Annotated in this window: 46 protein-coding genes and 1 tRNA gene (1 of these 47 cut by a window edge); 27 read left to right on the top strand and 20 right to left on the bottom strand. The window is 63.2% G+C overall.

Annotated features, from left to right (window positions below; all coding sequences use genetic code 11):
* The 5 genes from ACEW7X_RS05295 to ACEW7X_RS05275 form a co-directional block, all read left to right on the top strand.
* On the top strand, positions 1 to 115 hold the end of the coding sequence (locus ACEW7X_RS05295) for a glycosyltransferase family 9 protein (RefSeq protein WP_167731847.1). It extends 800 nt beyond the left edge of the window; 115 of the gene's 915 nt are visible here — the last part of the coding sequence; its start codon lies beyond the left edge, outside the window; it ends in the stop codon at positions 113 to 115.
* A 7-nt stretch (positions 116 to 122) separates the two neighbouring features.
* Complete coding sequence (locus tag ACEW7X_RS05290; protein ID WP_257740678.1) at positions 123 to 899, top strand: YdcF family protein; 777 nt, start codon at positions 123 to 125, stop codon at positions 897 to 899.
* A 229-nt stretch (positions 900 to 1,128) separates the two neighbouring features.
* A complete protein-coding gene (locus ACEW7X_RS05285) occupies positions 1,129 to 1,401 on the top strand; it encodes a type B 50S ribosomal protein L31 (protein ID WP_127773478.1) in 273 nt (90 codons plus the stop codon).
* Between the two features lie 138 nt (positions 1,402 to 1,539).
* Entirely contained in the window at positions 1,540 to 3,273 is a 1,734-nt protein-coding gene (locus ACEW7X_RS05280; protein ID WP_420177709.1) for an ArnT family glycosyltransferase, read from the top strand.
* Complete coding sequence (locus ACEW7X_RS05275) at positions 3,270 to 4,673, top strand: MATE family efflux transporter (protein ID WP_127773476.1); 1,404 nt, start codon at positions 3,270 to 3,272, stop codon at positions 4,671 to 4,673. The genes ACEW7X_RS05280 and ACEW7X_RS05275 overlap by 4 nt, the downstream gene beginning before the upstream one ends.
* Before the next feature lie 97 nt (positions 4,674 to 4,770).
* Here ACEW7X_RS05275 and orn read toward each other — a convergent pair whose 3' ends face one another.
* On the bottom strand, positions 4,771 to 5,316 hold the full coding sequence (gene orn, locus ACEW7X_RS05270) for an oligoribonuclease (RefSeq protein WP_068373810.1): 546 nt from the start codon (positions 5,314 to 5,316) through the stop codon (positions 4,771 to 4,773).
* A gap of 46 nt (positions 5,317 to 5,362) precedes the next feature.
* On the opposite strand from orn, the gene ACEW7X_RS05265 reads away from it, so the two are divergent.
* Together ACEW7X_RS05265 and rsgA are read left to right on the top strand one after the other, a co-directional pair.
* Positions 5,363 to 6,643, top strand: a complete 1,281-nt coding sequence (locus ACEW7X_RS05265; RefSeq protein ID WP_420177708.1) for a M48 family metallopeptidase — start codon at positions 5,363 to 5,365, stop codon at positions 6,641 to 6,643.
* Positions 6,640 to 7,542 carry a ribosome small subunit-dependent GTPase A gene (gene rsgA / locus ACEW7X_RS05260; protein WP_068373815.1) on the top strand — a complete coding sequence of 301 codons (903 nt, stop codon included), beginning with the start codon at positions 6,640 to 6,642 and terminating at the stop codon, positions 7,540 to 7,542. The genes ACEW7X_RS05265 and rsgA overlap by 4 nt, the downstream gene beginning before the upstream one ends.
* 55 nt (positions 7,543 to 7,597) lie before the next feature.
* Here the strand turns inward: rsgA and ACEW7X_RS05255 are convergent, their stop codons facing one another.
* The 4 genes from ACEW7X_RS05255 to ACEW7X_RS05240 form a co-directional block, all read right to left on the bottom strand.
* Entirely contained in the window at positions 7,598 to 8,311 is a 714-nt protein-coding gene (locus tag ACEW7X_RS05255; RefSeq protein ID WP_127773473.1) for a CoA pyrophosphatase, read from the bottom strand.
* 397 nt (positions 8,312 to 8,708) lie between these two features.
* Complete coding sequence (locus tag ACEW7X_RS05250) at positions 8,709 to 10,457, bottom strand: acetyl/propionyl/methylcrotonyl-CoA carboxylase subunit alpha (RefSeq protein WP_420177707.1); 1,749 nt, start codon at positions 10,455 to 10,457, stop codon at positions 8,709 to 8,711.
* Entirely contained in the window at positions 10,454 to 12,151 is a 1,698-nt protein-coding gene (locus tag ACEW7X_RS05245; protein ID WP_130487123.1) for an urea amidolyase family protein, read from the bottom strand. Before ACEW7X_RS05245 ends, ACEW7X_RS05250 begins: the two co-directional genes overlap by 4 nt.
* A gap of 138 nt (positions 12,152 to 12,289) precedes the next feature.
* Entirely contained in the window at positions 12,290 to 13,048 is a 759-nt protein-coding gene (locus ACEW7X_RS05240) for a LamB/YcsF family protein (RefSeq protein ID WP_253100977.1), read from the bottom strand.
* A gap of 275 nt (positions 13,049 to 13,323) precedes the next feature.
* Between ACEW7X_RS05240 and ACEW7X_RS05235 the strand changes: the two genes are divergently transcribed.
* The 10 genes from ACEW7X_RS05235 to ACEW7X_RS05190 all read left to right on the top strand — a co-directional run bounded on the left by ACEW7X_RS05235 (position 13,324) and on the right by ACEW7X_RS05190 (position 27,226).
* Positions 13,324 to 13,854 carry a sigma-70 family RNA polymerase sigma factor gene (locus ACEW7X_RS05235; RefSeq protein WP_127773469.1) on the top strand — a complete coding sequence of 177 codons (531 nt, stop codon included), beginning with the start codon at positions 13,324 to 13,326 and terminating at the stop codon, positions 13,852 to 13,854.
* Entirely contained in the window at positions 13,851 to 14,846 is a 996-nt protein-coding gene (locus tag ACEW7X_RS05230; protein WP_420177706.1) for a DUF4880 domain-containing protein, read from the top strand. Before ACEW7X_RS05235 ends, ACEW7X_RS05230 begins: the two co-directional genes overlap by 4 nt.
* A 135-nt stretch (positions 14,847 to 14,981) precedes the next feature.
* Positions 14,982 to 17,816 carry a TonB-dependent receptor domain-containing protein gene (locus tag ACEW7X_RS05225; protein WP_420177705.1) on the top strand — a complete coding sequence of 945 codons (2,835 nt, stop codon included), beginning with the start codon at positions 14,982 to 14,984 and terminating at the stop codon, positions 17,814 to 17,816.
* Between the two features lie 22 nt (positions 17,817 to 17,838).
* On the top strand, positions 17,839 to 20,502 hold the full coding sequence (locus ACEW7X_RS05220) for a PKD domain-containing protein (RefSeq protein WP_153044150.1): 2,664 nt from the start codon (positions 17,839 to 17,841) through the stop codon (positions 20,500 to 20,502).
* A 557-nt stretch (positions 20,503 to 21,059) separates the two neighbouring features.
* On the top strand, positions 21,060 to 22,067 hold the full coding sequence (locus ACEW7X_RS05215; protein WP_420177704.1) for a 3-oxoacyl-[acyl-carrier-protein] synthase III C-terminal domain-containing protein: 1,008 nt from the start codon (positions 21,060 to 21,062) through the stop codon (positions 22,065 to 22,067).
* Positions 22,064 to 23,131 (top strand): NAD-dependent epimerase/dehydratase family protein, encoded by a 1,068-nt coding sequence (locus tag ACEW7X_RS05210; RefSeq protein WP_068373846.1) that lies wholly within the window; start codon positions 22,064 to 22,066, stop codon positions 23,129 to 23,131. The genes ACEW7X_RS05215 and ACEW7X_RS05210 overlap by 4 nt, the downstream gene beginning before the upstream one ends.
* Positions 23,124 to 23,930 carry an MBL fold metallo-hydrolase gene (locus ACEW7X_RS05205; RefSeq protein WP_420177703.1) on the top strand — a complete coding sequence of 269 codons (807 nt, stop codon included), beginning with the start codon at positions 23,124 to 23,126 and terminating at the stop codon, positions 23,928 to 23,930. Before ACEW7X_RS05210 ends, ACEW7X_RS05205 begins: the two co-directional genes overlap by 8 nt.
* A gap of 1 nt (position 23,931) precedes the next feature.
* Positions 23,932 to 25,260: a F390 synthetase-related protein gene (locus tag ACEW7X_RS05200; protein WP_134838203.1), complete on the top strand. Its 1,329-nt coding sequence runs from the start codon at positions 23,932 to 23,934 to the stop codon at positions 25,258 to 25,260.
* The gene (locus tag ACEW7X_RS05195) at positions 25,257 to 26,024 is read left to right on the top strand and encodes a phosphatase PAP2 family protein (RefSeq protein ID WP_253100960.1); all 768 of its coding nucleotides are present in this window, start codon (positions 25,257 to 25,259) and stop codon (positions 26,022 to 26,024) included. The genes ACEW7X_RS05200 and ACEW7X_RS05195 overlap by 4 nt, the downstream gene beginning before the upstream one ends.
* Positions 26,021 to 27,226: a sterol desaturase family protein gene (locus tag ACEW7X_RS05190; RefSeq protein ID WP_253100956.1), complete on the top strand. Its 1,206-nt coding sequence runs from the start codon at positions 26,021 to 26,023 to the stop codon at positions 27,224 to 27,226. The genes ACEW7X_RS05195 and ACEW7X_RS05190 overlap by 4 nt, the downstream gene beginning before the upstream one ends.
* Before the next feature lie 88 nt (positions 27,227 to 27,314).
* On the opposite strand, the gene ACEW7X_RS05185 is transcribed toward ACEW7X_RS05190, so the two are convergent.
* Positions 27,315 to 28,550, bottom strand: coding sequence for an MFS transporter (locus ACEW7X_RS05185; RefSeq protein ID WP_253100953.1), 1,236 nt, complete (start codon positions 28,548 to 28,550; stop codon positions 27,315 to 27,317).
* 146 nt (positions 28,551 to 28,696) lie between these two features.
* Positions 28,697 to 29,557, bottom strand: coding sequence for an MBL fold metallo-hydrolase (locus ACEW7X_RS05180; RefSeq protein WP_415359080.1), 861 nt, complete (start codon positions 29,555 to 29,557; stop codon positions 28,697 to 28,699).
* Between the two features lie 472 nt (positions 29,558 to 30,029).
* Between ACEW7X_RS05180 and ACEW7X_RS05175 the strand changes: the two genes are divergently transcribed.
* Positions 30,030 to 30,320: a hypothetical protein gene (locus tag ACEW7X_RS05175; RefSeq protein ID WP_068373869.1), complete on the top strand. Its 291-nt coding sequence runs from the start codon at positions 30,030 to 30,032 to the stop codon at positions 30,318 to 30,320.
* Between the two features lie 16 nt (positions 30,321 to 30,336).
* Here ACEW7X_RS05175 and ACEW7X_RS05170 read toward each other — a convergent pair whose 3' ends face one another.
* On the bottom strand, positions 30,337 to 30,993 hold the full coding sequence (locus tag ACEW7X_RS05170; RefSeq protein WP_165390024.1) for a TetR/AcrR family transcriptional regulator: 657 nt from the start codon (positions 30,991 to 30,993) through the stop codon (positions 30,337 to 30,339).
* A gap of 272 nt (positions 30,994 to 31,265) precedes the next feature.
* Here ACEW7X_RS05170 and alkB point away from each other — a divergent pair, with 272 nt between their 5' ends.
* Positions 31,266 to 31,913: a DNA oxidative demethylase AlkB gene (gene alkB, locus ACEW7X_RS05165; RefSeq protein ID WP_420177702.1), complete on the top strand. Its 648-nt coding sequence runs from the start codon at positions 31,266 to 31,268 to the stop codon at positions 31,911 to 31,913.
* A 759-nt stretch (positions 31,914 to 32,672) separates the two neighbouring features.
* On the opposite strand, the gene ACEW7X_RS05160 is transcribed toward alkB, so the two are convergent.
* Positions 32,673 to 32,748: transfer RNA gene (locus tag ACEW7X_RS05160), tRNA-Thr, on the bottom strand.
* Positions 32,749 to 32,826: 78 nt separating this feature from the next.
* Positions 32,827 to 34,203 (bottom strand): adenylosuccinate lyase, encoded by a 1,377-nt coding sequence (gene purB, locus ACEW7X_RS05155; protein ID WP_257740684.1) that lies wholly within the window; start codon positions 34,201 to 34,203, stop codon positions 32,827 to 32,829.
* 321 nt (positions 34,204 to 34,524) lie between these two features.
* On the opposite strand from purB, the gene ACEW7X_RS05150 reads away from it, so the two are divergent.
* Positions 34,525 to 35,142 (top strand): glutathione S-transferase family protein, encoded by a 618-nt coding sequence (locus tag ACEW7X_RS05150; protein ID WP_068374150.1) that lies wholly within the window; start codon positions 34,525 to 34,527, stop codon positions 35,140 to 35,142.
* A 158-nt stretch (positions 35,143 to 35,300) separates the two neighbouring features.
* Here the strand turns inward: ACEW7X_RS05150 and mnmA are convergent, their stop codons facing one another.
* From mnmA to ACEW7X_RS05120, 6 genes are all read right to left on the bottom strand, one after another.
* Complete coding sequence (gene mnmA / locus ACEW7X_RS05145; protein WP_068373882.1) at positions 35,301 to 36,422, bottom strand: tRNA 2-thiouridine(34) synthase MnmA; 1,122 nt, start codon at positions 36,420 to 36,422, stop codon at positions 35,301 to 35,303.
* 74 nt (positions 36,423 to 36,496) lie between these two features.
* Positions 36,497 to 37,852, bottom strand: a complete 1,356-nt coding sequence (locus ACEW7X_RS05140; RefSeq protein ID WP_372726452.1) for an FAD-binding oxidoreductase — start codon at positions 37,850 to 37,852, stop codon at positions 36,497 to 36,499.
* Positions 37,853 to 38,185: 333 nt separating this feature from the next.
* The gene (gene aroG, locus ACEW7X_RS05135; RefSeq protein ID WP_068373886.1) at positions 38,186 to 39,247 is read right to left on the bottom strand and encodes a 3-deoxy-7-phosphoheptulonate synthase AroG; all 1,062 of its coding nucleotides are present in this window, start codon (positions 39,245 to 39,247) and stop codon (positions 38,186 to 38,188) included.
* Positions 39,248 to 39,588: 341 nt separating this feature from the next.
* On the bottom strand, positions 39,589 to 41,046 hold the full coding sequence (gene tldD / locus ACEW7X_RS05130; protein ID WP_127773455.1) for a metalloprotease TldD: 1,458 nt from the start codon (positions 41,044 to 41,046) through the stop codon (positions 39,589 to 39,591).
* 84 nt (positions 41,047 to 41,130) lie between these two features.
* Positions 41,131 to 41,967, bottom strand: a complete 837-nt coding sequence (locus ACEW7X_RS05125) for a carbon-nitrogen hydrolase family protein (protein WP_068373893.1) — start codon at positions 41,965 to 41,967, stop codon at positions 41,131 to 41,133.
* Positions 41,968 to 42,082: 115 nt separating this feature from the next.
* Positions 42,083 to 42,721 (bottom strand): DUF4136 domain-containing protein, encoded by a 639-nt coding sequence (locus tag ACEW7X_RS05120; RefSeq protein ID WP_257740687.1) that lies wholly within the window; start codon positions 42,719 to 42,721, stop codon positions 42,083 to 42,085.
* Between the two features lie 234 nt (positions 42,722 to 42,955).
* On the opposite strand from ACEW7X_RS05120, the gene pepN reads away from it, so the two are divergent.
* A complete protein-coding gene (gene pepN, locus ACEW7X_RS05115) occupies positions 42,956 to 45,664 on the top strand; it encodes an aminopeptidase N (RefSeq protein ID WP_068373896.1) in 2,709 nt (902 codons plus the stop codon).
* 39 nt (positions 45,665 to 45,703) lie between these two features.
* Complete coding sequence (locus tag ACEW7X_RS05110; RefSeq protein WP_068373898.1) at positions 45,704 to 46,723, top strand: class 1 fructose-bisphosphatase; 1,020 nt, start codon at positions 45,704 to 45,706, stop codon at positions 46,721 to 46,723.
* 161 nt (positions 46,724 to 46,884) lie between these two features.
* Here the strand turns inward: ACEW7X_RS05110 and ACEW7X_RS05105 are convergent, their stop codons facing one another.
* The 3 genes from ACEW7X_RS05105 to ACEW7X_RS05095 form a co-directional block, all read right to left on the bottom strand.
* On the bottom strand, positions 46,885 to 48,255 hold the full coding sequence (locus ACEW7X_RS05105) for a YfaP family protein (protein ID WP_242611461.1): 1,371 nt from the start codon (positions 48,253 to 48,255) through the stop codon (positions 46,885 to 46,887).
* Positions 48,248 to 48,805, bottom strand: a complete 558-nt coding sequence (locus tag ACEW7X_RS05100) for a hypothetical protein (RefSeq protein ID WP_420177701.1) — start codon at positions 48,803 to 48,805, stop codon at positions 48,248 to 48,250. Before ACEW7X_RS05100 ends, ACEW7X_RS05105 begins: the two co-directional genes overlap by 8 nt.
* A gap of 224 nt (positions 48,806 to 49,029) precedes the next feature.
* Complete coding sequence (locus ACEW7X_RS05095; RefSeq protein ID WP_130487136.1) at positions 49,030 to 50,013, bottom strand: quinone oxidoreductase family protein; 984 nt, start codon at positions 50,011 to 50,013, stop codon at positions 49,030 to 49,032.
* Positions 50,014 to 50,155: 142 nt separating this feature from the next.
* Here ACEW7X_RS05095 and ACEW7X_RS05090 point away from each other — a divergent pair, with 142 nt between their 5' ends.
* A complete protein-coding gene (locus ACEW7X_RS05090) occupies positions 50,156 to 51,085 on the top strand; it encodes a DMT family transporter (RefSeq protein ID WP_127773452.1) in 930 nt (309 codons plus the stop codon).
* A gap of 24 nt (positions 51,086 to 51,109) precedes the next feature.
* Here the strand turns inward: ACEW7X_RS05090 and ACEW7X_RS05085 are convergent, their stop codons facing one another.
* Entirely contained in the window at positions 51,110 to 52,639 is a 1,530-nt protein-coding gene (locus ACEW7X_RS05085; RefSeq protein ID WP_420177700.1) for a helicase HerA-like C-terminal domain-containing protein, read from the bottom strand.
* Between the two features lie 242 nt (positions 52,640 to 52,881).
* Here ACEW7X_RS05085 and ACEW7X_RS05080 point away from each other — a divergent pair, with 242 nt between their 5' ends.
* The 4 genes from ACEW7X_RS05080 to hemF all read left to right on the top strand — a co-directional run bounded on the left by ACEW7X_RS05080 (position 52,882) and on the right by hemF (position 57,643).
* Positions 52,882 to 54,396, top strand: coding sequence for an amino acid permease (locus ACEW7X_RS05080; protein ID WP_420177699.1), 1,515 nt, complete (start codon positions 52,882 to 52,884; stop codon positions 54,394 to 54,396).
* A 149-nt stretch (positions 54,397 to 54,545) separates the two neighbouring features.
* The gene (locus tag ACEW7X_RS05075; RefSeq protein WP_068373928.1) at positions 54,546 to 55,277 is read left to right on the top strand and encodes a YebC/PmpR family DNA-binding transcriptional regulator; all 732 of its coding nucleotides are present in this window, start codon (positions 54,546 to 54,548) and stop codon (positions 55,275 to 55,277) included.
* Between the two features lie 129 nt (positions 55,278 to 55,406).
* Positions 55,407 to 56,702, top strand: coding sequence for a phosphoribosylamine--glycine ligase (gene purD / locus ACEW7X_RS05070; protein ID WP_068374157.1), 1,296 nt, complete (start codon positions 55,407 to 55,409; stop codon positions 56,700 to 56,702).
* Positions 56,703 to 56,731: 29 nt separating this feature from the next.
* A complete protein-coding gene (gene hemF, locus ACEW7X_RS05065) occupies positions 56,732 to 57,643 on the top strand; it encodes an oxygen-dependent coproporphyrinogen oxidase (protein WP_068373929.1) in 912 nt (303 codons plus the stop codon).
* The last annotated feature ends 28 nt before the right edge of the window (positions 57,644 to 57,671 follow it).

Here is a 57,671-nt window from a genome sequence, read left to right as displayed (position 1 = left end):
GGACGACAGCCGCCCGTGGTCGCCATTTGCCAACTATATGGGCGACCAGCACAACTGGCCTAGCCTGGATCAAGTCCTGAACCGCATTTCCAGCCTGCTCGCCGATCCGGCCTGACATCACCATGACATCGCCCGTCGAACTTCTCTCGTCCCTGGTCTATCCGCTGCACCTTTCGCTTTTCCTGCTGGCCTGCGCGCTGGTGGTCGGCCTGTTGCGCTGGCGCCGCCTGCGTAACCTGCTGGTGGCCGTAGCGCTGGTCTGGTCGCTGGCCTGGTCGCTGCCCGTCACGTCGATCTGGGCAGGCGGTATGCTGGAAAGCGCCTATCCGTACCAGCCCGCCGCCGAACTGCCGGCAGCCGATGTCATCGTGGTGCTGGGCGGCCAGACCGCCAACGGCCGGCCCAACTGGTTCCTGCCCGAGCTACCCAGGCAAAAGCCCAGCCGCACTGCCAGGGCGGCTGAAATCTACCTGGCAGGGCGCGCGCCCTACGTCCTGCCCTCAGGCGGAGCGGCTGAAGGCACGGTGAGCGAGGCCGAAGGCATGGCGCAGATGTTGCGCCAGCAAGGCGTCCCCCGGGAAGCGCTGCTGCTGGAAACAGCCAGCCGCAACACCTACGAGAACGCGCACCTGACAACGCGCGTGCTGCATCAGCACAATCTGAAAAGCGTGCTGCTTGTGACGTCCGCGCTGCATATGCCGCGTTCTGTCGCCACTTTCGACAAACAGGGCGTGACCGTCATCCCTGCCCCTGCCGCACCACAGATCCTCCAGCCCGAAGACCGCGGCGCGCTGTGGGCCTGGATGCCAAATCGGCGCGCCTTTGATGCCAGCCGTTCCATCATCAAGGAATACATCGGATTGGCGGTTTACCAACTACGCGGCTGGGCAGCGACCTGAGTGTAAAAACCGCCGCAAGCATCCGACCCGATTGGCATAATCATGCTAGAATCGCGAGTTGCTTTTACCGACCAGCCAGGGAACGTGGCTGGTTTCCTGCGGCCGGTTCGTCCGGTTTCTGTCTTCTGTTTTCGCCTAATAGATGCGCCTGGCGCACTTTGGCGGTCGCAATGGGCGGCACTGCGCATGGAAACCTGCTGGCGACCCGACATACACACAGGATATTTCCATGAAAGAAGGCATTCACCCCGACTACCGCGAAGTCGTGTTCCAGGACCTGATCACTGGCACCAAGTTCGTGACCCGTTCCACCGTGCAAACGCGTGAAACCATCGAACTGGACGGCAAGACCTACCCGCTGTTCAAGTGCGACGTGACCTCCGAATCGCACCCCTTCTACACCGGCGCGCAAACCCGCGTTGTCGAAACCGGCCGCGTCGAGAAGTTCCGCGCCCGCTTCGCCCGCACCGCCGGCGCCAAGAAGGCTGCCAACGCGTCGTAATCCGACTCGTTCCTTCCGCGCCACAGGCGCAGATAGAAAAGGCAGCCGTGACGGCTGCCTTTTTTTCAGCTATACACTTCGTATCCATAGCCGTGCTTCCCGCAAGGGAGGCGTTTCCTTTTCCGATCCTGCCTCCTCGTGCACCCCCAACATACCGCGACACCTTCACGCCTGACCGCCACTGCCACCCGGAAACTGCCCCGCATGGCGCTGCTGTGCCTGGCTGCCGTCTATATCCTGGCCGGCCTGTTTTTCCGCGACCCATGGAAAAGCGACGATATCATCGGCGTGGCCACCATGCTGACCGCGCTGCGCGAAGGCCCGCTGGGCTGGCTGCTGCCACAGATCGGCAACTATGCCTACGCCCAGGGCGGCCCGCTGCCCACCTGGGCGGGCGCCATCACCATCTGGCTCGCCGGCCCGATCATGGGCGATTTCGCCGCCGCTCGGCTGCCCAATCTGATCTGGTTCGGCATCATGGCCAGCGCCACCTGGTACGGTACTTACCTGCTGGGCCGCCGTCCGGAAGCGCAACCCCTGGCACTGCCCTTCGGCGGCGAGCCGAAGGCGCGCGATTACGGCCGCATGCTGGCCGATACCGCCCTGCTGCTAGTGCTGGCGACCGTCGGCATCCTGCTGCGCGTGCATGAAAGCTCATCCATGCCCGCCATGCTGGCCTGCCTGGCGCTGGCTTACTACGGCATGGCTCGCATGTTGGACAAGCCGTTGAGCGGCGCTGCCACGCTGGGGCTGGCGCTGGCCGGCGCCATGCTGACGCGCGGCCTGCCGGGCGCGCTGCCGATTCTGCTGGCCATGCTCATCCTGCTGCTGCCCGCACCGCGCCACGTCAGCCTGCCGCGCCAGTGGCTGGTCGCCGCGCTGGCGCTGGCCGCGCTGCTGTTCCTGGCCTGGTATATGCCTGCACGCGCAGCCAACCCCTACTGGGTAGACCAATGGTTGGGCTGGAACCTGGGGCAGTTCGGTGCGCCCAAGGCCACGGTCATCCTGCGCACCCTGCGCGACCTGTCCTGGTTCCTGTGGCCGACCTGGCCCCTGGCGCTGCTGGCGCTGTGGCGCTGGCGCCAATGGACTGCCGCACCACACATCCGCCTGCCTGCCTCCCTGGCAGCCGGCGCCGTGCTCTGCCTGCTGGCCATGGGCGAACCTTTCGAACCCGAATTCGCCATGCTGGTGCTGCCTTTCGCCGTACTGGCAGCTTTCGCGCTTCCCACCCTGCGCCGTGGCGTGATCAATACGCTGGACTGGTTCGCCATCATGTGTTTTTCACTCACCGTGGCCTCCGTCTGGCTGGGGTGGGTAGCGTTGCATTTCGGCTGGCCTACCAAGATTGCGGGCAATATTGCCCGCCAGACCACCGGGTTCGAACCCCACATCAATCTCCTGGCCACGTTGCTGGCCCTGGTCACCACCGGTCTGTGGGCTGCGCTGGTGAGCTGGCGGCTGCGCACCCAGCCCACGGCCCTATGGCGCGGCACCATTCTGTCCGCCTGCGGCCTGACGGCCACCTGGGCCCTGCTGGCCCTGCTGTGGCTGCCTGCCATTGACTACGCGCGCAGCTACCGTGCCACCTCGGAGGAATTGTCGCAGGCCATCGCGGCCAATATCCGGCCCGGTGAATGCGTACGCAGCGCCGGCCTGGGCCTGGCGCAGCGCGCCGCCTTCCAGGTGTTCTCCAACCTGAATTTCGATTTCTCGGGCAACTGCAATCTGGTACTGCTGCAAACGACCAATCGCAGGCTGGAAAGCGCTGGCCTGCCCTCTCTGGCACGCGAAGGGCAGATACTGTGGCGCGGCGGCCGTACCGCGGACCGTCACGAGGTGTTCTTCCTGGTCAGGCGCGCCGCACCATGAGTGCCGCTGCACTACCCGGGCTGCGGCACAACCTGACCCTGATCGCCCGCAACGCCTGGCCCGTCCTGATCAGCCAGTGGGCCGGCGTTGCCTTCGGCGTACTCGACACGGCCATGACGGGCCACGCCTCTCCCACGGACCTGGCGGCCATGGGCTTATCTGTCTCGATCTACGTCACGGTGTTCGTCGGCCTGATGGGCGTGCTGCATGCGCTGATTCCCATCCTTTCCCAGCAATTCGGCGCCAAGCAATACCATGAGCTGGGCCGCACCTGGGGCCAGGGTGTCTGGCTGGCGCTGGCCCTGTCCGTCATCGGTGCGGTACTAATGCTGTTCCCCGACATGTGGCTGAGTCTGTCAGGCGACGTCGCGCCGGAAGTGCGAGCCAGCATCGCCGCCTACCTGAGGGCGCTGGCGCTGGCCCTGCCCTTCGCACTGGTTTTCCGGACCATCTATGCCCTGGGCAACGCCGTATCGCGCCCGAAAATCGTGATGGCCATCAATCTGGCCGGCATCGGCTTCAAGGCATTTTTCAACTGGCTGCTGATCTACGGCAACCTTGGCCTGCCGGCGCTGGGCGCACAGGGCGCCGGCCTGTCCACGGCTCTGGTCTATGTCATTTCACTGACCGCCGGCATCCTGGTGCTGCGACACGACACGTTCTTCCGCCAGTTCGCACTGCGCATGGGCCGAATTCGCTGGAGCGACCAGAAAACCCTGCTGCGCCTGGGCCTGCCCATGGGCGGCTCCTACCTGATCGAAGTGTCCGCCTTCACATTCATGGCCCTACTGGTCGCCCGCGAAGGCACCTATGTCATCGGCGCGCAGCAGATCATTTCCAACCTGGCAGCCCTCTGCTTCATGATGCCCATGGCCATCGGCGTAGCTACCGCAGCGCTGTCCGCCCGCGCGCTGGGCGCCCGCGACCCCATGCTGTCGCGCCGCATCAGCAGCGCCGGTATCGTGCTGGCGCTATGCGGCGCCGTGGTCACGGTCTGTATCCTGGTGCTGGGACGGCCGCTGATCGTGCGCGCCTACACCGACGAGCCACATGTGGCCGCCGTGGTGCTGACGCTGATGCCACTGCTGGTGCTGTTCCATATCGTCGATTGCATGCAGTGCATCAATTCCTATCTACTACGAGCCCACAAAGTGGCCTTCGTGCCCATGCTGCTGCAAGGCCTGGCGCTGGGCGGCGTCGGCCTGGCCGGCGGCTGGTATCTGGGCCTGGGCCCGGGCCGCGGCCTGCTGGATGGTGTGCGCGAAGCACTGATTCCGGGATCGCCGCAAGGCGCGGGTACCATGTGGCTCATGGCATCGGTGGGCCTGGCGCTCTCGGCGGCCCTGCTGCACAGCTGGTACCGGCGCGTCTCGCGCCAGTCCCTGCAGGACAACCGCTGAGCCAGCCCGCCCAGGGATGAAAAAGCCGGCCCGGGCACGCTAGCCTGGCCGGCCTGGTCGCGGCATCCTGGACAAGTCATCCCTGCCCTGGCACGCCTTAAACCTTGAGGAAATGCTCGCGGTAGTATTTCAGTTCATCAATGGATTCGTAGATATCCGCCAGGGCTTCGTGGCGCGATTTTTTCTCGAAGCCTTTATAGACCTCGGGCTTCCAGCGCCGCGCCAGCTCCTTGAGCGTGCTCACGTCCAGGTTACGGTAATGGAAGAACTGTTCCAGACGCGGCATGTAACGGAACATGAAGCGGCGGTCCTGGCTGATGGTATTGCCGCACAGCGGCGATTTTCCCGCCGGCACATGCTGCGCCAGGAACGCCAGCAGGATATCCTCTGCCTGGGCTTCCGTCGTCGTCGATGCACGCACCCGTTCGGTCAGGCCGCTGCGGCCATGCGTGGCGGTATTCCATTTGTCCATCGCGTTGAGCAGGCTGTCGTCCTGGTGGATCGCCAGCACCGGGCCTTCTGCCACGACGCTGAGATCAGGTTCCGTTACAACAACAGCCACTTCAATGATGCGTTCTTTTTCCGGGTCCAGGCCAGTCATTTCCATGTCCAGCCAGACCAGGCGATTTTCGTTCCGAGCCATATAATCTGCCTTTAAAACACGACATTTTCTCATACCGCCAGCCTCCATGCTCCTGCCCGACGCCTTTCCTTCCTCCCTGACCTGGCTGTTCCTTGCCGCCCTGGTGCTGAACCTGCTGGTCAAGCGGCTGCTGGGCGGGCGCCATGCGCGCCATGTGCAGACTCACCGCGACCGCGTACCGGAAGCATTTGCCGGCCATATCGGCCTGTTCAGTCACCAGCGCGCGGCAAACTATACGGTCGCGCGCCTGCGGCTGGGCTGGCTGAACACCTGCGCCGACGCCGTGGTCCTGCTGATACTGACACTGGGCGGCGGGCTGGCGGCGCTGGACAGTTGGATCGCTGCCTGGCAATGGCCGCCGCTGGCGCATCAATTGGCCCTGTTAGGCCTGGCCTTGCTGGTCATGGCGCCGATCGACCTGGTTTTCAATTGGTGGCGCCATTTCCGGCTGGAGGCGCGTTTCGGCTTCAATCGCATGACCCAGCGCCTGTTTGTCGCCGACACGATCAAGGGCACGCTGCTGAGCATTCTGCTGGGCGCCCCGCTGTCCGCCGCGGTGCTCGCGCTGATGGCATCGGGCCCCTATTGGTGGCTCTACGCGTGGCTGCTCTGGTCAGCCTTCAGCCTGTTCATCATGTTGGTGTTCCCCGCCTGGATCGCGCCACTGTTCAACCGCTTCTCGCCGCTCAACGACGATGCGCTCGGCGCGCGCATCCACGCGCTGGCCCAACGCTGCGGCTTTGCCCTCAATGGCCTGTACGTCATGGATGGCTCGCGCCGTTCGGCGCACGGCAATGCCTATTTCACCGGCATGGGCAAAATGCGCCGCATCGTCTTCTTCGATACCTTGCTGGCCAAACTGAACCATGATGAAATCGAAGCCGTGCTGGCCCACGAGCTGGGACACTTCAGGCACGGCCATATCCGCCAGCGCCTGCTGCTGGCGCAATTCCTGTCGCTCGTGACCCTGGGCATACTGGCCTGGCTGGCCGCCCAGCCAGGCTTCTACACCGCGTTCAACGCTGTCCCGGCCAACGCATCCAGCCAGCCCGCCATGGCCCTGCTGCTGTTTTTCCTGGTCAGCCCGGTCTTCACCTTTTTCCTGACGCCCGTGCGCAGCTGGCTGTCGCGCCGCCATGAATACCAGGCCGATGCCTATGCCGCCGCACAGAGCCAGCCTGCATTCCTGGTCGCGGCCCTGCTCAAACTCTATAACGATAACGCCGCCACCTTGACTCCCGACCCCGTGCATTCCGCGTTCTACGACACCCACCCGCCCGCCGCGCTGCGTATCGCCCATCTCAACCAGCTGGAGCAGGCAGCATGAGCAGCACGCTGGAAGGCCGCGTCATTGCCGCCCATGGCCGGCACTATGAAGTGGAACTGGAGGACGGCAGCCTGCGCCAGTGCTATCCGCGCGGCAAGAAGGCCGCAGCCGCGGCCGTGGGGGATTATGTGACGATCGCCCCGGAAGGACTGGACGGCGGCAGTATTGCTGCCGTGCGCGAGCGCAGCAACCTGCTGTACCGCTCGGACGCCATGCGCACCAAGCAATTCGCCGCCAATGTCGACAGGCTGCTGATCGTGGTTGCGGTACAACCCACCTTTTCCGATGACCTGCTGGGACGGGCGCTGGCTGGTGCCTGGTCGGTAGGCATCGAACCGCTGATATTGCTGAACAAGACCGACCTGGCCGAAGGACTGGACCTGGCGGAAACCCGCCTGGCCCCGTATGAGCGGCTGGGTGTGCCCGTGCTGCGCTTGAGCGCCCATGATAACGAAGCCACCCGCGCGCGCCTGGCCCCCGAGCTGGCGGGCCGCACCAGCCTGCTGCTGGGGCAAAGCGGCATGGGCAAATCCACCCTGCTCAACGCCCTGGCCCCCGAGGCTGGCGCCGCCACCCGCGAGCATTCGACGGCGCTGGATACCGGCAGGCACACCACCACCAGCACCCGGCTGTACCACCTGCCGGCACCCGGCGGTGACCTCATCGACTCACCGGGATTCCAGGCTTTCGGCCTGCAGCATCTGTCGGCCGGCGATATCGAACGCGGTTTTCCCGAATTCGCCTCGCATATCCCGTCCTGCCGCTTCTATAACTGCACCCATAGGCGCGAACCCGGCTGTGGCGTGCTGGCAGCGCTGGAAAGCGGCGCCATCGACACGGGACGCTATGCACTATACCTGCGCCTGCTAGACGAACTGGAAGCCGGGCAACGTTATTGAGACACGTGCCCGCACACCAACAGCTCGCCCTGTCCGAGCGGGAATAGCCCTACCCTTATTTAGCCGGGCGCAGCGCCAGGTAGAGATTGCGCAGCATCGCCGCCGTGGCGCCCCAGATGAAATATTTGTCCCAGGAAACCGAGTAGTAGCGGCGGCTGGCGCCATCGGGCAATTGCGCGGAATGGATACGATAGTTGGCCGGGTCCAGCAGGTATTCCAGCGGCGCCTCGAAAATTTCGGCAACTTCCCGCGCCGCCGGTTCCAGCGAGGGGTTGCCCTCCACCCAGGCCGCAATCGGCGTGACGGCAAAACCGGTGACGGTCAGGTATTGCGGCAAGGTGCCCAGCACCCGCACCTGCTCAGGCCGCAAACCGATTTCTTCGTGGCTTTCGCGCAATGCCGTCGCCACCGGGCCAGCGTCGCTGTGTTCGGCGCGTCCACCGGGGAAACTGATCTGTCCTGCATGATGGCTGAGGTTGGCGCTGCGTTGCGTCAGCAGCATGCCCGCGCCATCGCCCCGCATAACGATAGGCATCAGTACCGCCGCAGGCACGGGCCGCATGGCGGCAGGCAAGGCACGCAGGCTCAAGCCGATATCGCCGCCTAGTACAGACCCCGGCGCCGGTCCCAACTGGCCCAGCCGCGCCTGGATCGCGTCGCCAGTCAGCAATTCCGCCGGCAGGCGTGCTTCGACAGGGATTGGCGTCCATGGTTGAGCCTGCGGATCGAAGATCTGCGGTTCCTTGGAGGTTTCGGATGCGTCAGCCATGGTACTTATTCCTACGCCAGCCGCAATGGGGGCCTTCCGCCACGGCATGCCTGCCACTGCACGCCACCAGCAGTCGGAGGCTGGCTTATCTGGTTATTGCTATGTTATTGACCGGCAGTATATCCCTGGGTTCCCCAAGCGCAATGCCACCGCTCGGCAAACCGCTGCGCGGGCAAGATGAGCCACGGATTTGAATCGCATTATCCGATACATACTAATTTAATCAAAACTTATTAATTTTTCGCTTTATTTATATTTTTTGCGCAAAAAGACCAGACATTGCCCTGATCTGTGTTTTCGTCCTTCCACCATCCATCTTCCGCCTGCCCTTGCCGTGTTGCCAACCCGCATGCGCGCCATCGGATTCCGGCGGCAACACCCGGCATGGCGGCGGGAATCAGGTGATGTCCGCCAGTGCGGCCGCAGCCTCCAGCTGGCTGCCCTCGGCAGCCAAAAGCACAATACGTCCAGCCCGCGGCGCCACGATGTTCATCTCCATTTTCATGGCCTCCATGATGGCCAGCAAGTCACCCTCTTCGACCTGAGCGCCATCTTCCACTTTCCAGCGCTGCAACATACCGGCAATCGGGGCCAGCACTGCGGGCGGCTGTTCCAAAGGCGTGGCCGCAATGTCCGGCGCAGCACCTGAATGCCGTCCTGCGGCCTGAGCAGGCAGGCCCGCCAGGCCTTGCAACAAGGTGAGCGGCAGGCCCAATGCTACCCGTCGCCCGTCCCACTCGATATCCAGGCGCTGCAAGGCGGGCGCCAGCGCCTGCCGGGCAGGCGTTTCGGCCGGCAAGGTATTGGCAAAATCCGTTTCTATCCAGCGCGTGTGCACCCTGAACGGCTCGGCCCCGGTGAAATCCTCATGCGCCATGACGGCACGGTGAAAGGGCAAGACGGTCGCCAGGCCTTCGACCCGGAACTCGGCCAGCGCGCGACGGGCCCGGGCGATTGCCTGGGCCCGCGTCGCGCCCGTCACGATCAGCTTGGCCAGCAGGGAATCAAAATGGCCGGATACCTCCGACCCTGCCGTCACACCGCTGTCCACACGCACGCCGGGTCCGGATGGCGGGTCAAAGCGCCGTACCGGTCCAGGGCAAGGCAGGAATCCGCGCCCGACATCCTCGGCATTGATGCGGAATTCAAAAGCATGGCCACGAGGCGCCGGCGTGTCACGGAACGACAGCATTTCGCCGTCCGCAATACGCAGCTGTTCCAGCACCAAATCCACACCCGCTGTTTCTTCGGTCACGGGATGTTCGACCTGCAAGCGCGTATTAACCTCCAGAAACGAGATGGCGCCATTGGCGCTAAGCAGGAACTCCACCGTTCCGGCCCCGACGTAGCCAGCCGCCAGACAGATATCGCGCGCGGCACCGTGGATGCGTTCACGCTGTTCATCGCTCAGGAATGGCGCCGGCGCTTCCTCTACCAATTTCTGGTTGCGCCGCTGCAGCGAGCAATCGCGCGTGCCCACAACCACGACGTTGCCATGCTGGTCGGCCAGCACCTGGGCTTCTACGTGCCTGGGCCGGTCCAGGAACTGCTCGACGAAGCATTCGCCTCGGCCAAAGGCGGCTGAGGCCTCACGCACTGCGGATGCATACATTTCTTCGATTTCTTCCAGTTTCCGGGCGACTTTCAGGCCGCGCCCGCCCCCACCGAAAGCCGCCTTGATCGCAACCGGCAAGCCGTGTTGCCGTGCGAACACCACGACTTCTCCAGCATTGCGCACCGGATCACTGGTGCCTTGCACCAAGGGTGCGCCAACCTTCATGGCCAGCTTGCGCGCCTGCACCTTATCGCCCAGTTGTTCGATGGCGGCAGGCGGCGGGCCTATCCATATCAGGCCCGCGTCGATAACCGCCCGCGCGAACGCCGCGTTTTCGGACAAGAAGCCATACCCGGGATGCACTGCATCGGCCCCGCTGCGACGAGCCACCTCCAGCAGCTTGCCGATATCCAGATAGGTGTCGACGGAACGCTCGCCATGCAGCGCATAGGCTTCGTCGGCCATGCGCACGTGCAGCGCATCGAAATCGGCGTCAGCATAGACCGCTACCGAGGCCACACCGTAATCGGCGCAGGCCCGGGCGATGCGCACGGCAATTTCACCACGATTGGCGATGAGGATTTTTTTCATGGCAATGGCAGGATGGAAGGAGATGAAGCCGGAGCGGCTGCCGACACGTCGCCAGCAATCGGCCGGCGCTCAGGAATGATGGGCTGGAACGGCTCCAGCACACGCAGGCGTACCAATGCGCCTACCGGTATCTGCCCGGCACGGTCCAGGTCGTGGGGCGCCACGCAAGCAATGACAGGATAGCCACCAGTCAAGGGGCGGTCAGCAAGAAACAGCACCGGCTGGCCGCTGGGAGGCACTTGCAGTGCGCCTGCAACCGTTCCTTCACTGGGCAATTCGGCCGTGAGGCTGCGGGCCAGCGGTACCGCCCCCTGCAGCCGTATCCCCACGCGATTCGATTGCGGGGTCACCTGCCAGGCTTGCTGCAGCAATAGGGCCAGCGCTGCATCCGTAAACCAATCGGCGCGCGGCCCCAGCGTAATATCCAGCCAGACAGTCTCGCCAGGCGCGGGCATATCCGGACGGGACACAGCCGGTTCGCCCACGCAGCCGTGGCGGGCGGGCAGCACAGGTAGCCTGTCTCCGGCCCGCAAGGCGTCAGGGCCGATATGGGCCAGGGTATCGCTCGAGGCGCTGCCCAGGAATGTCTCAACGGCAAAGCCGCCACGCACTGCGAGATAGGCCCGGCTGCCGGCCCGGGCCGGACCGGCCTGAAAACGTTCGCCATCGGTCAATGCCAGCGGGCGATGGCTGGGCAGGCCGGCATGGCGCCCCTCACGGTCGCGCAGTATCAGCGGCGCGTCCGCGCCGGTCACAGCAATGACCACATCGCCCTGGCATTCGATTTCAAAACCACCGGGCACGAACTCGATGCAGGCAGTGCCTGCCGCGTTGCCGACCAGCCTGTTGGCCTCGCGCAGCGCCGCCTGGTCCAGCGCGCCCGAAGCGCTGACGCCCTGGCTCGCCAGCCCTGGCCGCCCCTGGTCCTGGAACAGCGCCAGCAACCCCGGCTGACGCATCACGCAAGCGGACATGCCGGTGGCAGCCGCAGCCGTTACGGACCCGACGGCCGGCAAGCGGGCCTGGGGACGGGAGTGCGGCTGATGCTGGCCGGAGCGACTGAAGACCGGCGCCCCGACAGGCCCGCGTTGCTCGATGAAGCGCACCCGCATTCCCGGTTGCAGCAGGGCCGGTACGGCGCGCGTGGCATCCCACATGGGCACATCGGTCACGCCAATAATCTGCCAACCGCCTGGACTGGCCTGCGGATAAACACCGCTGAACCGGCCTGCCAGGCCGACGGCTCCCGCCGGAATTCGAGTGCGCGGGCTTGTTCGGCGCGGTACGTCGAATACCGGATCGCCACCGGCCAGATAGGCGAAACCTGGCGCAAAGCCCGTAAAGGCCACGCTATATGCGCTGCCTGTGTGACGCCGTATCACTTCTTCCCGGCTCAGCCCCAGTAATTGGGCCACCTCGTCGAGGTCTTCGCCGTCATAGCGCACCGGAATTTCCACCAGTTCGCCTGGCTGTTGCGCGCCAGTCTGCGTACGCAACGCCGCAATGTGCCCGGCCAACACCTCGCGGCAGATCAATGCGGGCTGGAAACGCACCAGCACGGTACGCGCTGCCGGCACCAGTTCCTCGACACCCGGAAGAGGCTCGGCCTGCAGCGCCTCGAACAAGGCCAGTACCTGCGCCAGATCTTCAAGCTCGACCAGCATGGCATGCGAATTGACAGGAAGAAAACGCAAGGGCAACACTCCAGTCTCAATCAAGGACAAACAGGCCGGCAACGACCAGGGAAACCCGTCGCGGCTCGGCGATCATGACCGCTCATGCTCGGCTCGGCTCGGCCGACATAGCATGGCATGAGAAGATCGCCTTCGCCATCAGGCGAAAGCGCGCACCGCCACCCCTGCTTGTTGCAAGGTATCGCGTACCGCGCGCGCCATGGCCACGGCATCCGGGCTGTCACCATGCACACAGATGGAATCCGCCACCACCGGCGCCAGGCTGCCGTCCACGGCCTCGATCACGCCTTCCTCAGCCAGACGCAGCATGCGCCTGGCCACCAATCCCGGATCATGCAACACGGCGCCCGGCTCGCGGCGTGACAACAAGGTTCCCTGGGGCGTGTAGGCACGGTCGGCAAAGGCTTCTGCCATTGTGCGCAGGCCTGCATCGGCCGCCCACGCTGCCAGCGGCGAACCAGCCAGCACCACCAGCGTCAGGCTGGCGTCTATGGCCCGGATGGCTGCGATCACCGCCATGGCCTGGCGCTTGTCATGCGCAATGGTGTTGTAGAGCGCGCCGTGCGGCTTGACGTAGCGCACCGCCAAGCCAGCAGCCCGGGCCAGCCCCTGCAGCGCCCCGATCTGGTAAATCACGCCTGCCGTCAGGTCGGCACTGGCGATATCCATATTGCGCCGGCCGAATCCGAGCAGGTCAGGATAGGCGACATGCGCGCCCACAGTCACGCCACGCCGGCGCGCTGCCTCCAGGGTTGCCAGAATGCCGGCCGGGTCGCCAGCATGATAGCCACAGGCGACATTCGCACTACTGACAATGTCTAGCATGGCAGCGTCGTCACCCATTTTCCATGCGCCCAGGCTCTCGCCCAGATCGCTGTTGAGGTCTATGGTCTTCATTCTATTTTTCCTTGTGCAGGCCGCATGACTGCTGTTGCCGATCATAGCTGACGCCCGCGTTGCCGGAGAAGGACGCCGTCGCCGCGGTGTGAGGAAAAACGCCGCGCCATTTGTTGTATTTTCCAGACCACTATTGATAATAAGTTTCATTTTCTATAGCATAAAGAATTGGACAGCACGCATCTCCAATCGCCAGGCAAGCCTACCTGATTCATACGGCTTGTCCTTGCCGCTCCATCGTTCCACCGAACTGCTCCTTACGCCACTGCCAGACCATGTCGCGCCAGGCCTCCGCCGACCACAGCACTATTGAATGCCTTTACCGTGCGCATTATGGCGAGCTATTCCGCTGGCTGGCGCGCAAACTGGGCAACCCCAGCCAGGCGACCGACCTCGCACAAGACACATTCGTGCGCATGCTTTCTCGCAACCAGGTCCAACCGCTGGACGGCCAGACACTCAAGGAACCACGCGCCTACCTGAAGACCATTGCCAATGGCCTGGTCATCGACTTCTGGCGCCGCCAATCGCTGGAGCAGGCGTATCTGGATGCCCTGGCGCAACAGCCCGAACCAATGGCGCTGTCTCCCGAAGAGCACACCCTGATTCTCGAAACCCTGCAGCAGCTCGCCAGGCTGATCGAAGCCATGAAGCCCAAGGCCCGCACCGCCTTCCTGATGGCCCAGCTCGACGGCATGAGCTACACCGAAATTGCCGGCCAGATGGGTATTTCCGTGCGCACGGTGGAACGCTATATGGCAGACGCACTGTTCCACTGCCACCAGTTGATGCAGCATTCGTCATGACTATCGCCATGTCCACGGGCAACGAGAAACTGGAAAAACAGGCGATTCTCTGGCTGGTACGCCTGCAATCCCAGCCCGGCGATGCCAGCCTGCAGCAAGCCTGTATGAACTGGCGCCAGCGCCATCCCGCCCATGAGCATGCCTGGCAGGCGGTACAGTCTTCCTACAGCCAATTACGCCAGCACGTGCAGCAGGTTCCCTCCGGATTGCCGGTCAGCCCGTCCACGCTGCTGCACCGATCGACCAACCGCCTGTCACGCCGCCGTGCGTTGGGACAATTCGGCAGCCTGCTGGCGCTGGCCGTTCCCGCAGGCTGGATCGCACACGAATACACCCCTTGGCAGCGCCTGCGCGCCGACCACGCCACCAGCATCGGCCAGCGCGCCCTGCTCACACTGGACGACGGCTCGCGCCTGCACCTCAATACCGATAGCGCGATACGCCTGCGTTTCGGCCCGGACGAACGCCTGATTCTGCTGGATCGCGGCGAGATCAGTCTGAACAGCGTCACGGCCCGGCACGACACGCCGTTCATGCCCTTGCGCGTGGAAACCCGTGACGGCAGGCTGGACGCCAGGGCCAGCCACTTTTCCGTGCGCCAGCTGGCTAACGGCAGCCAGTTGCATGTAGAAACCGGAACGGTCCCGGCGCAAGGACGGCACATGCCGGCCCCGACGCTGGCGCCCGCCCCCGGCGACTACCTACTGACTGCCGCTGCGGCCCGGCCCATCGCCAATCCGGGCATGGACATGCTGGCCTGGACCGAAGGCCAGCTGGTCGCACAGAACATGCTGCTGTCGGACTTCCTGGCGGAAGTCGGACGCTACCGCCACGGACGCCTGGACTGGACGCAGGAGATCGCCTCGCTGCGTATTTCCGGAACGTATCAATTGCGCGATACTGACAGCCTGCTGGCCTTGCTGCCACGCGTCCTGCCGGTGGAAATCGGCCAGCGCACACGTTACTGGACGATAGTAAGGGCCCAGGCCTGAAACCTGTCGGCGCGCGTTGCCATTGCCGTCCGGCTATCGCCGGAATAGGAATGGAAATGAATCGCGTAGAAATTTTTGTCGGGTTTTGCATTTTCGTACGGCATAGAAGGAAAGACACTTCCGGATCTTGCCGTCATGCCCCTCCATCCTCCTGGCCGACAGTCAGCCCCTACACTCCGCACCGCGCCCGGTGCGCGCTCCCGCGCCTTCAGTCTTTGCCCGCCGCTGGCGCTGGCAGCGGCACTGGTATTGGCCTATCCGCAGCAGCCGGTACAGGCTCAGGGACAAAACAGCGCCAATAGCGTCCAGACCTATCACATCGCTCCTGGCCCGCTTGCCGACCGCCTGAACCAGTTCGCGCGTCAGTCCGGCCTGAATCTTTCGTTCACGCCCGAGCAGGTGCAGGGCCTGAGCTCACGCGGCCTGGAAGGCAGCTATACCGTCCGCGCCGGCCTGGAGCAACTGCTCAACGGCAGCGGACTGAGCGCACGAGCCGGCGCCACCGGCTATACGCTGGAAGCCGCTCCCGCCACGCGCGATGGCATCTTCCAGTTCAGCGATATCGAAGTCCAGGGGGCCGCGCCTGACGACACAGACAAGGATTTGCCGTTTCGCAGCGCCAGTTCGATGAAAGTCCTGTCTCGCGATGACATCGAACTGTTCCGCGGGACGTCCGTGGGCGATATTTTCCAGGGCATTCCCGGCGTGCTGATCGGTGAAAACCGCAACTCCGGCGGCCTGGACGTGAATATCCGGGGCATGCAGGGCCAGGGCCGCGTCCCCGTGCTGGTCGATGGTGCCCGCCAGGAAACCACGGTCTATCGCGGCTATTCCGGCGTGTCCTCGCGCAGCTATATCGACCCCGACCTGATCGGCGGCATCCTGATCGAAAAAGGCCCCACCATGTCGGCGGGCGGCGAAGGCGCCACCGGCGGCCTGGTCAGCGCCCGTACCATAGGTGCAGATGACATCCTGCGCGACGGGCAGACCTTCGGCGTGCGCGTGCGCGGGCAGATGATAGGCAATAACAGCGGGTCGGCGCCGGAACCCGGCACGCCCTCCGGCTACTTCCTGCGCGGCGGCGGCGTGGACAACGGCGCCTGGCGCATCAACTGCTCCAGCCCGGAAATCTGCAATGAAGCCAGGCCCGGCGGCGGTACCCATGCCATGCCGCGCCGCTTTGCCTCCGACGAAGGGATGGACCGACCGGACTGGTACAAGCCCAAGAGCTGGGCGGGCAGCATTGCGCTGGCGCAGCGCTTCGCGGCGGTGGACCTGGTGGCGGCCTATGCACGCCGCGAACAGGGCAACTATTACGCCGGTACGCACGGCCCTACGCCGTACGTCGATTTTTCCGACCAGCGCAAACTGCCTTTCTATACGGAAGTCCGTCCCGAACTGCAGGGGGCCACGCGTTTCCGTGGCGGCGAACGCATTGCCAATACCAATTTCGAAAGCGAATCGACCCTGGTCAAGGCAAGGTTCCTGCTGCCCGCCGACCACGACCTGGAACTGAGCTGGCTGCGCTATGACAGCAGCTACGGCGAATTAATGCCGTCGCAATTGCTGTGGACCAATGATATTGCCCAGACCAACAACAGTCATGTCACGGCCAATACCTATACCAGCCGCTACCGCTGGACGCCTGCGGACAATGCCTTCTTCGATGTGAAGGCCAACCTGTGGCATACCAACACCAAGAGCAATAACGATCTTTATGCCGTCTCCGGCGATTTCGCCAGCGGCATCACGACGGAATCCAGCAACGTCACCGAGCGCTACAAGCGCACCGGCTTCGATATCAGCAACACCTCGCGCTTCGACGTCTGGGGCATGCCGGAATGGCGCTACGGCTTCTCGCTGCAGCGCGAAACCGTGGGCCCGGACGGCAAGGCCGGCAATGGCACGGACATCTTCGGCACAGACGGCGATGCCCGTGCCGGCGAACGGCGCGAGTACAACCTGTTCACCGCCATCAAATGGGAAGTACTGCCTTCCCTGACGCTGGATGCCGGCCTGCGCTACAGCCGCTACAAGTCCGAAGATCACAAGGCCCAGACGCCGGCCGCCGACAGTGCCTGGTGCGAAGCCGTTGATGCGTTCGGAAAATGCCTGCCGGTGTTCTACAGCAGCCGCAACAGCGGCTCCACGCCGCTGGCCAGCCTGACCTGGGAACCTACGGATGGCTTGCAAGTGTATCTGCGCTACGCCGAAGCAATCCGCATGCCCAGCCTGTTCGAAAATACCAGCGGCTTCTCCGTCGCTCCGACCATCGGCGCAGACCTCAAGCCCGAGCATGCCTACAACCGTGAAATCGGCATGAACCTGCTGCGCGACGCGGTGTTCACCGACACCGATAAGCTGCGCGTCAAGCTGGCCTATTTCAGCAACACCACCTCGGACTACCTCACCCGTACCGTCAGCTACGGCTGGGAAGATACCGACAGCCGCAACGTCTTCCGCATGCGCAACATCGACAAGGTCAGCGTGCGCGGCGCCGAATTGTCGGTGGAATACGACGCCGGCGTGTTCTTCTTCGAAGCCGCAGGCACCCGCTACAACCATATCGCGGTCTGCGAGCATGCTTCCTACCGGCGCTATGACTGCACCGACTACGGCCTGGCCAACAGCTACGTCACGAACATGATTCCGCCGCGCTGGCATGCCTCGTCGCGCATCGGCACCCGGCTGTTCGACCGCCGCCTGATGCTGGGTGTGCGCGGCACGTTCATGGGCCAGCGCAACATGCCCACCGCCTTCGACGACACGCGCAATGGTTTCCTGCGCCCCGTGCCCTGGCATTCGTACCGGATCTTCGACGTGTTCGCCACCTATCGCGTCAACGACAACATGAGCGTGGACTTCAACATCGACAACATCACCGATCGCTATTACCTGGATGCACTGAGCCTGGGCCTGGTCCCCGCGCCCGGCCGTACCGCCAGGCTGGGCGTCACCCTGCAATTCTGATTCCGACCCCGAGGAACCTTCAATGAAACCCACTATCCGCAATCTTGCGTTGAGCCTCGGTGCCGCGCTGGTTCTGGCCGCCTGCGGCGGCGGCAACGGCGCGTCCGACGACTGGACCGGCAGCGACACGAGTGCCACCACGCCGGTCGCCAATGCCGGCACAGCGCAATCCGTGCAGGTTGGCGCAACCGTGACGCTCAATGGCGGCGGCAGCACTGCCGCAACCAGCTACACCTGGACGCTGGTGAGCAAGCCCGAAGGCAGCAATGCCGTCCTGAGCAAGGCAGACAGCGCCACGCCGAGCTTCGTCGCCGACCTCGCCGGCCGCTATGAGCTGGACCTGGTGGTCAGCAACGCATCCGGCAGCAGCAACCATAGCCGCGTGCTCGTTACCGCTGGCAGTACGGAGCCTATCGCCGCAGGCCCCACCGATACCGTCAATGCCCTGGTCAATGGCTGGGCGCAACTAGACGGCAGCGACAGCACGCCGCCGGCAGGGGGCGACGTACAGGGCATGAGCTACAACTGGAGTGTCACCGATCCCAACGGCAAAGCCGTACAGCTTTTCGACGCCTATTCAGCCAAGCCCGGTTTCACCCCGGACATCCCCGGCGTGTACCTGGCACGGCTGGTCGTCACCTACGGCCGCAAGAGCAGCAACGAGTTCGTGATTTCCATTCACGCTTCTCAGGCCAATACACAGCCGGTCGCCTTGGCAGGCGGCCCCTATACGGGCAGCACGGGCCAAGCCATCAAGCTGGACGCCTCGAACAGCTATGATGCGGACGGCGATACCCTGCAATACAGCTGGCGCTTATCGCCCTATCTCGCCAATGGCCCCCAGACCGCCTACGCGAATGTCCAGCTGAAAAACGCCGACACGGCCACCCCGACCTTCTCGGCAGATATTGCTGGCTCCTACAACCTGGACCTGTACGCCTTCGATGGAACGAGCCTCAGCTCGCCCGCACGTGCCACCGTCACCGTGAGCAGTCCTGAAGGCGCCGCCAACACTCCGCCCGTCGCCGTGCTGCGCGACTACTATCCGCTGAATGAAGCGGAGCTGTTGAGCGCCAGCAAAACCAGTTCTGCCTACATCTACTTTTTCAGCGATTCCTATGACAAGGATGGCAATAGTCTGACCTACAAATGGGAATGGGGTGATACGCCGGCTGGCTTCACCCGTCCCGACGTCAGCGGCTACACCGGCCGCAACACCCTGAGCTTCCGTCCGACCACCACTGGCGACGCAACGGGCAGCCCGGTCGAGGGCTACTACACCATGTACCTGACCGTCAATGACGGTCAGGTGGACAGCCAACGCACCTCCCAGACCGTTCACGTACGCAGTGGCGCCAACCGCCGTCCGCAAGCTGTGGTCAGTACCGATACCAGCAGTGTCATGACCGGCATCGAAGCATGGTTCGACGGCACCAAGAGCTCCGACCCGGACGACGGCACCTATGGCATGAAATACCAATGGCGCTGGGCCATGAAACCGGCCAGCAGCCAGGCGGAACTCAAGCACGCCAATGAAGCGCGCGCCAGTTTCGTGCCAGACGTCGCTGGCGCCTATGAAGCGGAGTTGATCGTCTACGACAGTACGGGCACGCCCAGCCGCGCCTCGGAATGGACGGATTATCCGAAGGTCGGCAAAGTGATGGTCAAGGCCAGGAACAATCCCCCTGTGGCGCGTTTCATCGGAACCACGCCTGGTACGCTGGATGAAGAGGCAGGCATCTACCGCTACACCCTGATTACCAACGGCACCAAGGCGCAGGATGGTCTGGCTTGCGACTTCGGCAACCTGGCATCCACCAAGCTGGGCTGGGGCAATACCCTCAAGATGGGTGACGTCGAAAACCTGATCATCCAGGCGACGGCGCTAGACCCCGATGGCGATCAGCTCTACTACCGCCTTTCCGTCGAACAACCGTCTGGCAGCAATATCCAGCCGTCGTTCAGCAATCCGGTCGAGTTCAACCGCATGTCGCTGAAGATCTGCAATATAGACGTTCCGGGAGACTATAAATTCACCCTGCAGGTGTCCGATGGCTCGGAACTGACCGAGGTTCAGCGCTTGGTGGTACGCGTCGAACCAGCACCGGCGGATGCCTCTGCCCTCACACTGGAATCCCTGCGTGTGGAAGGCGCATCCGGCTACGAGGAAGTCGTCGGCGAACAGGACCCCAACAGCTTCAATACGGTGAGCCGTCTCGATGGCCGCACATCTTCGCTGGGCCTTGGCACCTCCCCCAACGACATGGCGGGCAGGCAGGCGTTCTACAACGACTTCAAGAACGGCGGCACCGTGAAGTACTACCGTCTGACGGCTGTCGGCAAGGACTTCCCCATCAGCGATGTCTCGACGAGCGTCAAGCAGTTCATGCCCAGCGATGGCAAGACGCCCGCCCACTACAGCAGTGACTTCGAAAATGCTGCGAACTACCAGCCACGCTTCGAAGGCCTGCCCAATGTCATCAAGGCCGGAGAATCAGTCGTCTTCAAGATGGTCCTGCCCCCGATGCCACCGCAACGCGCAGAAAAACCGGCATTCTGGGACAGTGACCGCAACTTCGATACCTACGACTTCAACTTCTCGTTCTCCAGCACGGAAATCTCGCAGCCGGTTCAGTATGGCGTGCAGGTCTATGTCCCGCTGACAGGTTGGAACTGGGGCAAGTAAGTCCTTCTGCTTCGCAAGGAAGGCGGTCGGGCACGGCCTTCCTTGTGGATAGATCGCCCAGGAGGCGTCACAGCCAGAGTTTCCACAACTTCTGTGAATAACCCTGTTGGCAGACCTCAGATGATGAAAAAAAACGCTGTTATTTCAAGCATCTGGAATTCCCTGCTCAAAAAAGACACAGTCCGGCTCCGGACCGTGTCTTTTTTTCTTGCAATGCACAAATTGTGGAAAAAACACTGTTCATGCGAACAGTTCCTGCAAGCCTTCCCATGAGACTGTGGATATCTTGCAGTGCCTGCATGGATGCCGTCAGGCCTGTGCGCAGCCAAATCCAGTTTACACACACACATTGTGAACAACCCTGGGAACATCCTTTGGGCATTCCGTGAACAATGAGCAAACATGCGGCTTTCCAGGCCGTGAGCAAACATTGCGCAATCCACAGGCAGCTGCATGCACGGAATCTTGGGCGCCGGACATACAATTTGAGATAATTGAGATCGGTCCCGCTGCCCGCTTTTCTTGCCTTGCGGCGACAGCAGGATTAGAAAGCAGGCATGCCAGACCAATCTTCATTCATTACCCCCTTGCCAATGACGTTGATCGCCACCGGCAAGGCCCTCCCCGGCCAGCGCATCACTGCCGCGGAGCTCGATCTCAGGCTGGGACGCCCGCAGGGCTACAGCCTAGCCCAATCCGGCATCCAGTCGCGCCACCTGGCCGATCCCGGGGACGACCAGGCCGTGCTGGCGGCACAGGCCTTGCACGACGCCCTGCGCCAGGGCGATATCGCCCCGGCCTCCATAGACCTGCTGATCAGCGCCAGCGCCATTCCGGTGCAGGCGCTGCCATGTTCGGCCGCCCATGTGCTGGCACAGGCGGGCTTGCCTGACGGCACGCCGGGTTTCGACATCAACGCCAGTTGTGTCGGCTTCATCACTGCCCTGCACACGGCGGCAGCCTTGCTCAATAGCGGCGCCTACCGGCGGATTGCCATTGTCTGCGCCGACCTGGCATCGCGTGGCGTCGACTGGCAGAATCCGAAGTCATCCCTGATCTTTGGTGACGGTGCCGCGTGCGCCATTGTCGAAAAAGGTAACGGGATGCAACGCCTGCTGGGCTTCCGCCAGCACACCCATCCCAGCCATGCCGCGCTTTGCGAAATCCGAGCAGGCGGCACGCGCCGCAATCCGCGCAGCGGCATGGAAGACTCCGATTTCCTGTTCCAGATGCAGGGAACTCGGTTGTTCCGGCAGACTGCGCCATTGATGCAGGCCATGCTGGATGGCCTGCTGTCCGCCGCGCACCTGACACTGGCAGATATTGAGCGGGTGATTCCCCACCAGGCCAGCCACCTGGGCATGTCGCACATGCGCGAGCGCCTGGGCATCGACAACGACAAGCTGGTCGATATCTATGCCACGCACGGCAACCAGGTTGCTGCGTCCCTGCCCACGGCACTGCACGAGGCCCATGGCAGCGGTCGGTTGCCTCGGGGCGCACCAGCTGCGCTGATCGGCACCGGCGCCGGGTTAACGCTGGCCGGCCTGGTCTGGCAACTATGAATACGGCCTCCCCTGCGTCGCCCGCGCTACGTCCCGGCGCGCGCATTCTCGTGACAGGCGCAACCAGCGGCCTGGGGCGCAATGCCGTCCAGTGGCTGTGCCAGCACGGACATGCCGTCCGGGGTACTGGCCGCGACCCCGTTGCGGGCGCCACCCTGGCGGCACAGGGTATCCCGTTCCAGCGCTGCGACCTGGCTGACGCGGGCGCCGCGGAACTGGATACGCTGGTCGCTGGCGTCGAAGCCATCTGGCACTGCGCCGCGCTCTCCTCGCCCTGGGGCCCTGCTCGCGACTTCCGGCGCATCAATGTCGACGCCACCATGGCGCTGGCCCGCGCCGCCATGCGCGCCGGCGTACCGCGCTTCATCCATATATCCACACCGTCGCTCTACTTCGATTTCCAGCACCGCTACGATGTCGACGAAGATTTCCGCGCTGCCCGTTTCGCCAACGAATACGCCCGCAGCAAGCATGAGGCCGAAGTGGCGCTCGCCGCGTTGGCAACAGCGGACAGCCCTACCCGCTTTACCCTGCTGCGTCCGCGCGCGATTTTCGGGCCGCACGACCGCGTCCTGTTGCCGCGCCTGCTCGCGCAACTGAAAGGGGCAGCCGGCGGCACGCTCAAGCTGCCCAGGGGCGGCACCGCTTTGCTGGACATGACCTATGCCGGCAACGTGGTGCACGCCATGGCGCTGGCGACTGCACAAGCCTCGCTGCCCAATGGGCGCGCCTACAACATCAGCAACCACGAGCCCGTGCGGCTTGCCGACATTCTGCACCAGTTGCTGGCAGTCGAACTGAAGCTCCCCATCTCCATTCAATCCGTTCCCTATGGACTGCTCCATGCCGCTGCGGCGGCAATGGAAGCCGCCGCCAGGATCAGCGGACGCGAACCCATGCTGACGCGCTACAGCGTTGGCGCCGTGAATTTCGATATGACGCTGAGCCAGGCGCGCGCCCGCAACGAACTGGGCTATCAGCCCCCCGTCGGTCTGCAGGCGGCTGTCGCATTGACAGCCGCCTGGCTGCGCGGCGCTGATGCCGACGGAGGCATCGGTGGCTGAGCTGCAAACCTACATCGCCGGCTACTGCACACATCCGGCCTGCATGGCCCTGCGCGGTGCCGGATTGCGCATCTGCCGTTTTCCTGCACGCGCGTGGCTGATACGCACACGCCAGCGCCAATGGATCTGGGATACCGGCTATGCCAGCCATTTCCATACCCAGACGCGGCGTGGGCTGATCAGCTTGTACCGGCGTGTCACGCCCGTTCATTTTGATGAGGAAGAAGCGCTGGTGCGCCAGCTTCGGGCCGACGGCGTCACTCCTGGCGAGCTGGATGGCATTCTGCTGTCGCATTTTCATGGCGACCATATTGCCGGGCTACGCGATTTCCCCGGCGTTCCGATTTACTGCTCCGGCACCGGCTGGACTGCCACCCGCCCTTTGCGCGGCTGGGCTGCATTGCGCCAGGCCTACGTTCCAGGCCTGATTCCCGAGGATTTCGAAACGCGCATGCGTGCAGTGGAACAACTGCCCGCCGTGCGCCTGCCGGCCGCCCTGCAACCGTTCGAACAGGGGTGGACGCTGCCCGGCGCGGAGGATGAAGTCTTCATCGTCGCGCTGCCCGGCCACGCCGCCGGGCACCTGGGCGCATTCGTGCAGACTACGGGCGGCTGGACCCTGCTGGCCAGCGACGCTGCCTGGGCACCGGCCAGCTACCGCGACGGCACGCCCCCCTCGCGACTGGCCCATCTCGTCCTGCATGACGTGCCCGCCTACTACGATACCTTGAGACGCCTGGGCGAACTGCATCATGGTGGCCAGGTACGCATCCTGCTCAGCCACGAGGGGGATATCTGACATGGGCCGCTTGCGGGATACCCTGGCAACACTGTGGCACTACCAGCGCGCGCGGCGCCTGCGGTTTTCCAGTCGCACCGCCTTGCTGGCGCACCAGGAACGCCAGTTGCAGCGCTTCCAGCATGAAGTGCTGCGCCATAGTCCTTACTTCAAGCCCTTCATCGGCCTGCCATTGGCGCAATGGCCACTCATGGACAAGGCGCTGATGATGGCCGAGTTCGATCGCATGAATACCGCAAGCCTGCGGCGTGACGAACTGCTGGCATGCGCGCTGAATGCCGAACGCAGCCGAGATTTCTCCCAAATGGCTGGCGCCTACAGCCCCGGCCTGTCTTCCGGCACCTCCGGACGCCGCGGCCTGTTTGTGGCCAGCCCGTCAGAGCGCAACCAATGGGCAGGCACCATCCTTGCCCGCCTGCTGCCGCGCGGCCTGTTCGCCGGTGAACGCGTCGCGCTGTTCCTGCGCGCCGACAATTCGCTGTACCAAGGCGTGAACAGCCGCTGGCTGACGCTGGAGTTCTTCGACCTGTTCCAGCCGCTGGACGGGCAATATGCCCGCCTGGAAACCTATCGCCCGAGCATCATCGTCGCGCCGGCGCAAGTACTGGGCGCGCTCGCCCAGGCGCTGGAGCAAGGCCGGATCGACATTCCGCCGCCCATGGTAATTTCCGTCGCCGAAGTGCTGGAACACCAGGAACGGGAAACCCTGCAGCAACGGTTTCCCCGAGTGGCCGAGGTCTACCAGGCAACCGAGGGTTTCCTGGGCGCGACCTGCGAACATGGCAGCCTGCACCTGAACGAAGAGTTCATCCATATCGAACCGGAATGGCTGGATGAACGGAGATTCCAGCCCATCATTACCGATTTCACCCGGCGGACACAGCCTATCGTGCGCTACCGCCTGGATGACATCCTGACGCTGCGCGCCACGCCCTGCCCATGCGGCCGCCCGACCCTGGCGCTGGAAGCCATCGAAGGCCGACGCGACGACCAATTGCGCTTGCCAGCCCTGAAGGGCGGACATGTCACGCTGTTTGCCGATGTCTGCAGCCGCGTACTGGCCCTGTCCCTGCCGTTGGAGGCAGACTATCGCCTGTGGCAGCACGGGGACACCGCCCTGGCCCTGCATGCGGCCGGTTGCTCGCCCGCCGAGTTGCAACGCTGCCAGGCCGCGCTGACCGGTTTGTTTGAACGCCATGGCGTAGACACGACCAGCCTGCAATGGACGCTGGCCGATGCAGTACCAGCACAGGCCGCACACGAGAAACGCCGCCGCATCCGCCGCTTACGGCATGAGGACACGCCTGCGGCGCAACGGGAGTCGCCATGACAGAACCGGTTCAGGACGTTGGCCATGAAACCCGCCCGGGCGCCCGCACTTTCCGGTTCCTGCCCCTGCTGCGTGGCTGCGGCCCCGGCTGGCTGCCGCAGCGCCTGTGGCTGATGCTGATCGGCTGGGGGGCCATCGGCCTGGCCTACGGCAGTGCCCACTGGCTGCAAGGTGCCGGGCGCTCGCTGCCGGAGCTGCTGCCGGATCGTCTGCTGCCCTTCCATCCGTTGGCAGTCTGGCCTTACCTTTCAATGTTCATCCTGGTGCCGCTGGCCTACCTGCGCTGCCCGCCGCAACGGCAATATGCGCTGGCGGCGGCCATGCAATGCTGCGCCGCTGCCGCCTGGCTGTGCTTTATGTTGTTCCCCACCACACTGGCCGCCTACCCTGCGCCAGACCCGGGCACGATATCAGGCTGGCTGCTGCACGGCCTGATGCAAGTGGACTCCCCCCAGAATTGCCTGCCTTCGCTACATGCCGCACTGACGCTGCTGTGCGTGCACGCGCTGCACCGGGATGGCTCGCAGACGCGTACACGCGCCTACAATCTCGCGCTCTGGCTATGGGGCGGGCTGATTGCCCTATCCATCATCGTCCTGCGCCGCCATCTTTTCATTGACCTGATCGCCGGGCTGTTGCTGGGCCAGGCCGCAGCAATGTATTGCGGCCTGGCTGGCAAGCGCGCGCTGCCGGCTGCAGCAGCGCGCCGGACTGCCCCCTGCCGCTCCGCCAATCATCCTGCCCAACGGGAGACACTGCAATGAACGCATTGGCCCTGCCCATCGCCTTCATGCTCTTTATTGTGCTGGCGGAAGCCTGCTGGCTGCATTGGCGCCGCAGCGCCGACCATGACTGGCGCGATACGATCTTCAACCTCAATTCCGGGCACATCGTGCTCTGGCTGTTCCGCGGCATGGAAGTCGCACTGTTCGGCTGGATTGCCAGCCATGCCAGCCTGGACTGGTTCACCCGCATGCCCGTGGCACTGCAATGGACGGCAGGCATCCTGGCCTGGGATTTCTGCTTCTACTGGCTGCACCGGCTGCACCACCGCTACCGCCTGCTCTGGGCTGTCCATGTCGTGCATCATCAGGGTGAAAAATTCAACCTGTCCCTGGGCGTGCGCAACTCCTGGTATTCCTCGCTGACCTCCATCCCGTTCTTCCTGATCCTGGCATTGCTGGGCATGCCGGTGGAAATGTTCGTGGCTATTTCAACGCTGCACTACTCCATCCAGCTCTTTAACCACAATGCCGTCACGCCACGGCTGGGCTGGCTGGAATATCTGCTGGTAACGCCCAATCACCATCGCGTGCACCATGGCACCCACGAGCGCTACATCGACAAAAACTTCGGCGGCAGCTTCATTTTCTGGGACAAGCTGTTTGGCACGTTCGAACGCGTTCATACAGATGCCCCGCTGAGCTATGGCGTCACTGGCATGGCGCCTTCAGAAAACCCCTTTCGCGCCAGCAATGACCCCGTGCTGCGCTACCTGGGCCTGAAACCCGCCAATGCGCCATCCCCGCGCAGCACTGCCCCGGCGTGGCTGGTCGCCAGCGGCGGCATCATCCTGTTCTGCGTGGTGGTGGCCTATGTCTGGTCCGAGGGGCAGTGGCCCTCGTGGTGGAGCCAGGCCGCGCTGTTCCTGCTGCTGGCCTGCGGCACGATCGCCCTGGGTGGAATGTCCGAGGGACGCCGCTGGGGCTGGCGTTGCTGGCCCCTCATCTGCCTGCTGGTTCCCGCAGCGCTGGCAGGTGCCGTACTGCCAGGCAAGACACTGACATGGCTGGCGCTATCCGTGCCGCTGGCCGCGCATGGCCTGCTGGCCTGCGCGTACCGCTATCGTGCGCTGCGCTTGGGCCGCACCAGCCTGCCGGCTTCCGGGCAACTTACCGTGCAGCCGGATTTGCCTGTGAATACCGGAACTATGCGCGGCCCCGCCAACGCAGCTCAGCGGCCCTAGCCCGGCGGGCCGCTATGCAGGGTGCAAGAAGCACCAGAGGCATAAAAGTCACAAAAGGCGCGAGGACTGCCGGGCCCCCCATGCCGTCTCAGGCCGCAGCTCCTGCGCCCGTCCGGCGCAACCAGAACAATGCGATCAGCCATGCTCCCGCCATCAGGCAGACCAAGACGGAAAATGGCCAGGTCGAGGACATTTCATACAGCGTCGTGCTGGCGATCGGGGCGATGATGGCCGCCGTCCCTTGCGTGGCGGCCACCAGACCAGCGACTGCCCCTTGGTGCTGCCGGTCGACACTGACAGACGCACCAGACATGAAACCCGGAAAAATCATGCCAGCCCCGCAGCCAATGAAGGCATAGGCCAGGTAATAGGCCTGCATGCTGCGGGTCAGCAGCAGCACCAGCAGGCCCACCGCCACCAGCGGCGCCCCCACAGCGACCAGCCGGCGCGGCTGCCACTGCAGAAAACGTATCTGAACAAACTGGGTAAGCATCAATACCACACCCACCAGCGTCAGCGCCCCGGCCAGAACACGCGCAGTACTGCCCGCGCTCAGCCCGAGATGGTCCTGGAAATAGAAACCGGCAGTGATCTGCAAACTCACGATGCAGAGCATGTTGATCAGGCCAACCAGCAGCCAGGGCAGGATGCGGGCGTCCAGCGGGCTCAGACGAGGGCCGTCCACATGGCTGCGCGGCGGTGCAGCAGGCAACACCCGGCGCACGACGAACCAGGCAAACAGCGGCAGCACGGTTGCCAGCACCATGGGCCAGATCAGGCCAAAAATTGCCAGCGTACCCGCCAATGCCGGTCCGAGAACCATGCCCACGCCATTGGCGGCCCCGATCACGGCCATACCGCTGCTGCGCTCCTCGGGCGTGGTGATGTCAGCCATATACGCCTGCGCGCCGGTCGGCACAGCAGGCAGGAAAGCGCCTACGAAGGCCCGCCCTGCCAGCAACAGGATAAACAGCGCCATGCCACCGACGACGCCATATAGCCCCAGACCGATGATGACGGTATAGACGAGGTAGCTGCCGCACAGGCCCGCAAACCCAGCCAGAATCACGGCCTTGCGGCCCAGCGCATCACTGCGCCGCCCCCACCATGCACCACACAGCGCCATGACGACTGACCCAACCGACACCATCCAGCCCCCCTGGCTTTCACTCAGTCCCAACTCGCGGATCAGGGGCGCCAGGATGGGCAGGATGATCGTCACGCCCAGCGTCGACAGGCTGACGCTCAGGAAAATGGTCAAGCGCACCAGGCGCTTGTCTGGAATAGCGATGGCGCCGGCCTGTGCCGCGTCCGGTTGGTTCATGGTGCATCCTGGTTGATGAAAATGGAACTTATTCCAACCGGGATTCTAGATCGTATCTGCAAACTGACCTATGGCGCAATGCCAGATGTTTCCAGCCTTGCCCAGACGGTGCAACACCGGCCGCTCTCCCCGCCTGGCCACCTGGCTCAGAACTGGTCCAGCGGCAACTTCAGGTAGCGCACGCCATTTTCCTCAGGTTCCGGCAAGCGGCCGGCACGGACATTGACCTGAACGGAGGGCAGTATCAGCCTGGGCATGGGCAGGGTGCGGTCGCGGTCGGTACGCATGCGCACAAAATCTGCTTCACTGATGCCATCGTGCACGTGAATATTGCCTGTCCGCTGTTCTGCCACCGTCGTCACCCAGCGCGGCTCGACGCCCTCTGCCGGGTAATCGTGGCACAGGTGCAGGCGTGTTTCGGGCGGCAAGGAAAGCACCCGGCGGATGGATCGGTACAGCGTGGCGGCATCGCCGCCGGGAAAATCGCAGCGCGCAGTGCCGTAGTCCGGCATGAACAGCGTATCGCCCACAAAAGCATCACGGCCGATGATATAGGTCAGGCATGCCGGCGTATGGCCGGGCGTATGCATGACGCGCACCGTCAGCCGGCCCAGCGAAAAAGCTTCGTCATCGTCAAAGAGACGATCGAACTCCCTGCCGTCCGTCGAAAGATCGCTCAGGTGATAAATCCCCTTGAAAACGTGCTGCACGTCCTGGATATGGCTGCCTATACCGATCTCGCCGCCAGCATGGGCCTTCAGGTAGGGGGCAGCCGACAGATGATCCGCATGCGCGTGGGTCTCAAGCAGCCACTGCAAGCGCCAGCCGCGAGACCGCAGTAGCGCCAGTATGCGGTCGGCGCTCTGGTGTGAAATCCTTCCAGCTGCGGCATCGAAATTCAGCACGCTGTCGATGACCGCCGCCTGACCTGTATCCGGATCCGCGACGATATGCGTCACCGTCGCGGTGTCTGCGTCATAGAAGGATTCGATGAGCGCGTCTTTCATGAACGACCTCTTAATTACCTATGGTAATAACAGAAAAAACTTATGCTATATGGTAAACCGTTTTGCCGCTGCCAGGAACACCCGCCACGCTCCCCGCGCCCTTGCTCATCCTCCCTGCCCCGCGCGCGAGGATGACATTTTGCGACAGATAAAAATGAGTCCCCACGCTGCACCTTCGGCTGAACTGCCCCCAAGGAGTGTTTTTGTCTTGAACGGCCCGGCGACAAAAAATTTCTCTGCACAAAAACCCTTACCGACTGAAAAGTCGGTATAAAATCACCGCATGCTGACGGTTGCTGTAGCCAGTGCGATATCCATCGTCCGGCCATATGACTCCCATGGCAGCCGCCTCTTCCATGAGCCCTGAATACTGAAGCTACGCAGGCTTTCCGTTTTCTTTTCGTGCCATTCCGCCATGTCTACGACGACGACTCCCGCTACAGACCGTCAGTGCACCGCCAGGATCTGCCTCATGCATCTCATGCAGGCGGCGGTGTTTGTCATGCTGCTGACTGCCTCCAGCGCCTGGAGTATCCGCACGCTGCTCTACCAAACGGCAGGCTGGAGCGAACTGGCGGCGATGGTGATCGCTATCTGCGCAACCCTGTGTGTGGTCTGGCTGTTTGCCGGCAAAATCCGACGCGCCCTGTTGCTGTGGATGGTATGTGCCACGGCATTTCTGGCCTGGTATCAATTCGTTCCGCAGACAGTGCTGATCCAGCCCTGGGCGGAGGAAACCGTCCTGCAGACGCCCGTCGTCTGAACACAGGCAAAGCCACCTAGGCTTTTTCCGCTCCGGGCGCCTGTTTGGGACGCAGGCTGTCCAGCATCAATTGTTTGTGGGCCTTGCGAACTGCATCCAGCGATTCCGTGCAATCGGTATCCGCATGGATCAATTGCCATATGGCGCAATAGATCGCCGGCGAGAAGGCAATGGCAAAACAATCGGTCAATGCGCTGGTGCGCAGACTGCCATCGGACGTGCACTGGTTGATGATGCACTGCTGCTCTTCAATATGGCGCAGCAGGTCCGTCCGCCATTTCTGCATCAGCTGCGGCACCCGCCCGCTTTCGGATACCACCAGACGCAACACCGCCAGGGCCTTGGGGTCGCCAATCGTGCAGTAGATTTCATCCATGTACTCGTCGACCACCTGTTCCAGCGTGCGGCCATCCTGACGCAGCCAGACCTCATTGGGAAAGTCAGGAGCCAGGATTTTTTCCAGCAGCGCTTCGAAGATGGCTTCCTTGCCCGAGAAGTGAGCATATAGCCCCGCCTTGGACATGCCTACGCGCTTGGCAATGTTTTCCATGCGCGCCGCCCCAAAGCCGTGGTCGGAAAACTCCACCAGCGCGGCGTCGAGAATTTGCTCGATCCGCACGGCAGGCGACAACCTGACGCGCTTGCGGGGGCGGTCATCGGTAGTTTTTGGCATGGCGAACGGCATTCCCTGAACAGCAAGACATCATAAGGCTTCGATTATACGGCCCGCCCTGTTCCACCCAGTTACAAACACCTTCAAAGTTATACACAGTTTGCAAGTTACCCACAATCACTGTGAATAAACCTGTTGGCAGATGGGGGATATACGGGAAAACACTAATTCTTACAAAGCCTTGTCATTCTTTGGTCAGAAACAGTGCAATTTTGCAGCCCTGCCAGCCTGCTGCAACCCCTTGGACAATCCATCCACGCTAGCATAACGCCATGACCGCAGACCTTTTTCCCGACCTGCACGTCGGCCAGCGCGACCGCCTGGGGCCGGGTGCCATCGTGTTGCGCGGCTATGCGCTGGCACGGGCTGAAACCCTGCTCGCCGACCTGGTCGCCATCGAGCAACAAGCCGCCTTCCGCCATATGGAAACGCCTGGCGGATTTACCATGTCGGTGGCGCTCACCAACTGCGGCCGCTACGGCTGGACCAGCGATCGCCAGGGATACCGTTACACACGCACCGACCCGGCCAATGGCCGTGAGTGGCCTTCCATGCCTGCCAGTTTCTCCAAGCTGGCGCACGAAGCAGCCACCGAAGCCGGCTTCCCTGGTTTCCAGCCGGATGCCTGCCTGGTCAACCGTTATGTTCCCGGCGCGCGCCTGGCCTTGCACCAGGACAAGAACGAACGCGACGCCAGCGCACCCATCGTTTCGGTATCTCTGGGCATGAGCGCTACCTTTCTGTTCGGCGGCCTGCTCCGCTCCGATCCCACCGCTCGTATCACCCTGCTGCACGGCGATGTGGTGGTCTGGGGCGGCCCCGACCGGATGCGCTATCACGGCATTTTGCCGCTCAAGGGCGACCCACACCCGCTGCTAGGCGCCCAGCGCCTGAACTTCACCTTGCGCAAAGCTGCCTGAGACAAGACCGGACCGGCGCAAACCCCGATGGGCAATGTTCCTGCCCAAGCCAGCTGTGTGCCGCCTCGCCCATCCATCCGAAGCGCCAGCTTGGGGACAGTTACCCACAACAAATGTGAATAAGCATGTTGGCACTTGTGGGACAGGGCAAAAACTCCCAATGATTACAATGAGATGAAACACATTGATCAATCATTGACCAGATAGTGTTTTCCGGCCTGTTTTCCGCTTCCCGGACCAGCAAAGCCAGGCTTTCCACAGGCAATCTCCCCCTGCAACAGACTATCGCCGCCACAAAGGCCTGCCACACCCGCCGCCTAGTCCTTTTTTTCCATTTACCCACAGCAACTGTGAATAAGCCTGTTGGCACTCTTTGAACACATCAATAAGTGCCATAAAAATCAAATAGATAGAAGAAAATGATCACTTATTGATCAAAATGAAGAAACCGTCAGGCATTATCCGGTAACTAGCGGCCAGGCACAGCCCGTCCTCACAAACAGATGGCTGCCGTAGCCTTGGCTTCAAAACGTCCGAGCCATACCTGGGAAAGGCATGCTGGCATCCCCGCGCTACAAACCAGCTACGGCCAGCGCTGAACACGCAAGCGCACAAGGGGAATACTGGAAGGAGAAAAACGCGCAGGACGCAATCAAGCCTTGCAGCACCAGGACATCAACACTGAGCAGTCTGCGCGGCTCCGCTCCAACAGCAGCGAACGAAAAAAGGCCCAGTTCATTGAACTGGGCCTTTTCATTTTGGTGCCGGTGAGAAGAGTCGAACTCCCGACCTTCGCATTACGAATGCGCTGCTCTACCAACTGAGCTACACCGGCGAAACCTGTACTGCGATAAGAATTAAATTATAGCACGTAAATTCAAACACAGCACAAGTGGCCTGCGAGAAAAAATTATCACAGGTCGCGTGCCAAGCTGACGGCCATACCCAGGTAGCTGCGGGGCGTCATGTCGAGCAAGCGGGCCTTGGGTTCGTCAGGCAGGGCCAGGCCGGAGATGAATTCACGCAACGCTTCCTGGGTAATGCCCTTGCCACGCGTCAGCGCCTTGAGCTGCTCATAGGGCTGCGGCAGGCCATAGCGGCGCATCACGGTCTGCACCGGCTCGGCCAGCACTTCCCAGCAGGCGTCGATATCGGCGTCGATGGCGGCAGAATTGACTTCCAGCTTGTCCAGGCCGCGCAGGCAGGCGTCATAGGCCACCAATGCATAACCGAAGGCCACGCCCAGGTTGCGCAGCACGGTAGAGTCCGTCAGGTCACGCTGCCAGCGCGACACCGGCAGCTTTTCCGACAGGTGGCGCAGCATGGCATTGGCCAGGCCGATGTTGCCTTCGGAATTCTCGAAGTCGATGGGATTGACCTTGTGCGGCATCGTCGAGGAACCGACTTCGCCTTCCTTCAGGCGCTGCTTGAAATAACCCAGCGAAACATAGCCCCAGATGTCGCGGTCCAGGTCGAGGATGATGGTGTTGGCACGGGCCACGGCGTCGAACAGTTCGGCCATCCAGTCATGCGGCTCGATCTGGATCGTGTGGCGGTTCTGCGTCAGGCCCAGGTCGCCCAGCACGCGTGCGCTGAAGGCAGGCCATTCGATTTCGGGATAGGCCGAGTAATGGGCGTTGTAATTGCCGGTAGCGCCATTGAGCTTGGCCAAGGGCTGCACCTTGGCGACATTGTCGATGGCACGACGCAGACGGGCCGCGACGTTGGCAAACTCCTTGCCCAGTGTCGTAGGGCTGGCAGGCTGGCCGTGGGTACGGGCCAGCAGCGGTTGTTCCGCGTGCGTGGCAGCCAGGGCCGCCAGCTTGGCGTAGACCTTTTCCAGGGCAGGCAGCAACACCTGCTCGCGGGCGCGGGTCAGCATCAGCGCGTGCGAGGTGTTGTTGATGTCTTCGGACGTACAAGCGAAGTGAATGAACTCTGCGGCACGGTCCAGTTCCTCATCCCCGGCCACTTGTTCCTTCAGCCAGTATTCCACCGCCTTCACGTCGTGATTCGTGGTGCGTTCGATAGCCTTGATGCGCGCGGCATCGGCTTCGCTGAAGTTTTCCACCAAGGCCAGCAGGCGCTGGCGGGCACGATCGGAAAAGCGTGGCAGCTCGGGCAGGCCGGCTTCGGACAGACCGATCAGCCAGGCGATCTCAACTTCCACCCGATGGGCCATGAAGCCAGCTTCGGACAACAGGCCACGCAGGGCATCGCCCCGGCCGGCGTAGCGCCCGTCAAGCGGCGACAGGGCATTGAGGGAACTGATCTGATCGGCGATTTGCATGATTTCTGACAAAAAAACAACAATTTGCGAAGTCTTGGATTCTAGCATCCGGAAACCGTGCACGGCCGGGCTACACTCCCGTGGAGCCGCTCTATGGCATGATTTCGCCGCATCGGCTGCTTGCCGCATCCGGCCAGCTCCGGGAACATCACGCTTTGTTCCGGATAGCACGCAGTTAACTGCCGCTCAAGCCGGCATGCTGCCCGCCGCCATGGAAACATGGCCCCCCGCTCCGGACACATGATGTCTTGGCAGGGTACGTCTGGTGATTTACCGCACTGGGATATACTGCCACCGCATTTGCCTGATCACGTCGCTTTCATGAAACTGTTAGGTTCGCTGAACAACCCCTTCGTACGTAAAGTACGGATCGTCCTCGCCGAGAAGAAACTCAACGTCCAGCTGGACGTCGAGGATGCCCCGACCGGCTCAATATCGGTACGAACCTACAACCCGCTGGGCAAGACGCCCTGCCTGGTCATGGAGGATGACGCCGCCCTCTTCGATTCGCGCGTCATTGTCGAATACCTCGATACCCTCTCGCCTGTCGGCCGCCTGATTCCGCCTTCGGGGCGCGAACGCGCCGCCGCCAAGGGCTGGGAAGCACTGGCGGACGGCCTGCTCGATGCCTGCCGTACCATCCAGGAAGAACGCGCCCGCCCCGAAGCCCTGCGCAGCGAGGACATCGTCGCCAGGCAAATCGAAACCGTGCACGCGGCCCTCGAAGTCATGAACCAGCAACTGGGCGAGCAGACCTTCTGCATGGGCGTGAATTTCAGCCTGGCCGATATCGCCGTGGGCTGCGCGCTGTGCCATCTGGACCAGGAATTCCCCGAGCTGGACTGGCGTGCGAGCCACGCCAACCTGTTGCGCCTGCACGAAAAGCTGCTGGCCCGCCCTTCGTTTGCCGAGAACCTGCAGCAAAGCGCCCAGCAGTAAAGCGACCCGGTCGGCGCCTCCAGCCGACCACAGGCTGCCGGCAGTGCCAGCCTTCGCACCGTTGCATTTGGCCTGCAGAGCCTCCATGAAAAAACAGCGTCCTGGCTCTCCGGCCAGGACGCTGTTTTACTTGCCCACCTATCAGGCGCGGCTCTGCGTCAGAGAATGATCCCGCCGCCCAGGCATACTTCGCCCTGGTACAGCACCGCCGATTGTCCGGGCGTCACTGCCCATTGCGGTTCATCGAAGGTCAGTGTGAAACCACCCTGCCCGTCCGCCGTCAAGGTGCAGGCCGCATCCTGTTGACGATAGCGGGTCTTGGCGGCATAGCGCCCTGGCGCCGGCGGTTCGCCAGCCACCCAACTGGCATCCTGCGCCGTCAGCGTGTGGCTGAGCAGCCACGGATGGTCGTGCCCCTGCACGGCGTAGAGAACATTTTTCTTCAGATCCTTGCGCGCCGCATACCAGGCCTGAGCGGTGCCATCCTCGTTCTGATGTCCCTTGACCCCGCCTATGCCCAGGCCCTTGCGCTGGCCCAGCGTATGGAAGGCCAGGCCCTGGTGGGTGCCCAGCCGTTCACCTTCCGGCGTCAGGATGGGGCCGGGCTGGGTCGGCAGATAACGGTTGAGGAACTCACGGAAAGGCCGCTCCCCGATGAAACAGATGCCGGTGGAATCTTTCTTCGTGGCATTGGGCAACTGCAGTTCCGCCGCGATACGGCGCACTTCAGTCTTGGGAATTTCGCCCAGCGGAAACAACACGCGTGACAACTGCTCCTGGCTCAGCCGGTGCAGGAAATAGCTCTGGTCCTTGCTGCCGTCGAGCGCCTTGAGCAATTCGCTGCGCACGCCATGGCCTGAGGGCACGCGACGCACCCGGGCATAGTGACCGGTGGCAATCCAGTCCGCGCCCAGGCTCATGGCATGATCCAGGAAAGCGCGGAACTTGATTTCCGCGTTGCAAAGCACGTCAGGATTGGGCGTGCGGCCGGCGGAATACTCCCTCAGGAATTCCGCAAACACCCGATCCTTGTATTCCGCAGCGAAATTCACCGCTTCGATATCCACACCCACCAGATCGGCAACGCTGGCGGCATCCAACCAGTCTTGCCGGCTGGAGCAGTACTCGGAATCGTCGTCATCTTCCCAGTTCTTCATGAACAGGCCGACGACCTCATAGCCCTGCTGCTTGAGCAGCCAGGCGGAAACGGAGGAATCGACGCCGCCGGACATGCCGATCACGACACGGCCGCGGGAAGGAGCGGAAGAAGAAGCAGTCATGGAATTCGCAATGCGGCGGCGCGACAGGCCACGCCGCCGTCTATGACAGTGAAATGCCCAGGTCAGGCAAGGCCTTACCAGGCGATGATCTTGCCCGGGTTCAGGATATTGTTGGGATCGAAGGCATGCTTGAGCGAGCGCATCAGTGCAATCGCATCCTCGCCATGCTCTTCGGTCAGGAACTGCATTTTATGCAAGCCCACGCCATGTTCGCCAGTGCAAGTGCCGTCGGCGTCGATTGCGCGGCGCACGATGCGGTGGTTGATGGCCTCGGACTCTTCCCATTCTTCCTTGCTTTCCGGGTCCAGCATCATCAGCACGTGGAAGTTGCCGTCACCGACGTGGCCCAGAATGGTGGACGGAAAGCTAGCCTTGGCCAGATCTTCCGCCGCTGCCGTGACGTTCTCCGCCAGGCGGGAAATGGGCACGCACACGTCAGTCGTGCTTGCCAGGCAACCCGGACGCAGCTGCACCGATGCAAAGTACGCATTGTGGCGCGCCGACCACAGGCGGTTACGGTCTTCCGGGCGTTCCGCCCACTCGAAGTTCTCGCCGCCATGTTCACGCGCCAGTTCCTGCACGATTTCAGCCTGCTCGCGCACGCCCTCAGGGCTGCCATGGAATTCGAAAGCCAACAGCGGCGTTTCGCGCAACGTCAGCTTGCTATGCTGGTTGACCGCACGCACCGAGGCTGCATCCAGGAATTCCACGCGTGCCACTGGCACACCCATCTGCACCGTGTCGATCACGCAGCGTACGGCGTCGTCCAGTGTGCTGAAGTTGCAGATTGCCGCCGACACCGCTTCCGGCAACGGGTACAGGCGCACCGTCACTTCGACGATGATACCCAACGTCCCTTCGCTGCCCACGAAAACGCGGGTCAGGTCGTAACCAGCGGAAGACTTGCGCGCCCGGCCTGCCGTACGCACCACCCTGCCATCGGCCGTTACGACCGTCAACGACACCACGTTTTCGCGCATGGTGCCATAGCGCACGGCATTGGTGCCCGAGGCACGGGTTGCCGTCATGCCACCAATACTGGCGTCGGCTCCCGGGTCGATGGGGAAGAACAGGCCGGTATCGCGCAACTCCTCGTTGAGCTGGCGCCGCAGGACGCCAGGCTGCACGGTAGCGGTCAGGTCGCCTGCATCCACCGACAGGATGCGGTTCATGGCCTGCAGGTTCAGCACCACGCCACCTTGCGCCGCCAATACGTGTCCTTCCAGCGACGAGCCTGCGCCATAGGGAATCAACGGCACGCCAAATTCATTACAGAGCCTGGCGACGAACACGACTTCTTCCGTCGATTCCGCAAACACGACGGCATCCGGCGGCATGACGGGATAAGGAGATTCGTCGCGGCCATGGTGTTCACGCACCGCAGCCGCTTCCGAACAGCGACTGCCGAAGCGTTCACGCAGGCGTTCCATGAAAACGGCAGGGATGGCACGAGGCGCCTGGATGGATTCGATATGGGCATTCATGATGGTTTGTCTTCCTGGCGCGTAAATCGCCGTCACCCTCAGGGCCGGATTTCAGCGCCGTTTATTATCAATAGAGACGCGGCCCAGGCCGCGCAGCCGCACTGCCCGCCGCGCCCGCATTCCGGCCGCCCACGGGCCTGCGCACGGCAGACGCCTGAAAAGCAGCGCGGGGAGGCGCCACGCGCAGGATCTCGTCCAGCGCCTGCGCCTCCCCGCAGGAAACGGGCCCGTTCCGCAGGAATCTTCCCGCGAGGACAGGCTGCGTTTAGGATAGCATTTTTATACCAACACTTCGCGGCGGTCATGCACCGCTGCGGCCAGCTGCTCCAGCACCGCAACAGACTCATCCCAGCCGATGCAGCCGTCGGTAATGCTCTGCCCGTAGACCAGCGGCTTGCCTTCCACCAGGTCCTGGCGGCCGGCCACCAGGTGACTCTCGACCATCACACCGACCAGCCGTCCATCGCCTGCACCGACTTGCGATGCAATATCCGCCACGACCAGCGGCTGGTTTTCCGGTTTTTTGCTGCTGTTGGCATGACTCGCATCTATCATGATGCGCGGGTCCAGACCATTGGCCAGCATCAGCGCACTGGCAGCTTCGACGCTGGCATGGTCGTAGTTGGGCTGCTTGCCGCCACGCAGAATGACATGGCAATCCTCGTTGCCAGCCGTGCGTACGATGGCAGAACGCCCACCTTTGGTCACCGACAGGAAATGGTGGGGCTGCGACGCCGCACGGATGGCATCCAGCGCAATCTTGACGTTGCCATCCGTGCCGTTCTTGAAACCCACCGGGCAAGACAACCCGGACGACAGTTCGCGGTGCACCTGGCTCTCCGTGGTACGAGCGCCGATGGCACCCCAAGCCACCAGGTCGGCGATGTACTGCGGCGTGATCATGTCGAGGAACTCACAACCGGCAGGCATGCCCAGCTCATTGATTTCCAGCAGCAGGCGGCGCGCCAGGCGCAGGCCGGCGTTGATATTGAAACTGCCGTCCAGGCCGGGGTCATTGATCAGTCCCTTCCAGCCTACGGTGGTACGCGGCTTCTCGAAGTACACCCGCATGATGATTTCCAGGCGGTCGGACAGCTGTTCGCGGATGGGCTGCAGGCGGCGGGCATATTCCAGGGCGGCAGCGGGATCATGAATGGAACACGGGCCAATCACGACCACCAGCCGGTCGTCCTCGCCATGCAGAATCCGGTGCACCGCCTGGCGGGCATCATGAACAACAGTGGAAGCTCTTGCCGAACACGGCAATTCGCTGATTACCTCAGCTGGTGTAGCCAGTTCCATGATTTCTTTGATCCGCAGGTCATCGGTATTGTGAGACACGGAGACACTCCTGTTTTAGATAATTTCTGCGCCAACTGCGCCCGACGACATACGAAAAAAAGCCGCCAGACAGTGCTGGCGGCTTTTTCAGGGAAACGGGTAGAAAACCTCAGGTACGACGCGTCCCTTCCTCCGCCAGCGGCATCGGAAAATAGTACGCAAAATAAAATCGTGCATTGAGGATGTTCATGTAATTCATGGTAGCACAAAAAATTCCGCCGTCACGCCTCATTTTCAGGCTATGCATTAGTTTTCTTTAAACGTGGCGAAAATACAAACACGGCGGCCTGGCCGCCATGTTTGTCATATGCGGGTGCCAGCCACACCGCTGCAGGCAAGGTTCAGGCGGTGCCGCCCACGGTCAGGCCATCCATGCGCAAGGTCGGCATGCCCACGCCGACCGGCACGCTCTGCCCTTCCTTGCCACAGGTTCCCACACCACCATCGAGCGCCATGTCGTTGCCGATCAGACTGATACGGTTCATGGCATCCGGGCCGTTGCCGATCAGCGTCGCGCCCTTGACCGGATACGTCACCTTGCCGTCTTCGATCATGTAGGCCTCGGACGCGGAAAAGACAAATTTCCCGCTGGTGATATCCACCTGCCCGCCGCCGAAATTGACCGCATACAGGCCTTTCTTCACCGAAGCGATGATTTCCTCGGGCGGCGTCTGTCCGCCCAGCATGTAAGTATTGGTCATGCGCGGCATGGGCAGATAGGCATAGGATTCCCGCCTGCCGTTGCCGGTAAGCGGCACATCCATCAATCGCGCATTGAGCGAATCCTGCATATAGCCGCGCAGGATGCCATCCTCGATCAGCACATTGTGCTGCGTGGCGTTGCCTTCGTCATCAACATTGAGCGAACCACGCCGCCCTTCAAGCGTACCGTCATCCACGACTGTCACGCCCTTTGAGGCAACGCGCTCGCCGACGCGGCCGGCAAAGACGCTGGAACCCTTGCGGTTGAAGTCACCTTCCAGGCCATGGCCGACTGCCTCGTGCAGCAGGATACCGGGCCAGCCCGGCCCCATGACCACAGTCATTTCCCCGGCGGGCGCGGGCCGCGCCTCAAGGTTGACCAGCGCCTCATGCACCGCGCGTTCCACATAGCCCTGCAGGATGGCATCGGTGAAGTAGGACAGGCCGGCGCGGCCACCGCCGCCACCATGGCCCATTTCCCGGCGGCCGTTCTGTTCGGCAATCACGCTGACGGACAGACGCACCAGCGGCCGGACGTCGGCCACCAGCCGGCCATCGCTGCCGGCCACCAGGATCACATCATGTTCCGCCCCCAGGCTTGCCATGACCTGTATGACGCGCGGATCGCGGCTGCGGGCCATGCGCTCGACGCGTTCCAGCAGCGCCACCTTGTCCGGTGCATCCAGGGTCAGCAAAGGGTCCAAAGACGGATACAGCGCCCGACCCACCGGCGCATCACCGGCAAGCACCTGCTGCCGTCCCGCTCCACGGCGGGCAATGCCGCGGACCGTGCGCGCCGACGCCAGCAAGGCCTCGGCCGACAGGTGATCGGAATAGGCAAATGCGGTCTTCTCACCCGCGATGGCGCGTACGCCCACACCTTGCTCGATGGAGAAGCTGCCGCTCTTGACCACGCCTTCTTCCAGGCTCCAGCCCTCGCTGCGGGTGTGCTGGAAGTACAGGTCGGCATAATCGACGCGGTGCGTGAAAATCTCACCCAGCGCGCGCGCCAGGTGGCTTTCGTCCAGGCCCCAGGGGTCCAGCAGGACGGCCCTGGCGGTATTGAGGGCATCCAGCCCGGGATCAATTCGTTTCATAGACTCTTCAACAATTAATTGGGCCGCCGGAACCGTCACCCGCACGGGCAGCGGCTCGTTTCCCGGCAGCCAGCACCGGCGGAATCAGAGCACGCGATGGCGCAATGCAGGCAGGTCGGTGCGTATGCTGGCGATGCGTGCCGGGTCGACGACGCCGCTGACCACACCCGGCCCTTCTTCCAGTACGTCGACAATCTCGCCCCAGGGGTCGATCAGCATTGCGTGCCCCCAGGTGCGCCGGCCGCTGGCATGGCGTCCGCCCTGCGCCGGCGCCAGCACATAGCATTGGTTCTCGACGGCGCGCGCGCGCAGCAGCAGCTCCCAGTGGGCCTTGCCGGTCGTATAGGTGAAGGCCGCAGGCACCAGCAACAGGCTGACGCTGCCCATGGCCCGGTACATTTCCGGAAAGCGCAGATCGTAACAGGTCGAAAGCCCGACCCGCCCGCAAGGCGTATCGAACGTGCGGACTTCGCTACCGGCGCGAATCACGCGGGATTCATCGTAAGACTCCTGGCCGCGAGTGAAACTGAACAGGTGGATTTTGTCGTAGCGCTGCACGCGCTGGCCATCCGGCCCGTACACCAGCTGGGCATTGAACAGCCGGCCCGCATCACCGCTTGCCAGCGGAATGGTGCCGCCAGCCAGCCAGATGCCATGGCGGCGCGCCTGCGCCGACAGGAATTCCTGCAAGGGGCCGGCGCCATCCGTTTCGATGATGGCGAGTTTGTCCTCGTCCTTCAGGCCGATCAGGCAGAAATATTCCGGCAGGGCCACCAGCCGCGCGCCGCCAGCGACCGCCTGGGCAATCAAGGCCTCGGCCTGCGCCAGATTTTCCTGTACGTCCGGTGTGGACACCATTTGTATGCCTGCCACCGGCAAGGCTGAATCAGCCGCCAATGCTTGCGCCGCGAGTTCCGACATGCAGTTTCCCCTGGATAACGCGATAGCCGGCAGGCACACGATGCCTGCCGCCTGCTGCCAGCGTTCATCCACGCCGGCGCATCGACAGGATCGTAGCAGGTTTCACCCAGGCGCTTCAGTCGCTCAATTGATAATTCACGCGCCGCACCTGGCCGTTATTACCAGGGAAATGATCGAAGACCGCCCTGAAGAGATAAGGTGCGACTTCCAGGCTTTCGGAATCCCCGGCCCCCACATGCTCGGCTGTCGAGCGATACACTTCTTTGCCTTCGTTGTCCTGGTCCTGGATCGTTACCGTCAGGCGGTATTCCTTGGCGGCCACCGGGCGCGTCACCCATTCGGGCGGTCCGCCCCAATAACCATAGCCGTAGCCATAGAAACGTGGCCGGAACCCGGGCGGCCCCATGCCCCACCAGATCGGTTCCTCGACCAGTGCCGTCACCGGCTTGATCTGGTAACTGAAGCCTGCCAGGAAGCGCGCCGGCGCGCCATCTCTGGCCTCGACCAGACCCGTTGCCCCGAGCGCGGCGCGCAGCATGTCTTCATAGGAAGAATATTCGAGGTTGCCGCGGCTCTGTTCGGGTGTGTCTATCCGGTAGGTCTGGCCTTCATAGCTGTCCGACCACTGCTGGAAGCTGGTCACGCGCGCCGAGATGCTGGACGCGCAGCCTGCCAGCATGAAGACGGTCAGGCCCAGGCCCAAGCGCCAGCCGGGCCAGCGCCCCCTGTGCGAGATTCCTGTTGTCCGGGACATGAGATACCTCCTGGCGATCGTAAGTCGTAAGCCTGGCTGAATATTCTATTGCTAAGACTGTCCCGCGCCCGAAAAGTTTTGTGCCGGCGGTTTTGTTCCTGTTTTCATGGGTTTCCGCACGCCTTGCCGCTGGGCCGGCGCGCAGCCCGGAACAGGCTTCAGTCCAACCGGCACAGTTCTCCGGTGCGGACGACTACAATGTAGCCGTCCAATCTCGAGCATGATGACATCGCTATGCGCCACGCCAGTCCGACCACAATCCTGCGCCAGGATTATCAAGCCTATCCGTTCCAGATTCCGTCGATCGAACTCGAATTCGACCTGGCAGCTGAAACCACCCGGGTCATCTCCCGCCTGCACGTGCAGCGCAAGCCAGATGCGCCTGCCCAGGCTGCCTTGGTGCTGGACGGCGAAGCACTGACGCTGCAATCCATCCATGTCGACGGCCAACTGCTCGACGCCAGCCGCTACCAGGTGGACGATGCCAGCGGCACGCTGCGCATCGACGGCCTGCCCGCCGATGCACAGGTACAGATCACCAGCCTGTGCCGCCCGGCGCAGAACACCACGCTGATGGGTCTTTACGTGTCTGGTGCCAGCCTGTTCACCCAGTGCGAAGCCGAAGGCTTTCGCCGCATTACCTGGTTTGCCGACCGCCCCGATGTCATGTCGCGCTATCGCGTCACGCTGCGCGCGAGCCAGGCCGATTATCCGCTGCTGCTTTCCAATGGCAACCTGATCGAAACCACTACGCTGGATGGCGGACGGCACCAGGCCGTCTGGGAAGACCCCCATCCCAAGCCCTGCTATCTGTTCGCTCTGGTTGCCGGTCAATTCGATTGCCGTGAAAGCCGGCTGCGTACCCGCAGCGGACGGGAAGCGCTGCTGCAGGTCTATGCCGACCCCGGTTCGGGCACGCAGACCGCCTGGGCCCTGGAATCACTGGAACGTTCCGTGCGCTGGGACGAGCAACGTTTCGGCCTGGAACTGGACCTGGACCGCTTCATGATCGTCGCCGCCCGCGACTTCAACATGGGCGCCATGGAAAACAAGGGCCTGAACGTTTTCAACGCAGCCTATGTGCTGGCAGACCCGCAGACAGCAACGGACGCCAACTACCGCGCCATCGAGGCCGTCATCGGCCATGAATACTTCCACAACTGGACAGGCAACCGCGTCACCTGCCGCGACTGGTTCCAGCTGAGCCTCAAGGAAGGGCTGACGGTCTTCCGCGACCAGGAATTCACCGCCGACATGATGGCTGCCGGCCTGGATGCCGAAGCAGCCGCCAGCGCCCGCACCATCAAGCGCATCGACGACGTAACCGTGCTGCGTGCCGCGCAGTTCCCGGAAGATGCCGGCCCGATGGCGCACCCCATTCGCCCTGACAGCTACCAGGAAATCGGCAACTTCTATACCGCCACCGTCTACGAGAAAGGCGCCGAAGTCATCCGCATGCAGCACACGCTGCTGGGCGAAGCCGGCTTCCAGGAAGGCATACGCGAATATTTCCGGCGCCATGACGGCCAGGCCGTCACCTGCGACGATTTCGTCAATGCAATGGAATCGGTCTACAAGCGCCTGCACTCCGGCAAGGACCTCGCCGTCTTCCGCCGCTGGTACGAGCAAGCCGGCACGCCGCGTGTGCGCGTCGAACTGGATTACGACGCCGCCACGCGCTCGTGCGTGGTCACGCTGTCGCAAAGCAACCCGCCGGTAGGCGTGGAAAAGGAACGCGGCGCGGATTTCATCAAAGCCCCGCTGCACATTCCGTTCGCCATCGGCTTCATCGCGGCCGACGGCCAGGCGCTGACACCCGTGCTCAACGGCCAGCAAGCCGATACCTTCCTGCTCGAACTCACCGAGGCACGCCAGCAGTGGCGCTTCGAGAACATGGCCTCGGCCCCGACGCCGTCGCTGCTGCGCAACTTCTCCGCCCCCGTCATCGTCGATTACGACTGGCAGGATGCCGACCTGGCATTGCTCTCGGCCCACGACGGCAACCCCTTCGCCCGCTGGGAAGCCGGCCAGGAACTGGCCGCCCGCCAGGTGCTGGCCAATGCGGCACGCCTGCGCGGTGGCGAACCAATGCACGCAGACCCGGTATTCGTCGACGCCTGGCGCGCCCAATTGAGCGCCCCCGGCCTGGACGCCGGCTACCGCGCCCGTGCCCTGGCGCTGCCTTCCGAAAAAGCGCTGGCGCAGCGTATGGAAAAAATGGACCCGCCGGCAATCGCTGCCGCACGCGACTTCCTGCGCGCCGAACTGGGCCGCACCCTGACGCCGCTGTGGCGCGCCGCCTACGACGCCAATGAGGTCGCCGGCCCCTATTCGCCCGACGCTCCTTCTGCCGGCAAGCGCGCGCTGCGCAACCTGGCGCTGGCCTACCTGCTGGCAGGCCAGGCCGAAGGCGCGCGCGAGCTGGCGCTGGCGCAATACGATGCCGCCAGCAACATGACCGACGGCCTGGCGGCGCTGACCGCCCTGGTCAATGACAGCCGGGATGCGGCCACCGAGCAACGCCTGGCCGCGTTTTACGAAACCTGGAAGCATGACCCGCTGGTGGTGGACAAATGGTTCGCCCTGCAAGCCAGTTCACGCGCCACCGACGTCGCCGCCGCCCGGCGCCTGCTGACTCATCCGGCCTTCACGCTGCGCAACCCGAACCGGGCCCGCTCGCTGGTCTTCCAGTTCTGCCTGAACAACCCGGCCGGCCTGCATCAGGCCGATGGCGCAGGCTACGCATTCTGGACCGAGCAAGTCCTGGCACTGGATGCCATCAACCCGGAAATCGCCGCCCGCCTGGCGCGTGCGCTGGACAACTGGGCCGCCCATGCCCCGGCGCTCAGCGCCCCGATGCGCGCCGCCATCGAACGCGTGCGCGCGCACCAGCCGTTGTCGCGCAACGTCGACGAGATCACCGCCAAGGCCCTGGCCCTTTGAATCCCCATTTCCTGTTTTTTCACTATTTTCTGGAACAACATGTCCCGTAAAACCCTGACTCAATACATGATCGAGCAGCAGCGCGACCACCAGTGCGTGCCCGAAGCGCTGCGCCAGCTCGTCGAAACCGTCGGCCGCGCCTGCAAGAGCATCGCCCACTCCGTGGGCAAGGGTGCGCTGGGCGGCGTGCTCGGCAGCCTGGAAAGCGAAAATGTCCAGGGCGAAGTGCAGAAGAAGCTGGATGTCATGTCCAACGACATCCTGATCGAAGCCAACGAATGGGGCGGCTGCCTGGCCGCCATGGCATCCGAGGAAATGGATACGATCCGCAAGATCCCCAGCCATTATCCGAAGGGTGAATACCTGCTGCTGTTCGATCCGCTGGACGGTTCGTCCAACATCGACGTCAACGTGTCCATCGGCACCATTTTCTCCATCCTGAAGACGGAACACGCAGGCCAGGACGCCACTGAAGCCGACTTCCTGCAACCCGGCAAGCAGCAGGTCGCCGCCGGCTACGCTGTCTACGGCCCGCAGACACTGCTGGTGCTGACCTTCGGCCATGGCGTGGTCGGTTTCACGCTGGACCGCGATATCGGCGCCTGGGTACTGACGCATGACAACATCCAGATCCCGGCAGACACCAAGGAATTTGCCATCAACATGTCGAACCAGCGCCATTGGGATGCCCCCGTCAAGCGCTATATCGACGAGTGCCTGGCCGGCGAAAACGGCGTGCGCGGCAAGAACTTCAATATGCGCTGGGTAGCGTCCATGGTGGCCGATGTGCACCGCATCCTGATGCGTGGCGGCATTTTCATGTACCCCTGGGATGCCCGCGAACCGTCCAAGCCCGGCAAGCTGCGCCTGATGTACGAAGCCAACCCGATGGGCTTCCTGGTCGAACAGGCCGGTGGCGCCGCCATTGATGGCCGCCAGCGAATTCTTGATGTACAGCCCACCCAACTGCACCAGCGCGTGAGCGTGGTGCTGGGTTCGCGCAATGAAGTCGAGCGCGTCGGCCAGTACCACCAGGAAGCGGACGCAGCAAAACGCTGATCCCGTCCGGCCGCCCCGGGTTGGCATTTGCCCGCCCCCCCCCATGCGGCCTTCGCCCGGCCAGCCCATCCGGCTGAACGAGGCATAGCGGAAAACGGCCCGCCCGATCATGAGAAACCGGGCGGGCCGTTTGGCGTTCACCGCAAGCTCAAGCGGCGCACTTACTGTGGTGTGACGCTCCAGACGCCTTCGGCGCTTTGCGCTACCTTCACATTGAAGACCGGTATCGGTGAATTATTACCACTATTTCCGCGGACTTCGCCCACCGGCAGGCGACGCGTCAGCAATTCCCCATCCTTGGCAGAGGACAATTGCACCGTGGCGGTACGTCCTGCAGCACGCGCATAATTATTGATGCCAATCTGGTATACGCCCGCCTGCAACACGTTCGCATCGCAACTGGCATAGTAGTGTTCCGGCCCATAGGCAATGACGTTGTCGGTATCCAGATAACCGCTCTGGCCGGGCCGGCTGGCATAATAGACATGCGCGCCTTGTGGTTCGAAGGTGTGCAGGTCGACATCACCTTCGCCATCCCAGGTCAGCGTCACGGTAAAGAAACCAGTTTCACCGACCGTCGTCGGCGTCTGAAGCTCACCCAGTGCCTTTTGCATCTGCGCCTGAACCTGGCCGCGTGCAGCACGCGTGCCGTCCAGATAGGTTTCGATCAGCTTGTGACCGGAAGCGTCTACCTTGGAAAACGGAATATTCAGGTTGGCGGCAGGCGTATTGCCAGCCACAGCCCGCAAGCCGCCGATGACCAGGTCGATATCCACCGTGGTGTATTCGCCATTGAGCGTCGGCGCCGCCGTGGCGATATGCACCACCTTGGCGCTGGCCGTGGAACCGCTGACCCTGACGGCTTCGTCATAGGCCTTGTTGACGAACAGATTCCCCTGGGAATGGGCCACCAGCAGCAACTTCTTGCGTTCCGTCACCAGCCCCTGGATGCGCGCGTTGTGACGGATGTAATCCGCCTCCGTGGGCGGCGTGGATGCCATGCCGGCCAGCAACGAGACCATCTTGGCCTTCACGGTGTCGCGCCAGGCCTGGTAGGCGTCGCCGAACGCCTGGTGGCTATCCTTCAGGCGTTCCCACAGCGAAGACTCGCCAGCGCCGCTCAGTGTGCTCCAGAAATACTCCCAGCGTTGCGCGAACACCCCGTCGATTTCCTCGGAACGCTGGATGAAAACTTCTGCAACATCTTCCAGGCTCGTGACATCCGGGCGATCGGCCAGCTTGCCGGAGGTGTTGTAGAACAGTTCGGACGTCACGCGCTCGCCATCATGGCTGTCGCCGGCCAGCAGCATCAGCCGCTCCATGCCGTGCGCGGCTTCGGTCGGATCGTTCCAGACACCGTTGAAAAAGCCCAGCACATAACCGCTGGTTTCGCACAGGCTGGCGGGTTCCTGTTGCGCCAGTGCGGGCTGCACGGCCGCCAGCGAAAGCGTGGCCGCAGCGGCCAGGCCAGCCGCGAACGAACGATAGGAACGCGCCAGGGGAAAGGGAGCAAACCCGAACCGCTTATTCATCGCCGCACCCATTGCCGTCAGGAGATTTCATGACATAGCCGTTGACGGCTTCCATGTAGCGCATATAGGCGCGGGCACGCGTTTCCGTGTTGGCCGTACGGTCGCGCAGGCCGGTCACGGTATTTTCGCCTGCCAGCACATCCGCTTCGCGGCGTACCACACACTTCACGCCAGCCATCTGCTGGGACACCACCTGGCGCAGCGCAGGTTCGTCGGCGACGTCAACCAGCAAAGCCTTCTGATTGGCAGCGGCCAGCTGCATCAGCGCCTGTTTCTGCGTCTCGTTGGCGGGCAGCTGCGTCACCCAGGCCTGGATGTCATCACGCACGCCATTGTCATCGGCATCCACGCCAGCCAGGCTGTCGCTGCGGTCCAGCGCGGGCAAGGTGCCATCCCGCTCCAGTGCTTCGATGCTCGCTGCCGGCGTATTGTCTTCAGGGGGAGTGCTGCCGCCGTCCGAGCCGCCTGAATCATCCCCGCCGCCGCAGGCCGCCAGGGTCAGGCTCAAACAAAACGGCGCAAGCCACGACTTGCGCAAGGAAACATTCATTATGTGTCGCTCCATGGAAGCATGCCTGCCCCGGCAGCGGCCTTGCGGGCACGCTGCCAAGGCCAGCTGCGGAAAAAGAAACCTGCCCGGCCGGACGCCGTCCACCTGGAACGGCGCCTCGCCCTGGGCAGGTATTCAAAAAATCCGCTGAATTCTAGTCTGGCAGGAGCTAAACAAATTATTTCCATTGTGTCTGGGCGTAGCCGAGCGGTTACGCCCAGACATCACGGCAGCAATATCGTCGCGCCGGTGGTTTCGCGCCGCTGCAGGGCATCCTGCGCCCGTCCGGCCTCGGCCAACGGCGCTCGCCGAGAAATCTGCGCCGCGAGCTTGCCAGCCAGAACCAGTTCGAACAGCTCATCCGCCGCGGCCTGAAGGGCTTCAGTCGTGGCAATGTGCGTCGCCAGCGTAGGCCGCGTCACATAAAGCGACCCCTTGGCTGCCAGGATGCCAAGGTTGACACCCGTCACCGGGCCGGAGGCATTGCCGAAACTGACCATCAGGCCACGCGGCGCCAGGCAATCCAGGGAATCCTCCCAGGTATCCTTGCCCACCCCGTCATACACCACCGGTACCTTGCGTCCTTCGGTCAGTTCCAGCACGCGGTGCACGATGTTTTCCCGCGAATAGTCGATCACCTGCCAGGCCCCTGCCGCCAGCGCGCGCTCGGCTTTCTCGGGGCTGGAGACCGTGCCGATCAGCTTGACCCCGAGCGCCCTGGCCCACTGGCAGGCCAATAACCCCACACCGCCGGCAGCGGCGTGGAACAAAATGGTTTCCCCGGCCTGCAGCCGATACGTCTGGCGGAACAGATACTGCACGGTCAGTCCCTTGAGCATCAGCGCTGCGGCTTCCTCATCGCTGACGCCCGCCGGTACCTTGACCAGGCGACCGGCCTCCATATTACGTACGCTTGCATAGGCACCCAGCTCGCTCTGACCATAGGCCACCCTGTCGCCCGGCGCCAAGCGGGTCACGCCTTCGCCGACTGCAATCACCTCGCCGGCTGCCTCATAGCCCAGGCCATGCGGCAGCGGCTGCTGGTACAGGCCGGTACGAAAATAGATGTCTATGAAATTCAGCCCGACCGCAGTCTGCCTCAGAGTGACCTCGCCCGGGGCGGGCGGTGGCACGTCGATATCCACCCATTCCAGCACTTCCGGACCGCCGTAACGGCGTATGCGCATTGCCTTGGCCTGTGTACTCATGTCGTTGCTCCTGTCGGGGGATGAACAAACCTGCGGCTGGCGCCAGCATGATCCACGCTGGCAGGCTCGCGCGCCGCCCTGGTTTCGTGCAATCATTTTAGGGCCGGCCCGAACGATCTCCCTCTATTCCCCTGCATCATTCATGACCTCTCGCCGCCACGCCTCTCCGGTCTTCCGGCCCGCATCCCCTGCAACCGCCAGGCTGTGCGCCCACCTGGCCGCCCTGCTATTCGGCCTGAGTGCAATCTTCGGCGCGCTGATCCATGCGGATGCCGTCACCATTACCTTCGGGCGCGCACTGTTCGCCTGTCTCGCCCTTGCCGCCTTTGCCTGCTGGCGTGGCCATGGACTGCATCAGCGCATGGCCCCCCGCCAGTTCGCCCTGCTCATGATCACAGGAATCTTGCTGGCGCTGCACTGGATCACTTTCTTCATCTCCGTAAAAACCGGTGGCGTCGCCATGGCCACCCTGGGCTTCGCCAGCTTTCCTGCATTCATCGCGCTGCTGGACCGTTGGCTCTTCCGCGAGCGCATCGGCCGCAGCGAAAGCCTGTTGCTGGTGCTGGTCAGCGCCGGTCTGGTGCTGGTGACGCCTGCCTTCCAGGCCTCCGACCAGGGCACCATCGGCCTGCTCTGGGGCGTGGCATCGGGTTTCTCGTTCGCCCTGCTGGCTGCCGCCAACCGCCGCGCCGTGCACGGCTTGCCCGCGATACAGGTGGCGTTCTGGCAGAACACGACCGTAGCGCTGGTCCTGGCGCCATTCGCCTCATGGGGACTGATGCGACTCGACGGGCTGGACTGGCTGAACCTGGCCTTGCTGGGCATTTTGTGCACCGGGCTCGCGCATGGTCTGTTCGTGGCCAGCCTGCGCGGACTGAGCGCACGCGGCAGCGGCATGATTATTGCGCTGGAGCCCGTCTATGCCATCGCCGGCGCCTGGTGGCTATTTGGCGCCCAACCTACGGGGCGGATGCTGGCGGGCGCGGCGCTGATCGTCAGCGCCATCGTGCTGGCCGCACGCAACAAGGCGGCGGCACCAGCCGAGACAGCCGAACCACCGCCAGCTCCCTGACTTGATGCCGGCCCTGCCACGGCTTCAGCGCCGCTTGGACCCCATCAGCGAACCCAGAATGCCGCGCACCAGGGAATTGCCCATGGAACGTGCCGTGCTTTTCACTACGCTCTGGACCACCCCATCGCGCTTGCCGCCACGCGGCCCCGTCGAACCAAACAGCAACTCATTGACGGCCTTGAGCATGGGATTGCCGCCATCATCCTGCTGCGGCTCGGCAGCCGGGCTGGCCGCCTTGCCCGCTGGCGCCGCCGGCGTCCCTGCGACAGAGGTCACGGCCCGCGCAGCCAGGATCTCGTAGGCGGATTCCCGGTCAACCGCCTGACCGTAGCGCAGGTCCATTTGCGATGCCTGGCGCAGCGCTTGCCGTTGCATCACAGGAATGGGACCAATTTGCGAGCCCGGCGCACATATCCAGGCACGTTGCGTCACGCCTGGACTGCCCTGCTCATCCAGCAGTGATACCAGGGCCTCGCCCACGGCCAGTTCGGTAATCGCAGCGGTGATATCCAGGCCGGGATTCGGCCGCATGGTCTCGGCCGCCGTGCGCACTGCCTTTTGGTCGCGCGGCGTGAAAGCGCGCAAGGCATGCTGCACACGGTTCCCCAACTGCCCCAGTACCGTTTCCGGAATATCGGCCGGGTTCTGCGTCACGAAGTACACCCCGACGCCCTTGGAGCGGATCAGGCGCACGACCTGCTCGATTTTTTCCAGCAGCGCCGCCGGCGCATCGTTGAACAACAGGTGGGCCTCATCAAAAAAGAACACCAGCCGCGGCCTGTCTAGATCCCCGACCTCGGGCAAGCGCTCGAACAGTTCGGCCAGCAGCCACAGCAGGAAGACGGAATACAGACGGGGAGACTGCATCAGCCGGTCTGCGGCCAGGATATTGACCACGCCACGCCCCTGCGCATCCGTGCGCATCAGGTCCGCGATATCCAGCATGGGCTCGCCGAAAAACTGGTCCGCCCCCTGGCTTTCCAGGGTGAGCAGGGCCCGCTGGATCGCCCCCACCGACGCGCTGGACACATTGCCGTAGCGCGTACGCAGTTCCGCCGCCCTATCTGCCACGTTCTGCAACATGGACCGCAGGTCCTTCATGTCCAGCAACAACAGCCCTTCGTCATCGGCCACCCGGAACACCAGCGACAGCACGCCTTCCTGGGTCGCATTGAGATTGAGCATGCGCGACAGCAGCATCGGCCCCATATCGGAGATGGTGGCGCGCACGGGATGGCCCTGCTCACCGAACACATCCCAAAGCTCCACCGGGCAGGCGCCCCATTGGGGCTGCGGCAAACCCAGCTTTTCCAGGCGCGCCAGCAGCTTGGGCGAGGCCTCCCCGGCCTGAGCCAGGCCGGTCAGGTCACCTTTGACGTCGGCCATGAATACCGGCGTGCCCAGCCGCGAGAAGGACTCGGCAAGCACTTGCAGGGTGACGGTCTTCCCGGTACCGGTGGCCCCGGTAATGCAGCCATGGCGATTGGCCAGCGCAGGCAGCAGATGGACGTCCGTTCCGGCATTGCGGGCAACGAGAATGGGGTCGGCGCTCATGGTTTCTTCCCGGGAAGCAAATAAAACGCAGTTTAGGGCTTTCACACCCGTATCGCAGCCGACTTTCCCGTCTTTGACACAGGCGCAACTCATTTTCCGCATGCCTGGCCCAGGCGCGACGAGGTTTTCAATGACCCGGAACCGGGGACGCTGCTATCATTCGCCGGTTTTTCATCTCATGCGCCGCCATCCGTCCGGTACCTCCCCAGCGGTACCGGACGGATGGCAATGCTCGTTTAGCCGTGACAACAAGCAGCCAATCTGCCTCATCCCAGACATCCTCTCCGCCCAGCGGCGGCCTGAAGAGGGAACTCAAAGCCCGGCACCTGTCCATGATCGCCATCGGCGGCTCCATCGGCACCGGCCTGTTCGTCGCATCAGGCGCGACGATCTCCCAGGCGGGCCCGGGCGGCGCGCTGCTGTCCTACGTGCTGATCGGCCTGATGGTCTATTTTCTGATGACCAGCCTGGGCGAGCTTGCAGCCTGCATGCCGGTATCCGGGTCCTTCGCCACCTATGGCGCACGTTACGTCGATGACGGTTTCGGATTCGCGCTGGGCTGGAACTACTGGTACAACTGGGCCGTCACGATTGCCGTCGACCTGGTCGCCGCCCAGTTGGTCATGGCCTATTGGTTTCCGGACGTCCCTGGCGTCATCTGGAGCGCGCTGTTCCTCTGCCTGCTGTTCGCCCTCAATTACCAATCGGTGCGCGGCTTTGCTGAAGCCGAGTACTGGTTCGCCGCCATCAAGGTGGTGACGGTGCTGTTCTTCATCGGCGCCGGCTTCCTGATGGTGCTGGGCATTCTCAAGGGCGGCGAGCACAGCGGTCTGGCCAACTGGACAATCGGCGACGCACCATTCGCAGGCGGCGTCGCCACCATGATAGGCGTGGCCATGGTGGTCGGGTTTTCCTTCCAGGGCACCGAGCTGATCGGCATCGCCGCCGGCGAATCGGAAGACCCGGCGCGCAACATTCCCCGGGCGGTGCGCAAGGTTTTCTGGCGCATTCTGCTGTTCTACGTCCTGGCGATTTTCGTCATCAGCCTGCTGATCCCCTACACCGACCCGCAATTGCTGCGCAACGAAGTGTCGGACATCAGCGTCAGCCCCTTTACCCTGGTCTTTGAAAAGGCCGGCCTGCTCTCGGCAGCGGCAGTCATGAACGCAGTGATCCTGACTTCCGTGCTGTCGGCCGGCAACTCGGGCATGTATGCATCCACCCGGATGCTGTACAACCTGGCGCTGGAAGGCAAGGCGCCACGCATCTTCGCCCGCCTGTCGGTCAACGGCGTCCCGCGCTACGCACTGCTGGCCACCGCCGCCGTGGCCGCACTGTGCTTCCTGGCCTCCATTTTCAGTCCGAGCGCGATCTATATCTGGCTGCTCAATGCCTCTGGCATGACCGGCTTCATTGCCTGGCTGGGCATTGCCATCAGCCACTACCGCTTCCGGCGGGGCTATATGCACCAGGGCCGCGACCTGAACCTGCTGCCCTACCGCGCCGGCCTGTTCCCCTTCGGCCCTATCTTTGCCTTCGTGCTGTGCCTGATCATCACGCTGGGACAGAACTATGAAGCCTTCCTCAATGACCAGATCGACTGGCTGGGCGTGGTCGCCACCTATATTGGCCTGCCGCTGTTCCTGCTGATCTGGCTGGGCTACCGGCTGGTCAAGGGCGGCCGCTTCGTGCGGCTCGATGAGATGACCTTCCCCGATTCGCTGTCGGGGCCGGTACCGCGCCGGCCCGGGAAGTAATGGCAGCCACGCCCAATGCCGGACAGTTGCCTGCCCGACGGCGTCTCCCGGCGCATTTCCCTGACGCCGCAGGAGCGATTCTCCCCCTGCGGCGTCAAGCAAGCTAAAATCCCGGTTCTTTCCGTTTTTTTCCTTTATTTCAGAGCACTATGGCCGGACACAGCAAGTGGGCTAACATCCAGCACCGCAAAGGGCGTCAGGACGCCAAGCGCGGCAAGATCTGGACCAAGATCATCCGTGAAATCACTGTCGCCGCGCGAGCCGGCGGCCCTGACCCGGCCACCAACCCCCGCTTGCGCCTGGCCTGGGACAAGGCCACCGACGTCAACATGCCCAAGGACAACATCCAGCGCGCCATCACGCGCGGGGCTGGCGGCGCCGATGGCGCCAACTACGAGGAAATCCGCTACGAAGGCTACGGCATCGGCGGCGCGGCCGTCATCGTAGACGCCATGACCGACAACCGTACCCGTACGGTCGCCGAAGTCCGCCACGCTTTCGCCAAGAACGGTGGCAATCTGGGCCAGGAAGGCTCGGTGGCCTTCATGTTCAAGCACTGCGGCCAGTTCATCTTCGCGCCCGGCACCTCTGAAGACCAGGTAATGGAAGTTGCACTGGAAGCCGGCGCCGAGGACATCCAGACCGATGACGAAGGCGTGATCGAAGTCATCACCGCCCCAGGCGACTACGCTGCCGTGCGCGATGCCTTGCTGGCAGCCAGCCTGACGCCGGAAGTCGACGGCATCATCATGAAAGCCCTCAACGAAACCGAGCTGACCGGCGAAGATGCCGTCAAAATGCAAAAACTGCTGGATGCGCTGGAAGCCCTGGACGATGTCCAGGAAGTTTTCACCACCGCAGTCCTGGACGAAACCGAATAAGGCCGTCCACTCGCGCGGCCGCCCATGCGGCCGCCTGCAGAACAAGAAACAGCCTGCGCCCGGCAACGGGCGCAGGCCTTGGCAGCATCCTCCACGCTGGTCGTGGCAACCACCCTACTGATTCAAACAATGAAACTCTTGGTCATCGGCTCGGGCGGCCGCGAACATGCCCTGGCATGGCGCCTGGCGCAATCTGAACGCGTCCACAAGGTCTATGTCGCTCCTGGCAACGGCGGTACCGCACTCGCCCGCAACCTGGAAAACGTGGATATCACGGATCCCGAGCAGTTGGCCGATTTCGCCCAGCGCGAACAGATCGCGCTGACGGTGGTGGGCCCGGAGGCGCCCCTGGCGGCCGGCGTGGTCGACGTGTTCCGCGCCCGCAAGCTGAAGATCTTCGGCGCCACCAAGGCCGCTGCCCAGCTGGAAAGCTCCAAGGACTACGCCAAGGCCTTCCTGTTCCGCCACAACATTCCGACGGCGGCCTACCAGACCTTCACCGACCCGGCCCAGGCGCATGCCTATATTGAGGCCCAGGGCGCACCCATCGTCATCAAGGCCGACGGCCTGGCGGCGGGCAAGGGCGTGGTCGTGGCGGAAACCCTGGAACAGGCCCACGAAGCCGTGGACGCCATGCTGGGCGACGGTTCGCTGGGCGCGGCCGGCGCCCGCGTCGTCATCGAGGAATTCCTGCAAGGCGAGGAAGCCAGCTTCATCGTCATGGTCGATGGCCGCAACGTGCTCGCCCTGGCCACCAGCCAGGACCACAAGCGCCTGGGCGACGGCGATACCGGCCCGAATACGGGCGGCATGGGCGCCTACTCGCCCGCGCCGGTCGTAACACCGGAAATGCACCATCGCATCATGCGCGAAGTGATCCTGCCCACCGTGCAGGGTATGGCGCGCGACGGCATCCCCTACACCGGCTTCCTGTATGCCGGCCTGATGATCGCCCCGGGCGACGATCCGGCCCGCCCGATCAAGGTGCTGGAGTTCAATTGCCGCATGGGCGACCCGGAAACTCAGCCCATCATGATGAGGATCAAAAGCGATTTCGTCGATGTCCTCGAAAATGCTGTGGAAGGTACGCTCGACCAGGCGGAAATCACCTGGGATAGGCGCACGGCTATCGGCGTCGTGCTGGCAGCGGCCAACTATCCCGGCGAACCCCGCCGGGGCGACGCCGTTACCGGCCTGCCGGCTGACAATTCCGATGTCATGGTGTTCCATGCCGGAACTCGCTACGACGGCCAGGATGTCCTGACCAACGGCGGCCGCGTACTGTGCGTTACAGCCCTGGGAGATTCGCTGCGCATTGCCCGCGATCTGGCCTATGACACCGTGGAGCGCGTCCATTTCAACGGACGCCAATACCGCACGGACATCGGCTGGCGCGCGTTCAAGCGCGGATCGGGCGCGGCCTGACCCCTACCACTTCCCGCAGGAGCCGCACAATGCCGTCCATTCCCCTGTCCTCAGCCAGGCAATACTTCCTCGACCTGCAGCAACGCATCGTCACAGGCCTGGAACAAGTCAGCAATGAATCATTCCGCGAAGACCGCTGGGACCGCGAGGAAGGCGGCGGCGGCATCTCCCGGCTGATCGAGGGCGGGGAGTTCCTGGAACGCGGCGGTGTGCTGTTCAGCCACGTCCAGGGCGCGACCCTGCCGCCCTCGGCCAGCGCCCACCGCCGCGAGCTGGCCGGCCGCCCCTGGGAAGCCATGGGTATTTCCATGGTGCTGCACCCGCGCAACCCCTATGTGCCGACCACGCACATGAACGTGCGCCTGTTCGTGGCCAAGGCCCGGCCCGGCATAGACGACAGCGACCGCTACTGGTTCGGCGGCGGGCTGGACCTCACGCCCTACTACGCCTACGAAGAAGACGCCCGGCATTTCCACCAGACCTGCCACGACGCGCTGGCGCCATTCGGCGACGAATACTATCCGCGCTTCAAGGGCTGGTGCGATGAATACTTCTATCTCAAGCACCGCAAGGAAACGCGCGGGATCGGCGGTATTTTCTTCGACGACCTGGACGTGCCCGACTTCGACAGCAGCTTTGCGCTGACACGTTCCGTGGGCGACTGTTTCCTGCAGGCCTACCTGCCCATCGTCGAACGCCGCATCGGCCAGGAATACGGCCAGCGCGAGCGCGACTTCCAGGCCTACCGGCGTGGCCGCTACGTGGAATTCAACCTCGTCTTCGACCGGGGCACGCTGTTCGGCCTGCAATCCGGCGGACGCACGGAGTCCATCCTGCTGTCCATGCCCCCTATGGCCCAGTGGCGCTATGACTGGCAGCCGGAACCCGGCACGCCGGAAGCGCGGCTGTACGAGTTCCTGACCCCCAGGGATTGGATTTGATCACACCCGTTCACGCCGTTCCTTCTGA

The organism is Kerstersia gyiorum, from assembly GCF_048595715.1.
Taxonomy (GTDB): Bacteria; Pseudomonadota; Gammaproteobacteria; order Burkholderiales; family Burkholderiaceae_B; genus Kerstersia; species Kerstersia gyiorum.
The sequence above is the reverse complement of the archived record's forward strand: the minus strand, read 5'-3'. Positions and strand labels throughout refer to the sequence as shown.

Coding starts and splice junctions, on each gene's coding strand:
- ACEW7X_RS05290 (WP_257740678.1), top strand. CDS start 123: ATGACATCGCCCGTCGAACTTCTCTCGTCCCTGGTCTATCCGCTGCAC.
- ACEW7X_RS05285 (WP_127773478.1), top strand. CDS start 1,129: ATGAAAGAAGGCATTCACCCCGACTACCGCGAAGTCGTGTTCCAGGAC.
- ACEW7X_RS05275 (WP_127773476.1), top strand. CDS start 3,270: ATGAGTGCCGCTGCACTACCCGGGCTGCGGCACAACCTGACCCTGATC.
- orn (WP_068373810.1), bottom strand. CDS start 5,316: ATGGCTCGGAACGAAAATCGCCTGGTCTGGCTGGACATGGAAATGACT.
- ACEW7X_RS05265 (WP_420177708.1), top strand. CDS start 5,363: ATGCTCCTGCCCGACGCCTTTCCTTCCTCCCTGACCTGGCTGTTCCTT.
- rsgA (WP_068373815.1), top strand. CDS start 6,640: ATGAGCAGCACGCTGGAAGGCCGCGTCATTGCCGCCCATGGCCGGCAC.
- ACEW7X_RS05255 (WP_127773473.1), bottom strand. CDS start 8,311: ATGGCTGACGCATCCGAAACCTCCAAGGAACCGCAGATCTTCGATCCG.
- ACEW7X_RS05250 (WP_420177707.1), bottom strand. CDS start 10,457: ATGAAAAAAATCCTCATCGCCAATCGTGGTGAAATTGCCGTGCGCATC.
- ACEW7X_RS05240 (WP_253100977.1), bottom strand. CDS start 13,048: ATGAAGACCATAGACCTCAACAGCGATCTGGGCGAGAGCCTGGGCGCA.
- ACEW7X_RS05235 (WP_127773469.1), top strand. CDS start 13,324: ATGTCGCGCCAGGCCTCCGCCGACCACAGCACTATTGAATGCCTTTAC.
- ACEW7X_RS05230 (WP_420177706.1), top strand. CDS start 13,851: ATGACTATCGCCATGTCCACGGGCAACGAGAAACTGGAAAAACAGGCG.
- ACEW7X_RS05225 (WP_420177705.1), top strand. CDS start 14,982: ATGCCCCTCCATCCTCCTGGCCGACAGTCAGCCCCTACACTCCGCACC.
- ACEW7X_RS05220 (WP_153044150.1), top strand. CDS start 17,839: ATGAAACCCACTATCCGCAATCTTGCGTTGAGCCTCGGTGCCGCGCTG.
- ACEW7X_RS05215 (WP_420177704.1), top strand. CDS start 21,060: ATGCCAGACCAATCTTCATTCATTACCCCCTTGCCAATGACGTTGATC.
- ACEW7X_RS05210 (WP_068373846.1), top strand. CDS start 22,064: ATGAATACGGCCTCCCCTGCGTCGCCCGCGCTACGTCCCGGCGCGCGC.
- ACEW7X_RS05200 (WP_134838203.1), top strand. CDS start 23,932: ATGGGCCGCTTGCGGGATACCCTGGCAACACTGTGGCACTACCAGCGC.
- ACEW7X_RS05195 (WP_253100960.1), top strand. CDS start 25,257: ATGACAGAACCGGTTCAGGACGTTGGCCATGAAACCCGCCCGGGCGCC.
- ACEW7X_RS05190 (WP_253100956.1), top strand. CDS start 26,021: ATGAACGCATTGGCCCTGCCCATCGCCTTCATGCTCTTTATTGTGCTG.
- ACEW7X_RS05185 (WP_253100953.1), bottom strand. CDS start 28,550: ATGAACCAACCGGACGCGGCACAGGCCGGCGCCATCGCTATTCCAGAC.
- ACEW7X_RS05180 (WP_415359080.1), bottom strand. CDS start 29,557: ATGAAAGACGCGCTCATCGAATCCTTCTATGACGCAGACACCGCGACG.
- ACEW7X_RS05175 (WP_068373869.1), top strand. CDS start 30,030: ATGCATCTCATGCAGGCGGCGGTGTTTGTCATGCTGCTGACTGCCTCC.
- ACEW7X_RS05170 (WP_165390024.1), bottom strand. CDS start 30,993: ATGCCAAAAACTACCGATGACCGCCCCCGCAAGCGCGTCAGGTTGTCG.
- alkB (WP_420177702.1), top strand. CDS start 31,266: ATGACCGCAGACCTTTTTCCCGACCTGCACGTCGGCCAGCGCGACCGC.
- purB (WP_257740684.1), bottom strand. CDS start 34,203: ATGCAAATCGCCGATCAGATCAGTTCCCTCAATGCCCTGTCGCCGCTT.
- ACEW7X_RS05150 (WP_068374150.1), top strand. CDS start 34,525: ATGAAACTGTTAGGTTCGCTGAACAACCCCTTCGTACGTAAAGTACGG.
- mnmA (WP_068373882.1), bottom strand. CDS start 36,422: ATGACTGCTTCTTCTTCCGCTCCTTCCCGCGGCCGTGTCGTGATCGGC.
- ACEW7X_RS05140 (WP_372726452.1), bottom strand. CDS start 37,852: ATGGAACGCCTGCGTGAACGCTTCGGCAGTCGCTGTTCGGAAGCGGCT.
- tldD (WP_127773455.1), bottom strand. CDS start 41,046: ATGAAACGAATTGATCCCGGGCTGGATGCCCTCAATACCGCCAGGGCC.
- ACEW7X_RS05125 (WP_068373893.1), bottom strand. CDS start 41,967: ATGTCGGAACTCGCGGCGCAAGCATTGGCGGCTGATTCAGCCTTGCCG.
- ACEW7X_RS05120 (WP_257740687.1), bottom strand. CDS start 42,721: ATGTCCCGGACAACAGGAATCTCGCACAGGGGGCGCTGGCCCGGCTGG.
- pepN (WP_068373896.1), top strand. CDS start 42,956: ATGCGCCACGCCAGTCCGACCACAATCCTGCGCCAGGATTATCAAGCC.
- ACEW7X_RS05110 (WP_068373898.1), top strand. CDS start 45,704: ATGTCCCGTAAAACCCTGACTCAATACATGATCGAGCAGCAGCGCGAC.
- ACEW7X_RS05105 (WP_242611461.1), bottom strand. CDS start 48,255: ATGAATAAGCGGTTCGGGTTTGCTCCCTTTCCCCTGGCGCGTTCCTAT.
- ACEW7X_RS05100 (WP_420177701.1), bottom strand. CDS start 48,805: ATGAATGTTTCCTTGCGCAAGTCGTGGCTTGCGCCGTTTTGTTTGAGC.
- ACEW7X_RS05095 (WP_130487136.1), bottom strand. CDS start 50,013: ATGAGTACACAGGCCAAGGCAATGCGCATACGCCGTTACGGCGGTCCG.
- ACEW7X_RS05090 (WP_127773452.1), top strand. CDS start 50,156: ATGACCTCTCGCCGCCACGCCTCTCCGGTCTTCCGGCCCGCATCCCCT.
- ACEW7X_RS05085 (WP_420177700.1), bottom strand. CDS start 52,639: ATGAGCGCCGACCCCATTCTCGTTGCCCGCAATGCCGGAACGGACGTC.
- ACEW7X_RS05075 (WP_068373928.1), top strand. CDS start 54,546: ATGGCCGGACACAGCAAGTGGGCTAACATCCAGCACCGCAAAGGGCGT.
- purD (WP_068374157.1), top strand. CDS start 55,407: ATGAAACTCTTGGTCATCGGCTCGGGCGGCCGCGAACATGCCCTGGCA.
- hemF (WP_068373929.1), top strand. CDS start 56,732: ATGCCGTCCATTCCCCTGTCCTCAGCCAGGCAATACTTCCTCGACCTG.